Here is a 57,671-nt window from a genome sequence, read left to right on the forward strand (position 1 = left end):
GCCTCGGATTGATTTTCGCCAATAATGACGCTGGTCAGACGCGATTTGGGCGCTTCAACGACCTGTTGGCAAGTGGATGGGGGGGTAAGTGTTTTTCGCCCGGGTAAAAATATGAGAATGGGTTTTGAGTAAGAGCAAAGAATACTTGTGATCCACTACTTGCCAGCCTCATGTATGTCATTGATTGTCAATGGCTTAACACCGCATGGACTACTCCAAGTAATGGGGGGTGGGAGTAATAAAAAACTGGGCCTCGACAAAAGGCTTTGAGATAACCACAAAGTAAATAATGGCTCTAGAAGCCTGCAAGCGGAGTAACTCCTTTACCCTCGATGCAGTTATAAGCGCGGCCGGCGGCAAGGTTCTTGAATTCTTCGGTCCTTCCGCTCGGCCATTGGACCACCGCAGAGTCAACCTTGTCATGCTTCCCAATCCCAAAGGTCACCGGCAGCTCAGACTGCGATAGATAGCTGGAACCGCTCTTCACCAGCCGGGACTGGCTGACGCCTGAGCAGGAGATGCGTACCGAAGCGCCAATGGCATCGCGGTTGGACTTAGTGCCCACCAGATGAAAACGAATGCTGCGATTGCCGGAAGACTGGTCGTTGCGGAACAGATAAGCAGGCCCGTTGTTGGTGGTCATCAGCAGGTCGAGATCGCCGTCCCGGTCGAAATCTCCGTAAGCCAGTCCTCGCCCAACTTTAGGCTGGGCGAATTCCCCTCCGGCGTCGAGGGCCACATCCGTAAATGTTCCCTTCCCGCTGTTCAGAAAAAGGTGTGGTGGTTGGGCATAGCCAACTCCACCACGAATATTGCGGACCGTCTCGTCGATATGGCCGTTGGCAACAATCAGATCGAGCGCGCCGTCCAGATTAACATCGAGGAACAGACATCCAAATCCCAGCGTGTTCCTTGAGGCCGGGCCCACGCCGGTTTTCGCCGCTACATCTTCATAGTTGCCGCGTCCATTCGATCGATACAAACCGACCATTTCGTTATCAAAGTTCGTAATGGCCACACCCGGGTTCCCTGAATTGTCGAAATCCGCAACGTCTACCCCCATCCCCGCGCGGGCCCTACCCTCTGTGCTGAACGCGATTCCGGCCTCTAACGCAACATCTTTGAACGTACCATTGCGCATGTTGCGATAGAGTTTGTTGGGCTGCGTGTCATTGGCGACCAGCACATCAGCCCAGCCATCCTGATCGTAGTCGAGCATGGCCACGCCCAGCGACTTGGAGCTCGCATCGAAAATTCCGCTCGGAGCCGTAACATCCTCGAATGTGCCGTCGCCGCGATTGTGAAACAGCCAGCAGGTTTCCCCGTGATAGGCTTCCGGCGTGCAGTAAGACTTGCGCTTCCCATCGAGGCTGCAAAATACATCGTGCTCAGCCGACCACTTAACGTAATTGCAGACCAGCAGATCGAGAAGCCCATCACTGTCAAAATCAAACCACAGGGCGGAGGTGCTGAGAGCCTGCCTCCCGGCAAGTCCGCTGGAGTGGGTGACATCAATGAACGTGCCTTTTCCCGTGTTGCGAAATAAGCGATTTTGACCTACGCAGGTAATGAATATGTCAGGATAGCCGTCGTTGTTGTAGTCCCCGACGGCAACACCCAAGCCATACATCTCCACATCGAGACCGGCGACGTGGGTAACATCCGTGAAAGTGCCGTTACGATTATTGCGATACAACCGGAGCGTGCTTCGCTGCCGTTTGTGGCCGGGCCAATCCATGCCATTCACCAGGAGAATGTCCTGCCAGCCATCACCGTCATAATCGAGGAAGGCGCAACCGGAACCCAGGGTCTCGGGCAAAAGCTTGCCTCCGTAGGCTCCGCTGTTGTGGTGAAAGTGGATGCCCGCCTGCTCATTTACATTTACCAATCGGAAGCCCGGATGCAGGCCTTCCCCCAGGGAAAAGGCGCTCACCGCAGGCGGAACAGCCAGCAGGCCTAATAGAAAGTCTCTGCGGTTCAAGGAAGGTTCACCAATCCGTTGCGAATACCGTAGGCAACAAGTTCGGCTGTCTTATGGAGTCCCAGGGCCTGCATCATGTTGGCGCGGTGAACGGCGACGGTGTTGGCGCTCAAATCGAGATCGCTGGCAATTTCCTTGTTGGACTTGCCGTCAACGATCAGTTGCAGAATCTGAAGTTCACGCGCGGTCAACCCGTGGCTTCGCTCACCTTTTTCGGTCACCTGCGGCGTGAGCTGGGGATCAAGCACCTGCTCGCCTGCGGCCACCCGTTTGACCGCCCTCACCAAGTCCAGGTCCATGGCATTTTTCAGAATATAGCCGCGGGCGCCGGCTTGAAGTGCTTTGCGTACCCAGGTGTCCTCTGAATGCATGCTCAACATCAATATGGAAGTCTGTGGTGAAATCTCAAGGATGCGGGTGGTGGCGACCAGTCCGTTGGTTCCCGGCAGCGCACAATCCATCACCACTACTTGTGGCTGCAGATCGCCAGCCAGGCGGATCGCCTCGGCGCTGTCGCTGGCTTCGCCGACGATTCGTATCTCCGCATCATCCTCTAAAATGCGCCGAAACCCGCGGCGCACCAACGCATGGTCATCTACAAGCAAAACTGAAATTTTAGCTTTCATGCAAATCCATTCTCGCCTTGGGAACACTCAGACGAACCAGTGTGCCGCCCTGCGCAGGCCGCAGGAATTCAATCTTACCGCTCAGCAGCTCGGCGCGTTCGCGGATGGCCACTAACCCGATTCCATGTTGTCTTGCCTGTGCTGCCAGACCTTTGCCGTGGTCTTCAACTTCGCAGATTAAGCCGTCAGGCAGATACTTCAACCGCACCCAGGCTTCCCCGGATTCCGCATGCCGGGTGACATTGTTCAGTGCTTCCTGGAGGACCCGATAGATGTGAATAGCCGCGCGGCCTTCCACTTGAAATGGGGTCCCGGATTTTTCATAGGTAATCGCAACCCCGGTTTGCCGTTCCACTTTTGGCAAATACCAGTCGAGCGTGCTCTCCAGTCCCGCCTCGTCAAGGGTCACTGGATGCAATGCCTGGGAGAGGGTACGAACTTTATCCAGCGCCGATTGCGTAATATCGCTGATCTCGTGTAAGTCGGGCAGCAGCGGAGATGCCGGCGACCGCGAGCGCAGACGCGACAGCATGCAACCAATGGCCGTGAGGATCTGTCCAAATTCATCGTGCAGCTCACGGGAAATATAACGCAGGGTGGATTCTTGTGTTGAAATCAACTTTTGGGCAAGCTCACTGCGCTGTTCAGAAACCGCAGAAAGCTGCGCAAAGAGCCGGCGGTTCGAATAGATGAGATATAGACCGGTGAACAGAATCGCAACCAATGCTCCCGCCAGAAAGACATAGACCTGGCGCTGGACGTGATCGTAAATCTGAGCGATGCTTAACGCTGTCTGTTCTTCGCTCTCGTTATTTTCGACCAGCAACCTCGCCACGGCCGTGTTCAAAGCAGCCTGCCGCGCCTGTAGTGAAAGCCTGATTTGTTCACGCGCTTCTTCTTCTTTGTTCTCTTTGGCCAGAGCAAAAGTGCGGTCCACTGCGTCCCAAAACTGTGCCAGTGAACTTCCGAGGTATTGCCTCTGCTCAGGCGTGCGCCGGCCCACAGCGACCTGGTCCTCGAGCCGGATGGCATCTTCCAAATCCTCACGGATGCGCTGGAATTGCCCCATCCAGGCTGTTAGAGGATAAGGTTCATCGTGGTCGAGCATGTCGCGCATGGCCAACCCAAGGGAATTCAGATCGTTCTGGATACGAAGCAACTGAAGTGAATCTTTGCGATTTCGGTCGGCCAAGTCTCGTTGTACCGTGCGCAACCGCGAGATTTGCAGGGTGATGTACCGGGAGTAAGACAGCACAGTTAGAAGCGTGATCGCCAGCCCGAACAAGAGAGCTGCGGTCGGAGACCGGCCCAGCGTACTCGCACGCGGCATTCTGCGGTGACTGAGGAAGCGCAAAATTTTCCTGGCGCGAGCAAGACCCGAAGCAAGCGGCAAAGCCGAGCGCAACGCTTCTCCCCGGCCTGCCAAGACACGAGTATTGCAGAGATTCATACCTCGAGCCAATCCGGATGATATCTTCTTAAGATATTGAATTCAAGATGGATTCGGAATGCGGCAACGACTACGGCTGATGACGAAAAAGCAATACAGCAATCCGAGTTCTTGCTACGTTCATTGAAATCTCAACAAGCTCCCCACGATTCCTGTTTTGGGGAACGATAGGTTCGAAGTTTCCTGGTTTTTTCTGATTCCTCAGCGCTTTGCCGCCGATACGGCCTCACGTTCTCCAGGACGATAATCAGCTTCGATATGTCCGCTCAGTTGCACCTGGGTGAACCAGACGGGTTTGGTCTTCATGGCAATGAAAAGGGATGCCTGGTCCGCGTAATGAGGTGATTTCTGGTCGAGAGTTGCTGAGCCGAATTGATGGATGCTTTCCGATGTGAGCGTGCCCGCCTTGTTCCAGGTAACAAACATGATGAAAGTGTCGCCACCCTCCGCTGACAGCGTACCGTCAGGCTGCTTCGCACCATAAACAGCGCGGTAGATATCAGGACCACCATCAATAGGGAGATTGACCTCACCTCGACGCAGGCGGTTTACCTCGCCCCACTGCGGATCGAGACGCCCGAAGTGCGCCTTAAGAGTCTGCATGGCCTCCCGCAGAGAGGCGATGATCTGGCTCTCGGACGGCGGCTGCGGCGTGCCTTTGATCTCTGTCCTGGCGCGAAGCACGGGCTCGGCCATCAGGATTGCGAGCGCCGCACCCCGGTTCGCGATGTTGGTCCTGTGGTCCCACCGCTTGAGGACTTCCTGTGCGTTCTGCAAATTGCTGCCATCGTCGTTTTTGCCGGGCTTGATCGCGATGGCCTGGTCAACGAGCTGAGCGACGTCGGACCGGGTGCTGTAGCTGAGATCGAATTTGTACGCGCGGAACGCTTCCTTCGTGATCCGGGAATCGGCGCCGTAGTTCTCCATTGCACGCCACGCCCGGTTGGTCATGTTGTTCTGAATTCCCAGCGTTGGCGAGAAGTCTTGTGGCCTGAGATCGTCTGACGGCGCAGCCGCGTGAAAGGGCGTGTTGTTTGAATTGAAGACAAGTCCGCCGCGAGGGTTCCAAATTTGCGGGATCTTGTCGAAAGGCAGATATCGGTGCCAGATCAGGTCCGAGCGGTCCCCCGGCAGGATATCCTGCCAGTCGAGCCCCTCTTGCCGCACCGGAAACAATCCGTTATACACGTACCCAATATTTGCCTTCTCGTCGGCATAGACAAAGTTGATGCTCGGTATCGCCTGCAAAGCCATGGCTGCACGCCAGTCCGCCAAAGTAGCGGCTTTATTCAGGCGGTAGTACTGTAGCGACTGGCGAACTTCATTGAGTCCGGCATAACGAATGGCGAACACGCCGTGATCGGTCTTCAATACCGGGCCCTGAGCGGCGTAAAGCACTTCCCGGTGTACGCTCCAGACCAGCGGCCCCCAGATTTTCACTCGTATTTTGGCATCGCTCTTCTCAAAATCACGCCATTGTCCATCGAGTTTGTACTGATTCGGGTTGGCGGGGTTGATGGTGAGCTTGTAAACGTCAATCAGATCTGGTTCATTGACTGTGTTGGCCCAGCCAAGATGCTCGTTGTGGCCGTGCAGCATGAAAGGCGACCCCGGGAAAAAACCGCCGGCGACATGCCAGCCCTCTCCGCTCTCCAGCACCGCTTCATACCACGAGACCGGACCCGTATAAGGCTGATGGGAATTAACCAGAAGGCGCGTTGCGCCATCCGCCGAGCGCGACGGTCCTACTGCGACGGCATTGGACCCCACAGGGACAGGCTCATGTGTGATCAGAAAAGCGTCCTGGCCGTCCAGGGAAAGAGACGCGACAGTATTGCTGCTCTCAGGACTGCTCAACTTGAGCAAAGCCTTGTCGAGCCCATAGAAGAAGGGTGTCTTGAAGACAAATCCCGCGGCCACGTCCTTGCCGGTGAATGGCAGCACGCCTCGTATTACCTTGTCATGATGAAGAGCCGCGTAGTAATTGACGCCGTCGGCATATGCTTCCAGAACCTCTCGCACATCTGCCGGGAGGTCACTCTCATACCTGGCATTGACCGTTTCCCATACCCGCAAAAAGTGGACGAGATAGTCGGCCACCGCCGCCTTCCGGCCCTCGGTCGCGGCAAGTTGGCCACGGGCCGCAAGCGTCACCTGTTGGAGCGTGAGGAAGTCGTCCTCGGACTGGGCAAAGCCCAACCCGAAACCTACATCCGCGTCCCTGGGGCCGATCACGTGCGGCACGCCAAAGGTATCGCGCTTGATTCGAACGTCATATTGCCGGGCCCTCTGAATGAGTGTGGCCCAATTGGGTGGCGGTGGCTGGTTCAGCCGGTCATCCACGACAAGGAACACGACGGCAGTGAGGAGCAATCCTGCCAGTGCGAGTAAAGTGATCTTGACAGCGCGCATGAATCTTTCGTGCCTCAGGCCCCGGGACTGTGAAACCTTAGCCTTGGGCGTTCTTATCTAGCCCCCGAATCTGCCGACTGATTTGGCTTGTGCTTGTGGCGGATTATATCGAAAAGACTGCTTCGCGATTGTGAAACAATCTCTAGCGTTGAGCGGAGATGGTCGTCGGTTCCGTGACCACTGTAAAGCCCTGATGCAGATCTCCCACCGATAGCTCGAACTCACCCGCCTCCACTACTGGCTTGTTCTCGGGGCCAATAAATGTAAGGTCATCGCGATTAAGTGTGAACTTGAGCTCCTTGCTTTCACCGGGGGCGAGCGAGATTTTTGCAAACCGCTTCAGCCGCTTCACGGGCGGAGTAACAGTGGCGAACTTTTGTGTCAGGTAGAGCTGCACGACTTCTTTTCCAGCGCGGTCTCCTGTGTCTTTGACGGTGACTGATACCTGCAGAGGCTGGTTCGCGCTCACTTGTTTTGCACTCAGGCGCAAATCCGAATACCGGAAGGTGGTGTAACTCAGCCCACTACCGAACTGAAACTCCGGTTGAAATGAGGTGGATCCAGAATCGGTCTCCTGTTCTTCCGAGAAGCGGTGGTCATAGGTGAGCAGGGTATTGGGATGGCTGGGATAGGTGAAGGGAAGCTTGCCATCGGGATTGTATTCACCGAAGAGGACATCGGCAATCGCCTGGCCACCCTCATTACCGGGATTCGGGGCGAGCACAATCGCCTTGGCCAGGCCAGCGATGCGGTGAATGATACGCGGGCGTCCCTCGGTCAGTACCAGCACAATCGGCTTGCCGGTGGACGCAACCTGTTCTGCCAGCCGCAGTTGCGGCTCGGGCAAGGTGAGATCATCAATGTCGCCGGGTGTCTCCGCATACGACATCTCTCCCAGGCAAAGGATGACCATGTCGGCATTTTTGGCAGCATCCACTGCAGCGGCAATGTCCAGCTCTTTGTCGAAAGAAGTTCCGGGCACGTAGACGACATTCTCGCCGCCAGTTTTCAATCCCAATTTGGAACTGAGCTTTAACTTCACTGCCTGGAGGATGGTTGGCTTGTCCTTGGGATAAATGTCGGCCTTAGCTCCCTGCCAGGTGTACGTCCATCCATTGTTCAGGGAAACGAGGGAGTCAGCGCCAGGTCCGGTCACAAGAATTTTCCCGGAAGATGTAAGCGGCAGAACCTTGGCCGAATTTTTGAGCAGAACAATGGATTCTCGCGCAGCCTGCAACGCTGTTTTCTGTGCCTCCGGAGAACCCAACTGCACGCCGGATTTCACGCCTAGCAACGGATCGCGAAACAACCCGAGCTCCATCTTCATAGTGAGAATGCGGCGCACCGCCTCGTCAATCCGGCTCATGGGCACGCCGCCCTCGTTGACCAGTTCCGTTAAAAGATCACTGAAGCTGTAGTCACGGGGAACCATACTCATATCAATACCGGCCATGATTGCCACGCGGGTGGCCTGCTTTTCCGTGGCGGTATAGTGGTGCAGCGTGGCTAGCCTCTTGATGTCTTCCCAATCTGAAACCACCACTCCCTGAAAGCCCAACTCCTTGCGCAGCACATCGGTCAGCAGATAATGATTGGCGTGTCCGGGGATCCCGTTCACTTCGCCGGAATCCACCATTACCGAGTGTGCGCCGGCCTTCACTGCGTCGGCGAACGTGGGCAGAAAATATTCCCGAAGCGTGATCTCTGGAATCAGCGCCGGCGTGCGATCGTGCCCGCTGCGCGGAAAACTATAGCCAATATAATGCTTGAGACAAGCGGCCACCTGGGATGGCGAATCAGGATTGTCGCCCTCATATCCGCGCACCGCGGCGACGCCCATCACCCTGGCCAAATAAACATCTTCGCCGAAGGTCTCGTAGAAGCGCGGCCACAGGGGCTGTCTTCCGATGTCGAGGATGGGGGAAAACGTCCACGGAATACCGCTCGCTCGCGTCTCGGCGGCGGCGATGTGGTCGGCCCGTAGCATGAGCTCAGGATTCCAGGTTGCGGCCATGCCAATGGGTTGCGGGAACAGCGTGGCGCCACGGATGTAGTTTGCGCCATGGATGGTATCAATGCCGTAGAGGATCGGAATTTTGAGACGTGATGCGGCGGCTTCCGCCTGAATCTGGCCCAGAATCCGATGCCATGTTTCCGGGGGAAGCGCTTCGTTGTAAACGTTGAGAAACGATCCTACCCCGTACTCGGCGATGGCCTTCTTCAATTTCTCCGGATTGATCTTCAGCTCCTGGTCTTCGCCATCGGAAATCATCAGGATATCGAGCTGCGTCATCTGCCCGACTTTTTCTTTCAGAGTCATCTGCGATAAAAGCTTTTCAACCGCGGCGGAATAGTCTTTCGCTGGTCCCTGAGGAGTAACGTGGTTCAGCAGAAACTGCTGGCTGTCGAGTACCTCGATCTGCGCCGCAGCTTCCTGGTTCGAAGCTGGGGAATCCGAGGTTCTCTGCTGAGCCGCAAGCGGCATCAAGACAGAAAGGGCAAAGCAGGCAATACACAGGGCTAGAACTCGTTTTAGGGTGGTCATATTGGCAGCTTGTAGGAGGGACATTCTACAACGTGCGGGGCAGCCGTTTCAATCGTTAACGTTAACGTCGCGTCCAAGTGCGAAAACATGCTATACCTATATTGTGTCGCATTCTGGTATTGTGTCGCATTTCTGGGGGATTTATCAGCCTTGTCAGAACCGATTTTGTCATCTCAGCCAATCTGAAGCTCTATATATGTAGTTATTTATGTGAGGATAACGAAGTTGCTGCCGGACGGAGTCATGAAAAAAAGGGCCGGGATCAAGCAAATCGCTGAAGTCGCGAAGGTCTCGATTGGAACAGTTGACCGCGCTCTCAATGGCAGGCCGGGCATCAGCGAGGCCACGCGCCAGCGCGTGCTCCGGATTGCAGAAGAATTACTCTACCAGCCTAACCTCGCTGCTCGGGCACTCTCGAGAGGCGGTACAAATCTTAAGATAGGTGTCTGCGTTCCACGTGAGATCCACTTTTACTATGACTACGTCTGGGAAGGTATTCTCAGTGAAGCCAGGCGCTACTCTCAGATGGGAGTCGAATTCCTGAACCGCCCCGCCCCGACGCTTGGTGAAGGCGATGACGAACTGCTCCGTAGTTTTCTCAAGGATGGAGTACATGGGATCATCCTGGCTCCCGGGAATCCCGATGCAATCACACCTCTGATCAACGAAGCCGAAGAAAGAAGCGTGCGCGTGGTCTGTGTAACAACCGATGCCCCCCATAGCAAACGGTCCAGCATTATCGGTGGCGAACCCAAGCTGGCAGGGGCGATGGCCGGAGAATTGATGGCCAAATTTGTGCTGCCGGGCGCTGAGGTCGCCATCATCACGGGCCAGTTATTCACGGAGGATCAAAGGAAGAAAACCGAAGGTTTTTCCGAATCTTTCCCGAAGCACTGCGAGGATGGCAGGATTGCAGCCGTTGTCGAGGCCCACGAAGACGAGGACGAGTGCTTTTGCAAGACATTTGAAATCCTGGGCGAGATTGCGAACCTTGCAGGTATTTACGTCAATACTTCAAACTCTCTGCCGGTTTGCCGCGCTATCGGCGCACGTAAGCTCGCTGGAAAAGTGAAATTGATCACGAGCGACCTCTTCCCCGATCTAGTGCCGTATTTCGAGAAAGGCACTATTTCAGCCTCTATCCATCAGCGACCCCATCGCCAGGGACAACTGGCGGTACGCCGACTGCTGGACAACCTGCTGCAAAATACGCCTTTCACAAAAACCAACTTCGTGAATCCAGGATTTGTATTGCAGTCGAATCTTCGGTTCTTCCGCGAAATTCAACGACCACTCTCTCCGCGACTCGGACCAGCAAATTCCCCTGGGAGGTTTCTCGAAAACGTTGAGGATTTCTCCTGGCAACATGACGTGTAACTTAAGACCGCCTTCCGTTAACGTACCGCATTTACAGGAATGCGTCTTTTCTAAGGTTCTCGCCCTTCGCCCCCGATACGCATTTCACCCGGCCTTGAGTCACGGTTTACCAAACCGATATTGTTCGCCTTCTAGCTGAATTTTTCTTGAAAATTGCCAAAATTTCTCTTGACAACTCGTCTAGTGCTTTTATATTATCGCGCTCCAACGTTAACGTACACGTTGGAGGTCACCCAATTTTCATCAGGGGAAACCTCATGATCGATAACATGTAAGGTTTTTTCAACTAACTGAAAATAAACAGGTTAATTAACGGACAAGAAAGAGAATTAGCCATTTCTTTTTGCGTATTTTGCAGCAAAAAAATCTATCGTCAATTGGAGGGTTATTATGCATTATCGGTCTCGTGGTGTAGTTCAAAATAGTGCCATAAAACGCCAAGCTTCTTCCTTGGTAGTTCCTGTAAAAAGACCAATGATGTTACTCGTGGGAGTCACCTGTCTGGTGCTGGCCCTGAGTCTTGCACCGGCAGTGTTCGCGCAGACTGATACGGGTTCCGTGCGGGGCACCGTGACGGACGAGCAAGACAAAGCCGTTACCGGAGCCGACGTCACGATGACCAACGTGGACACGGCATATTCGCGAAGCAAGAAGACTGACGCGGATGGCAACTACGGGTTCCAGAGCCTTCCGGCAGGTCGCTATACTTTGAAAGTGGCCGGCACTCAAGGCTTCAAGACATTCGAAGAAAAAGACATTATCCTCCACGTCAACGACAACCTGACGCTTGACGCCAAATTGGTAGTCGGGACCGCTACCCAAACGGTGGAAGTAATCGCCACCCCGAACGCGGTTGAGCTGACCACTGCTGAATTGAGCGGCACGGTTGAGGGTACCCAGATCACTCAATTGCCGCTCAACGGCCGGAGCTTCGCCCAGTTGCTTACGCTGGTTCCGGGCGTAGAGGTTGATGCTGGCTTTAGCTACGACAAGAAAGGCCTTAACGGCGGCGCAGACATCTCCGTTAGCGGCGGCGCCTCGAATGCAAACCTGTTTCTGGTGGATGGCGCCAACAACGTCGACGTGGGATCGAACCGCACCATACTTGTTTACCCCTCCCTTGACTCCATTCAGGAGTTTAAGGTCGAGCGCAACAGCTATAACGCCGCATTCGGTGGAGCCGGCGGCGGCGTCGTCACCATCGTCTCCAAGTCGGGAACAAATGGTTTTCACGGCAGCGCCTATTATTTTGGCCGCAATGACCTTCTCGATGCCAAGGACCCCGTTCTTAATGCTATCGACCCGAAATCCAAGAAGAATTCGATTCGCCGCAACGACTTCGGATTTTCCTTCGGGGGACCCATCAAGAGGGACAAAATCTTTTTCTTCGTATCGGAGGAATGGAACCGGCTGATCCAGGGTGTAGTGAAGACCGCTCATGTACCCACGCCTTTGCAGCGTACCGGTGACTTCTCCGACTCTGCCCTTGATACTACCTTCAGCAGCGGCAGTACTGTTGGTTGCCTTCCGACTGGCGGACTCCACGATCCGAATCCAACAAATCCTGGCGGCGCATTTACGGCGTCCCCCTCCACTCCAGGTGTCATAGACATCATCCCCGCGGGACGCCAGGGTAAGGCTGGGTCTACGATCCTGAACACTTATTTCTTGCCGACGCTTCCTAAGGGAGCCCCTAACTACGGGTGCGGCACCAACTGGGCGAAATCGATTGGTCAGCCGACCTTCTATCGCGAAGATAGCGTCCGCGGGGACGTCAATCTCAGCAAGTCACTACAATTGATGTTGAAATATACGGGTGATTCCTGGAATTTTGGTCCTTCCGCCGTAGGCAATAGTGGGTGGGGAGCTGATTCCGGGGCATCCCAGATCCAGGAATCGTGGAGCCAGCCGTCGCGCATTGCCGTGGGCAAGTTGAGCAAGGTTTTCGGCGCCAGCGCGGTGAACGATTTCCAGTTCTCCTACTCGGCGAATCGGATCAATATCGGTCAAGCAAATCCGGCCGTGGCACAAGCTCTCAACCAGGTGATTCCAACATTTTTCCCGTCGGCGGGGAATGTGGCCAATCAGCCTCCGGTGTGGATTAATGGTGGCGGCCTTCCGACGATTTGGAGCTTCGCTCCCTGGAGCAACCGGGAAGACCTCTTCGCCTGGCAAGATGACTATTCGAAGGTCATAAACCGCCATACTCTGAAGCTGGGAGTCATTTACAGCCACAATGCCAAAGATCAGGACAACTTCTCCCAGAAACAGGGCGTGACCTTTGGTCCGGGCGGATACAACGGCTGCAAGAACGTTGGCGATCCAGGGTGTGCGGGCCTTGCCTTCACCAACACCGGCTATGGCCCGGCTGATTATATTCTGGCGAACATGGGGTTCAACTGGGGCGAACAGAACGTCATTTTCAAAAAACAAGGCCGCTGGCAGAACTTTGAGGCTTATGTCAACGACGACATGAAGGTAACCAACCGCCTGACGCTGAATTTGGGTATTCGCTATTCCTTCCTGCCCAATCCCTACCAGGCGAATGACCAATTGACGGTATTCAACCCCATTGCATTTAATCCCGCGCTCGGCAATGCGCCCTGCAACGGCTTGTTGTACTCGCCGGGCCTCAGTTCAAATCCTTGTCCGGCGGGAACGGGCGGAATGGTTGGGCCCAACCGTTCAATTCAACACAACTTTTATATGGGCTTTGCGCCCCGGCTGGGTGCGGCTTGGGATCCCACGGGCTCAGGCAAGTGGTCCATACGGGCAGGATTCGGTCAGTTTTACAACCGTGACGATATCTATGTGACGGACGGAACCGCCGGTAGCAACCCGCCATTCGTTGCCAGCTTCAATTCAGTAAACGGCAACGGCCGGTTCCTGGACAATACCAACCAGCTTCCCGCCTGCGCCCCGAACTGCTTTGGCACGGGTTTAGGGATTCCCAATATTGGCCAGGACCTCAATTCCCGGGCGCCCTATACCCTGCAATACAATCTGACCATCCAGCATGAAGTGTGGAAGGATGCGCGCGTGGAAGTGGGCTACGTCGGCAGCCGAACAAAAAACTGGACGAGCAAATATGACGCCAACGCCATCGCTCCGGCTAACAGGCTGGCCTTTGCACAATCGAATGGCAATGCGGCTGGAAATTTGCTCAGGCCTCTCAATGCGCTAACTACCGGCGAATTGCCGTTTTTCTCGCATCGCGGCAGCGGGCGGTACGACTCGCTGCAAACGGCGTTTACCACGCGCTTCCAGCGCAATTCCCTCTTCCAGCTAAGCTACACCTACTCCAAAACGTTTTCGGATACATACCTGCACGTCAACAATGGAAATGGAACTGGTGGGCTTGTTTTAGATCCGTTCAATCGTAGAGCTGGCTACGGGCTCGCTTCCATCAACCGGCCACACATTTTTTCGGCCAACGTGGTCTACAACCTACCTACCTTGCAGGATACGCCGCGGTTTGTTCGCGGTCCCTTCGGCTCATGGCAACTCAGCTCGATCATCAATCTATCGAGTGGGTCCTCCTATACACCATTTATCGGAGGCATATCGAATGTTAACGATCCGTCCGGCATTGGCAACGGTACGGGCAATGCGCTCTTCTCTCAGATGCCCAACATAGTACCGGGACAGCCCTGCAGAAACCCCAGCTTTGACAACTTCCAATGGATCAACCCGAAGCGTTACACGATGAATGGGTTCAAGTTGGGCACGATCGGAAACGCCCCCATCGGCGACTGCCTTGGGCCGCCCACCCGCACGGTTGACTTCTCAGTGTCGAAGAACTTCCATCTAACCGAGCGGGTAGAAATGCAGTTCCGGATGGATTCTTTCAATCTCTTCAACCATCCGAATTATGGCAACCCCGGCGGCGCTATCGGCTTCAACGCTCCGAACACCGCTGGTAGTCCCGAGTTCGTGGACAAGAATGGAAACTCGACAACCGTTCTGGCGAATGCAGTTTCGATCCAGAACAGTACGCCTGCTGCTCATCCCGGTACGGTAGGCACCCAATCGGACCGAAGCCGAGAATTTCAGTACTCGATCCGGTTCGTCTTCTAAGGTGTTGGGAGAATCCGATGTTGAAATGTCCCGCTGGCAACCACGCCAGCGGGACATTTTTTACTCTCTCAGCTCGTTGAAAAACACCAATGTCGCATCTCTTTCCGTCTCCGATCTGTCCTCGACCAAAGCGGCTCTGTCGAAAATACACAAGGGCGTCTTATGTGTGGATGGGTTGCGGCGCTGTCGAATCGGCCGATCGCGAATTGAGGTTTGCTTTAGGGAAAAAAGTTGTCTATGTTTAAGCCACACATGTTCAGGTATCCCTCAAAATCCTGGCTTCTCCTGATCTTTTTCATGTTTTTCAATCTGACGGCGCAGGGCCAAGGGCCTCAGGCTGTTCCAGCTCCAGTGCAGGTACCGCCGCCCGCGAAACGCGCCCCCTCTGGCAAGAAGGAGCGGAGCGCGTTTCCCCCGGTCCCAACTTTTAAAGACATTGCCAAGGAAGTTGGCCTTACCGTTTCTCACATAGCCGCCCCCGAAGCGCATTACGTGATCGATTCAACCAGCGGCGGTGTCGGCCTATTTGACTGCGACGACGATGGTCGGCTGGATGTTCTCCTGGTGAATGGCTCGACCGTAGAGAGATTGCGCCAGGGCGGCGACCCCATGGTTACTCTTTATCACCAAGAGCCAAATGGCACTTTCAAAGACATTACCAAGGAAGCCGGTCTGACAAGGCTGGGCTGGGGTATGGGCGTTGCCGTCGCTGACTACGATAACGACGGCAAGCTCGATCTATTTGTCACCGGCTACAACGGCAACGTGCTCTACCACAATCTGGGCAATTGCAAATTCGAAGACGTCACCGAGAAGGCCGGGGTCCGCGGTGGAGGGTTCAGCACGGGCGCAGCATGGGGTGATTACGATCGCGACGGCAACGTTGACTTGTTCGTCGCCCGCTATTCGCACCTGGACATGAATAATCTTCCGCAGTTCGGCAGCAAGAAATTCTGCCGGTTCAAAGGCATCCTCGTCCAGTGCGGCCCCTGGGGCCTGGAAGGCGAATCCGATTTTCTTTATCACAATCGTGGTGACGGCACTTTTGAAGAGGTTTCAGTCAAAGCCGGCGTCCACGATGCCATCGGCTATTATGGCCTCGGCGTGATGTGGGCCGATTACGACGACGATGGCTGGCCCGATCTCCTGGTCGCCAACGACTCCGTGCCCAACTATCTCTATCACAACGATCACGACGGTACATTCACCGACGTCGGTTTGCTGGCCGGTGTTGCGCTGAGCGGTGAAGGCCTGGAACTTGGGAACATGGGAGTGGATTTCGGCGACTACGACCACAGCGGACGCTTGAGCTTTTTTGTTACCCACTTTGAAGAGCAGCCCAATTCGCTGTATCGCAACATGGGCGCCAAGGGTTTCGATGATGTGAGTTGGACCTCTGGAGTGGGCCCGCCCGGCTATCCTTACGTTGGCTGGGGCACGGCTTTCTTTGATATGGATAACGATACTTGGCTCGACCTTCTTGTAGCCAACGGCCACGTGTATCCGCAGATCGACACGTTGGAGGGCGGCCCTCGGTATCGTGAGCCGCTCCTTCTCCATCGCAATAATCGTGACGGCACCTTTGACGAGGTCTCCAAGGAATCCGGCCTCGCCGCTCTCCCTCTTCATTCCCGCCGCGGCGCCGCTTTTGGCGACGTCTTCAACACCGGAAATATTGACGTCCTGCTCTTAAACGTCGGCGAGCCACCCTCTCTCCTCAAGAACATGAATGCCGACGGCTATCACCGCGTCCTCTTCAAGCTCATCGGCACAAAAAGCAACCGCGCCGCGATTGGCGCCCGGGTGACCATCCGCGCAGCCGGTGTCCAGCAATTCAGCGAAGTGCGCGGCGGAAGCAGCTACCTGTCGCAGAACGACTTGCGCTTGCATTTCGGTCTGGGCACCGCCGGCAAGATAGAATCGGTGCAGATTCGCTGGCCGAACGGTAATGTGGAGCCGCTCCAGGATGTTGCTGCTGACTACATTTATACTGTCGTTGAAGGGAAAGGGATCCAGGACAGGAAGCCGCTACCTCCTCTGTCTCCCGGACACAGTACGCCGAGCGGCGCTCGTTGAACGGGCCGGAACTTCTTCAATGCGGGCCGCGGCCCTCGTCACAAATTCCGCCGACGATCCCATGTTTTCGGTTCGCAAGTGAGCTATCTCTTTGAATGGTCTCTTGAAACGCATCTCGGCAAGCCTCATGGTGATTGCTACGCTGGCGGCGTCGTTTCCTCGCGCCAGTCGAGCAGCCGATAATCCCGCCAAGACCCTCCAGGCGGAGTTTCAGGCCGCCAAGGCCTCCTTGGCGTCAGGCGATCTTGCCTCGGCGGAAAATCATTACATTGACACGATCGTGCTTGGTTTGCGCCAGATCGCACATCTCTCTCTCTCCCTGGGAGAAACCGATCAGGCCGCTGCTTATCTGGACTCCGCGCTGAAGCTCAAGCCGGGTGACGTTGAGACTCAGGTGGATGCCGCCGGCGTTTGCTTCCGCAAGGGAGAAGCCGATAAGGCGAAGGAGCTGCTGAAGTCTGTTGTAGCTAAAGAGCCGAACCATGCGCGGGCACGCGGCCTCCTGGGCCGAATTTATGTGTTCGAGGGAGATTCTGATAGTGCGATCCAGGAATTGAAGGCTTCGCTAGATGCCGAGGATGATTTCGAGACCGGCTATTTTCTTGGAATTGCCTACTTGACGGCAAAGAAGTTGCCCGAGGCCTCAGCCTGGTTCCATCAACTTGAGTCCAGGATGGGGGAATCGGCGGCGCTCCATATGATGTTTGGCCGGGCTTATCTGGTCGCCAAGATCCCGCAGCAGGCTATCCCTGAATTTCGCCAGGCGATTAGGCTTGATCCGAAGTATCCGCGCGCTCACGGCTTTCTCGGATACGCCTATCTTGAGCATTATCAGGAAGAAGGTTACCCCCAGGCGCGCGAAGAATTCGAAAAAGAGGTTAAGCTCCATCCCGATGAATATCAGGTGCTGGAACTTCTGGGAATCGCGGACGTGAACTTGCGCGACTATCCTGCGGCAGAAGTTGCTCTTCTCCACGCAGAGCGGCTACAGCCCAAGGAGACTTCCGTCTATCTCTATCTGGGCGAAACCTACGCGGCAACGAATCGCATCCAGGCAGCGGTCGAAGTTCTCGAGAAGTACGTCAGTATGGTGGGTAACCCGGAACAAGACAAGCTGCGCGAGGTCAGCCGGGCATACTATTTGCTCGGGCAGAATCTGCGACGGCTCGGCCGCGAAGAGGAGGCCAGAAAAGCGCTGGTACGCTCCCAGCAGATACGAGAAGCGAAGTTCAAGTACGATGTGAAGCACATTTTCGATGAGAAGAAAAGTCCGGAAGATGACCGCGAGAGTCGCGTTTCGGACCCTGTCGCTGACCTGCTTGAGGCGGGTTCCCCGGAGGAAAAGCAAGGCGCGCAGACCATGATCCAGCAGGGCTTGCCGGCGGGTCCGGTGACCAGGCAGCCGGCCACGGCGAAAGAAACGGAAGCAGCCAGGCAATACCATTCCTTTGTCGGGGAAATTCTGGGCAGTTCCTATAACGACCTGGGCGTGATGCGGGCCAAAGACTCAAAATTTCCCGAAGCCGCTGAGTTTTTCAGGCAGGCTTCCGCGTGGGAGCCCGATCTCCCGGGCCTGGACCGCAACTGGGGATTAGCCAGCTTCCGTGCCGAGCTCTACCAGGAAGCTGTTCCACCGCTCGATCGCCAGCTCAAAGCGCATCCCGACGATTCCTTGATCCGCCAAGTTCTAGGCCTTAGCTATTCCATGTTGGAGAACTATCCGAAGGTTGTTGATGTTCTCCACCCCTTGCTCGAAAATCCGCCCGACGATCCTGGCCTGCTCTTGGCGTGGGGTACGGCTCTGGTACGCACGCGTCAATCCGGAACTGCTGCAGGTATTTTCCGCCGGCTTCTGGAGCAAAATGCCGACAACGCCTCGGTCCACCTCTTGCTTGGGAAGGCCTACGCGCAACAGGAAGATTATCCCAGCGCTGTCAATGAGTTTAGCAATGCTCTGCGGCTCGATCCCCGGCTTTCAGAGGCTCACTATTACACCGGTCTGGTCTATCTACAGCAGAACGAGTTCGAATCTGCCGCGCGGGAATTTCGCGCCGAACTCGACATAAGCCCGGGCGATGCGCACACAATGTACCATCTTGGCTATACGCTGCTCTTGCAAGGCCAATTGCAGGAGTCTGTTGCCCTTTTGCGCCAGGTTGTCAAGGCCATTCCCGATTATGAACTGGCTTACTTCGAGCTCGGGCGCGCCCTCCTGCAGCAGGAAGATACAACCGGCGCCATTGAAAGCCTGGAAACAGCCAAAAAGCTTGCCCCTGATCACGACGCCGTGTACTTTCAATTGAGCCAAGCTTATCGTCGCGCTGGCCGCGTGCAGGAAGCCGGACTGGCGCTGGCGGCTTACCAGAAACTAATAGAGGCGAACAGGCTAAAGAAGCGCAAAAGCTTGGAGATAGACAAGCCCTAACCCCACGACGAACATTGGCTCCGGACCTTCCCAAAACGGATTTTGCTTGATCCCGTGAATACGTTCTCTGGACATTCGTCCCGCAATCGTGGATCACTATCGCAGCTTTGCAAAAATCCTCAAGAAAACGGATAATGTACGACGAAAATTTGGGGTTCTGCGAGTCGACGCTACTAGAGGGTGGCACTTACTAAATATCTCTTTCAAGTCTTTCTGCGTGAGGCAAGCTACGATATGATTTGTAACGAGCTGACATGAAAAAGTTCAAGTTCCTGGTCGCTCTTACGACCCGAGATAACGACTATCAGCAGGAACAGGAGGCAACGGCTCAAGAGACGGCACGGCGCCTTGGCGTCGATGTGCAGATCATCGATGCAAACAACGATCCCATCAACCAAAGCCAGCAGTTGCTGGAATTCGTTCAATCGACAGTAGGGCGTCCCGACGCCATTATCGTGGAGCCGGTCGGGGGCACGGCTCTGCCCACCGTGGCCCGCGCAGCCGCCGGTGCCGGAATCGGGTGGGTTGTGCTCAATCGTGAAATCGATTACGACGCCGCAGAGATTCGCAGGATCCGCAATGTTCCGGTCTTCCGCATAACTTCAAATCACAAAGAGATCGGCCGAATCCAGGGGAGACAGTTTGCGGCGCTTTTGCCCAAAGGCGGTTCGATCCTTTATATAGAAGGTCCATCCCACAGTTCGGCTGCGCAACAGCGAGCTGCCGGCATGCAAGAGACCAAGCCGGCAAATATCCAGATCAGGATGCTGAAGGGCGAGTGGACGGCGGAAAGCGCTCAGCGCGCGGTTCAGTCCTGGTTGCGTCTCTCCACATCAGCCCAAGCTCGGATTGATTTGATTGGCTGTCAGAATGATTCCATGGCGCTGGGCGCGCGCAACCTATTTCAAGAGTCTGCCAATGCCATCGAAAGAGCGCGTTGGCTGAGCCTGCCCTACACCGGCTGCGATGGCCTGCCCCAGGGCGGGCAGAAGTGGGTCCGCGATGGTTTGCTGACCGCAACGGTTGTGGTCCCAGCAAACACCGGGCTCGCCATCGAAATGCTGGTCAACGCCCTCCACAACAGCGTGGTGCCGTCCGACGAGACGTTGACGGCGGCGAGTTCCTATCCTTCGCTCGAACAATTGGCCGCAAGATCAGCCAAAGAGTAGCCGGAAAACGCTTTCGGCTATCTCACCTGCAAGCTCTGCAACATCCTCTGATAAGTGGGACTCAAGGCGGGTTGCTGTATCTCGTTTTCATCGCGCCACACTTATGAGAAATAGCACTGACAGAAGCGCATAGCGGTGCATATATTTCCATTTTTGGGCCTATTTCCGCTATTGGGGGGAATCGTCTTGACAAGAAGAGATGCGAATGTTTTTAATGGATATTCTTTCCGCTCTCAAAAACTTAGACGGTTGTCACATGAAAGGTTTTAACCCTATCTGTCATAAAGGGTAGTGACAACAGTGTGGAATTCTACTTCCGATCCTTTGAAGAGCCAGGAGCAGAGTGCTGGCCGATCTGAATGGTTCTGGTGTCTAACGTTGTTGTGAAAATTCTTTAGTCCTTGTGAGGTTGCCCATGCGCTCGCTCCTACGTTTGTCCTTGCTCCTGTTCGTCGCTCTGTTTGCTTCGATTAGCGCCCAAACTCAAAACATTCGCAACGTGGGCAACGGTACCTCCACACCGACGCCGGGCCTCGGTCACGACTACATCCACCTGCTTTCCGAGACGGTGAACCCGGCGAGCGGTTCGCTGAGCCTGCGCATGCAATTGCCCACGCCGCAGGGGCGGGGAATCTCGCTGCCCTTCGCCATCGCGTACGACTCCGGCCAGGCGCATGTGATTAACCCGGGCTTCGGTTATACGAATGTCATTTGGGGTAGGGCCTGGCGTGACACCTTGCCCACGGCCAGTTACACGTCTGGCCAGTTTCAACCCAGTCCCCAGTTCTATCCCGGGGAGTTTTGCAACTATAACAATGATTTCATGTTTCAGGACGCCTCGGGCGGACAGCATGCGCTCCATATGGCGTACATGGATCAGGCTCCTCCGTGGGAGATGGCATGCAGCGACCAGACCCACACTGAGGCGGTGGGCGGTGACGATTTCTATATGGGCTCCCTGGCTTCCAGCTCTTCTCCCAACCAACCCGTTCAAGTGCTGGGTACGGATGGCACGTTTTACTACGTCAATCCTCCTCGCTACAGTTATTGGGCACTTCCCGACTACATCGAGGACCGCAACGGAAACAAGATTACGGTGCAACAGAATTACTCATACTCACCCCCTTCCTATCCTTTTTCCTTCAGTTTTACCGACGATTTGGGCAGGACGGTTCTCTCTGAGTCTGGGAACGTATCCACGACTACCGTGACCAGCTCCGGCTTATCGTACGTTCGCACGTGGGGAAGCGTTCCCGAGAGATTTTCGGTCCCCAACACGCTGCAGCACAGCGATCCCAATATCGGTTGCTTCCCTCCGCAGCCGGTCAACGACACGCAATCAGTGGTGCAAGCGATTACTTTGCCGAATGGCCAAAGCTATCAGTTTCACTATGGCAGCAATCCCTACGGCCTGCTGGACCAGATTGACTATCCCACCGGGGCTTCGGTGGCCTACACCTGGAAGCTAAACGATCAGTTCTTGGAGAGCGCTACCTACAATGGCTTCACCAACGACAACAATGGTCTGCAGGCGAGCAACGGACTGTGCCAGTATCTCTACAACCTTCCTGTGGTCGCCACGCGCACCGTCAAAATGAATGGCGTGCCCGTGCTCACCCAGACGTTTACCTATGCCGCGCAATGGACACCCAACAATGCCAGTTGGACTCAGAAAACCACCACGGTGAGTACCACGGACCTGGTATTGAGCAAGACCTCGCAGACGGTTTATACCTATGTACCGGGATCGGTCGTCAGCAACAGCGCGCCATTTGTCTTCACTCCCTCCGAGATACCGCTGGAATCGAAGATTCAGCGCTACGACTGGGGCAACACCAGCACGCCGATGCTGACTACGAGCAAGGCCTGGTTTGATGAGAACAAGCTAGGGTGCGAAGTCGAGACGCTGCAGGATGGCGTAACTTCGTCTGGAAAATGGTACGCGTATTCGGGAATCTACGTTACTGACATCAAGGAGTACGATTACGGCCAGGTCAGCGCGAGCGCGTGCCAAAGATCTTCAACCTTTCCGTACGATCCTGCCGCGCCTCCGCCCAACCCCACGCGCGAGACGGCCACTACCTACATTACTATTCAGAGTCCCCTTTTTGTTGGTTCGCCGGGGCTGGGGCTGGGGTTCGGTTTGCCCTCCACGGTGATCACCAAGGACAGCAGTGGCAATCGCGTGGCGGAGACCGACTACTACTACGACCAGACGGCCACGTCCCCGGTGACTGCCCTCGGGCACGATGACACCCATTTCCCCGCCGGCGCCGGCGTGCCTCGCGGCAATTTGACCACGGAAATCCACAAGTGTTTTATTCCTTCGACCGGGGCCGCATGCCAGGACTCGGTCATCACCCATACCTACGATGAGACGGGGCAGGTGCTTTCGACGACCGACGCCATCGGCAATGCGACGGGCGACGTGGCCCATCACACGACCACGTATGACTACACCGACAACTTCAGCGAGGGTGGCTCCGCGCCGGGGAACACCAATGCCTATCTCACCAGGATCACTTATCCGCAAACCAGCAACGGTGTGAACCATATCCAGAGCTACGCCTACGCCTATCAGGATGGGCAGCTTACCTTCGCCACCGATCAGAACCAGAAGACCACGAGTTATTCCTATAACGACAGCCTGCGGCGGTTGAAGGAAGTGGACTCACCCGATGGCGGCAAGACGATCTACAACTACCACGATGGCAGTACCGCATATTCTTCCACGCTTGAGGTCAAGCAAACCATTGATAGCCGTCAAACTTCATCGCTGACCCTGCTCGATGGCTTGGGCCAGAGCGTACGTAGCGAGAAGCTGAACGATGACGGCGACCCCAGCGGCGCCTACGACCAGGTGGATAGCTGCTTTGACGGACAGGGACAGAAGTACTTTGAGACTTATCCTTACCGCTCTAGCGGATTTGATTCAAACGGGCTTGGCGCACCCTACATATGCAGCAATTCGCAACGCCCCGGCGATACCTCCACCTATGATGGCCTGGGCCGCGTGACCAACGTCACCAACGCCGATGGCAGCATTGTCAGCACTGATTATTCACAGCTCCCAACCACCACTGTAACCGACCAGACCGGCAAACAGCGGCGCAACCGGACCGACGCACTGGGACGGCTATTGGAAGTGGATGAGCCGGGCGTCGTCACCCAGTCGGTGGGTAACTTTGCCACTATGCAGGCCGCCGGAAATTTTGTGGTGTATGACCCCTCCAACAACGCCTTGTGGTACACCTCAACAGGCTCGTCGCCACCCGCCGGCAACTACTTTATGCAAATGCAGGATGAAGGCAACCTGGTGCTCTACCAGTATCCTGCCGTGTGGTACACCAGTACCTCGCAGTCGGGCGGCGGCGCCAACCTGGCCACCGCCAATTGCCCGAGTGTGGGGAGCTCTCTGACCTCCGGCCAGACGCTGCCTTCCGGCTCCTGCCTGGTTTCCTCCAACCGCCGTTATGTGCTGTACATGCAACCCCAAGGCAACCTGGTGCTCTATGACCTCTCCAACAATGCCTGGACTCCATTGTGGTACAACAGCACGACCGGGCAACCCGGCAGTCACGCCCTCTTGCAGAGTGACGGAAATTTTGTCCTCTACGATCCCTCCAACAATCCCGTGTGGTACACCAGTACCGGCCAGCCGGGTAGCCTATCGAGTTTGTTGAGTATGCAGGATGACGGAAACCTGGTGCTCTATCAGTATCGTGCGCTGTGGTCCAGCAATACCTCGGCGAGTGGCGGCGGGACGCCGAGCGCTGTCACTTGTAACAACCTGGGCACACGTCTTAATGCTGGCCAGACGCTGGTGGCAGGCTCATGCCTGGTCTCACCGAATGGGCGCTTTGAACTGCTCATGCAAATAGATGGAAACCTGGTGCTCTATGATCTGGCGCAGAGTCCTGCAAGTCCGCTGTGGAATACGGGCACCTCCGCCGGTCCGTTCGATCTCCGTATTGCACTGGTCACGAACTATAGCTACGACACGTTGGATAACTTGCTCTGTGTGGAGCAGCACGGCAATGTGTCGGGAACGGGTTGCAGCGCCTCGCCCAACCAGGACGCAACCAGCCCTTGGCGCGTGCGGCGTTTCAGTTATGACTCGCTTTCGCGGCTGCTGACCGCGACGAATCCTGAATCGGGAACGATCTGTTATGGGCAGTGGCAAAATGGCCAGTGCGTCAACGGCTACGACGGCAACGGCAATCTGATCTACAAAACATCACCCGCCCCCAACCAGACGGGTACGGCTATAGTCACTACTACCTACGGCTACGACGCGTTGAACCGGCTGACGAGCAAATCGTTCTCCGATAACTCTCACTCGGAAACCTACATTTACGACGTCAGCAATTCTTTGGGGGTGAATGTCCAGAACCCGGTCGGACGGTTGGTGGGTACCTACGCTTCTCGCGCTGGGGACAGTGGAGGGGTGGGCAGCGTGCTCAGCTACGACCTCATGGGCCGACTCATCTACGAGAACCATTTCAACCAGCACGTCCCCACAGCGATCAATCAGGTTTTCAACTACACCTACAACCTCGATGGCTCGCTGAAGACGATTACCTATCCCAGCAGCCGGGTCGTCACCTACACCTACAATCAGGCCCAAAGGCCGATCTCTGCGGCGGATACCACCACCACTTTTGCCACGGGCGCGCATTACACGGCCTGGGGTGCATTAAGCAGCGTGGTTAACGGCGGCATAACCACGAGCGATTACTACAACCTGCGCATGCAGCCCTGCCGTCTGGTTGCGAATAGTGCAGGTGTTGTGTCCAGTTCAAATCCGTGTACTGACTCCACGAACTTGGGCAATGTGCTGGATCTGAGTTATGACTTCAGCTCCTGCAACAGCAATGGAGGCAATAACGGCAACGTATGCCGGCTCATCAACAACAAGAACAGCTCCCGTTCTCAGAGCTTCCAGTATGACCTTCTGAACCGGCTAACTCAGGCATTGACGCCCAATTCCGCCAACTGGGGCACCGACTACGTGTATGACAGTTGGGGGAACCTGCTGCAGAAGAAGCCCAAAATCCCCAACTACACCGATAGCGATCCACAGCCCGCCGCGGGCATGAGTAACGTGAATGTCAACAACCAGGTGGCCAACTGGTGCTATGACGCGGCCGGAAACGTTATAGGCCCTAACAACTCCTGCTCGGGCTATGCCAATAACCATACTCCTTATGAGAATGTTTATGACGGCGAGAACCGTCTGACCAAGACGACGTTTGGCGGCGTCACCAGCTACTATGACTACGACGTTGACGGGCAGCGGGTAAAGAAGACGGGAAGCACCAATACTCTTTACTGGTACGGGCCGGGCGGCGAGGTGCTGGAAGAAACCGCCCTCAGCGGCACCCTACAGAATGAGTACATCTTCTTCGGCGGCAAGCGTGTGGCCCGCTACAGCGTGACAAACGGATATTCGTTCTACTTCAGCGACCATCTCGGCTCGGCGGATGTAGTGACCGATGCCCTGGGGAATATCAAAGAGGAATCGGATTACTATCCCTTCGGCGGCGAGCGCATAGTCACCGACTTGGGCATCGGCAACAACTACAAGTTCACCGGCAAAGAACGCGACCCCGAAACTGGTCTCGACTACTTCGGGGCAAGGTATTATGCGAGCAGCATTGGGCGCTGGTTAAGTCCGGACTGGAGTGAGGATCCATATCCTGTCCCGTATGCTGATTTCCATGACCCGCAAACGCTCAACCTTTATGGCTATTTGAGAAATAGTCCAGTTTCAAAGACGGACTTAGATGGGCACTATCATTGCGATGTTGATATATCCATATGGGGCCCGAACGGTGTAACCGTTCGGGCTGGCCAGTGCCATCTCGATTGGTTGGATTACGTCGCGATTCGTACTCTTTTTTTCGGCTACGCCATGTATCGAAGCGCGGTCGACAATCCCGATGGTACAGTAGCTACCGCTCAGAGGGCTGCGGAGAACATTAAGTACCTCGCGGATCAGTTGCCGGAGTTGCCGGACTGTGGCTGCAATGCATCGTCCAACAAAAAACCGAAGAGAGTTACAAGTCCAAAGCACCACCCTAATTCCAAGAGTCCTGAACCGAATAATGTTCAGGAACTTTTCGACAAATCGATTCCCGATGACTCTGGTGTCCGATGGGCCAAAGATGCAGACGGTACAATCCATCGTTTCTCCGCTCCTTCCAATGGCGAGACACACTGGAATGGATCGACGGCGGGCGCTGATCCTATTCGGATGGACGACATTCCCATTGAAATTAGGAGGGCGTTGAAGTGACCATTGGAGACCCCGCGGTCTTCGCCATTGAGTCGAGCATTACGAAGGCTTATGAACGGATAAGCCTTCGCGCCCTAGGCTTTTTCGTGATTTACCTTAAGGGCTTGTGCTACGGTAGACGCTCTGCGAATAGTACGATGCTAGCCTGCTCCTTCGATGAAGTTGCGCGCCGGATCGCCATGCGTGGACGTCACATTGCGCCGTTCCCCGCTGATGCCGATGCAGAAGAAATAGCCCATGCTTTTCGAAATGCGATTTATGGTGAAGAACAAAAGAGAAGCTATTTTGGCATTCCCTTCCCCCAATTTCGCGAGATGATTTATTCAAGGCGGATACTTTGGGCTCCGGACGGAGATTCAGCGTTCGACGATGGTAGTTACGTCCTGCAGTTTGACGTTGGAGATAGCGTTCGTCTTGTTGCGTTCAAGTCCACCCAAGATGCCCCGCAGAGTCCGGCAACGATTACAGATACTCACCTGACCGCAGATGATTTCTACAGCGTTCTACAGGAATGGCACAAAGCTTTTGAGAATGAGTGGACTTCGCTCACAAAGATTGGTGGCCCGGGCTAAATTTTTCTGATCTATGAACTACTCAGAGAGTGGACGTGTGGCTGGTCTGAACAAAGTTCATCTCATGATTATTTTGTAGGGATGGGTGGCCCCGGGCAAAACAGTTAATCTCATAATTAATCTCGCGGGTTGCCCCGCCCTAGCTGCTAGGGCGGAGGGTTTCTGGAGTCGCTGAAAATTTCGCTGAGGCACACGCCATCCCAGTGTTCGTGGAGGAGCATTTCTGCCCACTGAGGACCATGGCCCCATTGTGGTATCAAAGCGTCAACTCCTGAGCAAACCTGGATTATCATCGTTCCTGGAAGTGTATCCGCATCCAGGAATGCGGGGGCCTGTTAGAAAAATGCCCCAAAGGTTCTTTGAAAATTCGTTGCCTAACGGGATTCATGAAAACCCGCCATCGATAGCGTGCAGAAAGCAGCCCTTTGTTTCTAGCTGGGTGCCTTGGATTCGGGTAAGCCTTTGCTGAGAAAGCGAGGGCAGTTTGCTGAGTCTCAGAAACTAGAAAATGACTTGTTAGCAAGTTCTCCTCCAATACAGCGCATGTTATTTAATTTCAACGACTTAACACTGAAATTGACTGCCGAGCAAGTCCCCCACACTGAATGCAGAAAGCAGTCCTTTGTTCTTGGCTGCGGGCCTTCGATGTAGTATGAGTTCTTGGTAAGCCCTGTCGCGCGCGAACCAAAAAACGAGGGTGGAGCGGCTTTACCGTGCGCAAACCAAAAGCTCCGGCGTCTTGCTGAGTCTTCAGAAATCAGGAAATGACTTGCTAGCAAGTCATTTCCTGATGCGGTACATGTTATTTAATTTCAACAACTTAACACTGAGATTGAACTGCCCAGCAAGTAACGACCGGCTGTCCGAACGGCTCCCGGAATGAGCGTTTCGGACCGGGCACACCTATCTTCTTCGGAGAACAACAATGAAAATGCTTTCTGTCGCAGTTGTCACGTTGCTGCTGTCTAGTTTTCTTTTTGCGTCTTCTTATTATCCCGCTCGTATCGATGACGCCAAGGCGATTTACCTGACTAACAAGAGTTTCCCCGTTCAGGGAGATGGCGTGGCAGATGACTCTGACGCAATACAGCAGGCGATCAACAAAGTGCAGGAAACAACTAACCAGGGTATTCTCTTCGTTCCTGCCGGTCGCTACCGCCTGACTAAGACGATCTATATATGGCCGGGGATCCGGCTGATTGGGGTTGGGACAACGCGGCCGGTATTCTTACTCGGCGCCAACACTCCAGGTTTTCAGCAGGGCCCGGCTTATATGGTATTCTTCGCAGGATTCCGTCCAGGGTCCGCTCAGGCGACTCAGACGCCTGGGGGAAGGATTCTTCCTGCTGCAAATGCTACTCCTCCAGATGCGAATCCCGGCACATTCTACTCAGCGATGAGCAACATCGATATCGAAATTCAGGATGGGAATCCGGGTGCGGTGGGAATTCGCGCCCATTATGCCCAGCATTGCTTTCTGGCGCACATGGACTTCCATATCGGCTCCGGACTTGCGGGCATTCATGATGGTGGCAATGTGGCAGAGGACGTACGTTTCTATGGTGGCCAGTACGGAATCTGGACGCGGAGGCCTTCTCCCGGATGGCAGTTCACCGTGATTGATGCCACCTTTGAAGGCCAGCGGGAAGCCGCCATCCGGGAACACGAAGCGGGACTGACTTTGATTCGTCCACAATTCAAAGACGTTCCAACGGCAATTTCCATCGATCCCAAATACTCAGATGAGCTCTGGGTGAAAGATGCACGCATGGAAAACATTAGCGGGCCGGCTGTGGTGATAAGTAATGAGAGAAGTGCCCGGACCGAGGTCAATATGGAAAACGTCGCTTGCAATAAGGTTCCGGTGTTTATCTCGTATCGCGAGAGCGGAAAGCAGGTTGCCGGCCCAGGAATATCGTATGCTGTGAAAACGTTTTCCCATGGACTCCACTTCGACGATATCGGCTCAACTCCTACGATCCGGGATGTCTATGAAACCGCTGCGTTGAGTACGCTGCCCGAGGCGGTGAGGTCCGATATCCCCGCTCTGCCGCCGATGGACACCTGGGTGAATATTCTGAGCTTTGGCGCAGTTGGAGACGGCATCGCTGACGACACAGAAGCATTCCAAAAGGCAATCGCCGCACATCGTGCAATCTACCTACCCTCCGGGCAATATCGCGTTACCGACACCATCGCGCTGAAACCGGACACGGTGCTGATCGGTTTGCACCCCAGCGTCACCCGGATTCTTCTCGCTGACTCTACGCCTGCCTTTCAAGGCGTAGGCAATCCCAAGCCACTTCTCGAGACACCGCAGGGCGGAACAAATATCGTCACAGGTATCGGCCTGTATACCAACGGTATCAACCCCCGTGCCGTAGCCGCGAAATGGATGGCGGGCAGCGATTCACTCATGAACGATGTGCGCTTCCTTGGCGGGCACGGCACCGTTGAGCCGGGCGCAACCGTGGAGGAAAATCGCAAGGTTTGGCAGCAGATCTATAACAACAATCACACCGCCGATTCCGACATAAAGCGTCGCTGGGACGGGCAGTATCCGAGTCTGTGGGTGACCAACGGTGGTGGTGGAACTTTTGTTGACATCTGGACACCCAGCACGTTCGCTCAAGCGGGCCTCTACGTTTCCAACACTTCCACTGCAGGGCGGGTTTACGAGCTGTCGAGCGAGCACCACGTTCGCAATGAAGTCGTCCTGCACAATGTCTCCAACTGGCAAATCTACGCACTGCAAACGGAAGAAGAGCGCGGTGAAGGCGGTTTTGCGTTGCCGCTTGAGATTCGCGATTCCATGAACATTACTGTCGCAAATCTGCACATGTATCGGGTAGTTAGCAGCTATCAGCCTTTCCCCTACGCGATCAAAGTAATGGATTCGAAGAACATTCAATTTCGCAATGTTCACTGCTATAGCGACAGTAAAGTGTCTTTTGACAATGCGCTTTACGATTCCACTCACGATGTAGAACTACGGCAGCGTGAGTTTGCATGGCTCGACCTCTCTGGTAACCCGCCGAGAGCGCTTCGTGAAAAGCCATCGCCGGTTATCGCTGCAGGTGCGAAAATAAAGAAGGAGACCGGCGGTTTCTTCAGTATTTCCGGAGGCGCCATTGACGGCTTCGGAAACCTCTATTTCGTTGACGCCAAATGGCAGACGATCTATCTCTGGTCTGCTGCTGCACGTAAGCTCTCAATCGTCCGCGACAATCCCGTTGATCCAGTGGAACTGGCCTTTGATAAAGCCGGCGACCTGTTGGTGATTTCGTATGCCGGGGATGGCACCGTATACAGCTTCAAGCCCGGCGCACCAAATGACGACATCACGCTGCTTAGAGCCGAACCGGCAGCGCCCCGCCCGGGCATGACGGCTGTCCTGCCCGTTGATTATTGGCAAAACGAGAACGACTTGATCGAAACCGAGTCGGTGAAGAAGCCCTATCAGTTTGTTTCACCCGATGGGACGACCTTTATTCCTGCTGGAGACAAATTTGTCAGCGGGAAGCTTTACTACGGCTCCAAACTGGATGACGAGTTACGGGCATTTGGCATGGCGCCCGTTGTGGCGGGCCAGCCTTTCTATCTAACCGACGCGTCGGAGGGCAAGACCTATGTTGGGGATGTCGGGGTTGACGGCACAATTTCAAACTTGAAACTCTTTGCGCAACAAGGTGGAGAGGGATTGGCGGTAGACGAAGGGGGCAACGTATACATCGCCGCAGGGCAAGTGTTCGTGTACAACTCATCCGGCCAACTTATTGATACCATCAAGGTTCCGGAACGCCCGCTGCAGTTACTGTTCGGCGGCAGCGATAGAAAAACCCTGTTCATTCTGGCTCGCAGCTCTCTGTATTCGGTCCAGTCCCGATTCCGGGGACGTTAGTGCCTAAAACCTATGGGAATCCGCGGAGAGATGGTGCTGCGAAATATGCATAGATATTTTGGGACCGCAATTTGTTCAGTGCTGGGCATTTTTTTTCTCAGCGCGGTTCTGCTCTTCTCGCAAGATTCCGCGGGCCAGCAGTCAAAACTGCCCGGCAAGAAAACCCTCTCCTCGGCCCCGGCGGCTGTCGAGGAACGGAAGCCAGAGCCTTCGGAGCCCTCTGCCTCCTTCCCTCAACTGATAGACATCACTGCTTCGACGGGCATCAATTTCGATCACCTTTCAAGCCCCGAACAGAAGTACATCGTGGAATCCATGAGCGGAGGTGTCGCCCTCATTGATTATGACCGGGACGGCTGGCCCGATATCTACTTCACCAACGCACAAAGTGTCGACATGGCACTCGCGGGTAAAAAGGCCCGCAGCGCGCTCTATCACAACAACCACGATGGAACATTCACCGATGTCACCGAGAAAGCAGGAGTCGGTTATCCGTGCTGGGCGATGGGTGCGACCGTCGGTGACTATAACAATGATGGCTGGCCGGATTTGCTGGTCACCTGTTTCGGGGGAATCGTTTTATATCGCAACAATGGCGATGGGACCTTCACGGATGTAACCAGGCAAGCAGGCCTGAGTAGTGATTCCGGATGGGCTACAGGCGCGGCCTTTGGGGATTATGACAATGATGGGTATGTGGACTTATTTATCTCGCATTATGTAGATCTCAACCTGAGTAATCTTCCCACCTTCGGCTCCAGCAAAACCTGTAAATATCATGGCATTGATGTGCAATGCGGTCCTCGAGGTCTCAAAGGCTCTCCCGATAACCTGTATCACAATAACCGGGATGGCACATTCACCGATGTGTCGAAGAAAGCGGGAGTGGATGATTCGGAAAATCGTTTTGGATTGACCGCTGTATGGGCAGACTTCAATAACGACGGCCGTTTGGATCTCTTCGTCACCAATGATGGCCAGCCGAACTATCTTTACCGCAACGACGGCAACGGGCACTTTACTGACATCGCCCTCCTGGCAGGCACAGCGGTTAGTCAGGATGGAGGTGAGCAGGCCAACATGGGTCTGGCTGTGGGTGATTACCTGCACACTGGCCGTACTTCTGTTGCGATTACCCACTTCAGTGATGAGTATATGGCTCTATATCGCAACGATGGAGACATGAGTTTTACCGATTCCTCGTACGCATCGGGAATCGCGCCCGGCACAATTCCCTATGTTGGCTGGGGAGATGGATTCTTTGACTTTGACAACGATGGCTGGCTGGACTTCTTCATGGTCAATGGCCATGTCTATCCTCAAGTAGACAGCATCGATATTCGCCCGAAATATCGCGAGCCCAAACTCTTGTTCTTGAACCAGCACGATGGCACCTTCAAGAACATTAGTAACTTGGCCGGGCCTGCAATTCAAGTTCCGCAAGTAAGCCGTGGAGCAGCTTTTGGTGACCTGTTCAACGATGGGCGAATCGAAGTTGCTGTTGAAAACTTGAAAGGGCCGCCAATGATTCTGCGCCCCCAGGATGGCCCCGAAAATCATTGGATCAGCTTTGAACTGCAGGGAACGAAGAGCAATCGGTTGGCGCTAAACGCACGGGTAAAGATTACGGATGGGAGCCTGGTTCAGATGGGTGAGGTTCTCAGCAGTGGAAGCTATCTTTCTCAAAACGATCTTCGCATTCATTTCGGATTGGCTGCTGCAACAAAAGTCGATTCTATCGAGATCTATTGGCCATCCGGAACGGTGGACAACTTGAAGGATCTTTCGGCGGATAAGTTCTACAGTGTACTAGAAGGAAAAGGAATCGTTCCCGCGGAGCAGATTCGACCTGTATCAGGGAGTACCTTGCAGAGAGGACAAACTAATGTCACCGGGGTTGAGGTTGCCCCAGTGACAAGCATCCGCCACTGAAAACATTTTCAACCTAGGCAGGCCGCTGGATCGGGGCCAACATAAAGCAGTCTTTAGAGCAAACTTGAGAACAAGGCTTGCTTATATCTGGGCAGCTACGTTCTCTTTTTTGTTTCTTCGCAGCTTGCTGGCATCAGGATCGAGCCGTGCCCGCAAAGCCAGCGCCAGTTGATAAATATCCTGCACCTTGGCTTGCGCTGTCTTGGGTATGTCCGGCGTCTCCAGTGCGAGCTGTGAGGAAAGCAGAATGCCGGTCACCGTATCTTTCACCTCGCCCCGCAGTATGCTTTCAGCTGCCTGCATGGCCTGGAACTGTTCACGCTGGTGGCGATGCAAAGCCATGCGGACCTCCCGCACAATGCGCTCCATGCCACTGATGGCGAAATTAATGAATACGGGAATGGCCGTATCCATGGAATCGAGAAACTCTTGTGCCGTGACCGGTTCGGAATCCAGCATGCCTTCATCCATGACCACAACTGTAATCTTCCCCTGAAGCTGCTCTTTCTCTTCCCGGACCTGCGGTTGCCGCGTGGTCTTGATCACCTGTACTTGCTCGCTGGCTGCCTTTTGCAGTACAGCAGCGCACTCTTCGCCGCGATCACACGTTGTCACTAACAAAATCATTGTTTCCTCACATTCTGATCCCGAAGTCTTCCAAGTGGTACTCTCTGATCTTACGATACAGTGTAGTTTTGCCCATCCCAAGTTTCTTGGCGGCTTCAAGCTTGTCGCCCTTGAGTTGGCGCAGGGCGTTAAGAATCGCCTCCCGCTCCAGTTGCGCTATCGGGATGATCGTGGTCTGGCGCATGTCTACAGAAGCCTGTTGCCGCATCGAATTCTGCAGCGCAGTGGGCAGATCGCCCGAGTGGATAAGCGGGCCAGAACTCATGGCGCTGGCGCGTTCCAGACAATTCTCCAGCTCGCGTACATTGCCCGGCCAATCGTAGGCCAGCATGATCTTTATGGCTTCGTCGCTGATAATTCGTTCCGCGCCCGTAAGGCGTGAGAGGCGGTCCAGAAAATGCCCGACGAGCAACGGAATATCCTGCTTGCGTTCCCGCAGAGGCGGAATGCGCAGGGAAAGCACATTCAAACGGAAATATAAATCTCTGCGGAAGCTTCCCTGCTCAACTGCAGCATCCAAATTACGGTTGGTGGCGGCCAGAATTCGAACATTGATAGGGAGAGGCCGTGTTGCCCCTACCGGCCGAATCTCTTTTTCCTGCAAAGCGCGCAATAGTTTTACCTGCAAATCCGTGCCTAACTCGCCGATTTCATCCAGAAAAACCGTTCCGCCGTTGGCCAGAGAAAGCAATCCTTCTTTGGACCGGTTCGCTCCGGTAAAAGCTCCTTTGACGTAGCCAAACAGCTCGCTCTCGATCAAGGTTGGCACCAGCGACCCGCAATCTACCGGGATGAAGGGCTTATCCTGATTCGGTCCGGAAAAGTGGATGGACCGCGCTACCAGCTCTTTGCCCGTGCCGCTCTCACCATGGATCAACACCGGGTACGAGCTGCTGGCCGCCTTGCAGATAAAGCGGTACAACTTCTCCATCTCTGGCGCGCGGCCAATAATATTGCCCAATCCTTCTTTCGATTTGATCTTCTGACGCAGCAGACGGTTTTCACTTGCCAGCTTCACGTGGCCTGCAACGCGTTCCAGCAGCAGCTTTAATTCATCCAGGTCAAAAGGCTTGGTCACGTAATCGTAGGCACCGTATCTCATGGCCTGCATCCCCGATTCCAGGGATGAGTTGCTGCTGATCACGATCACCTCGGCCTGCGGCCGGCGGCGTTTGATCTCGCGCAATGACTCGAAACCGCTGCTGCCCGGGAACTTGAGGTCGAGCATGACCACATCAATTGCGTGGGTTTCCAGCAACTTATAAGCGGTTTCGGCGTTTTCAGCGATAAACGTCTGATAGCCCAGTGAGACAGCAGCTTCCCGGCATCCCTCACGTACCGCGCGCTCATCGTCAAGGATCAGCAGATTCAACAGCTCGATCGGTGGATGCTCAAGGCTTGCGGAGATCAATGAATTGGCGGCCATTGTAATATCCCTACTGCATTTGCAGTTCCCTTCCAGTATAAAACTGTAAACCTATCCTTATCAGTAGATTACAGAATATCTCTACATCTGTGAGGGGGGCTAGTTTTTCCCGAAAAGGGAAAGTTTAGTACTTATACAACGGATTTTAGGCCAATATGCTATTTATTTTCAATATTTTATTGAAATATTCTCATTATGAAACCTTGTGTCATTTCGGGAATATTTGTTTAATATACGGTTAAAATCACAATATATACGCTAAGCTGTTTATTTTCTTATATTTATAATGCATTTATCAACCATGGATTAGCAAAGGCTGGGTCAAACGGAAGGTCAACCGGCGTTCTGATGCAATGCCTACATCTTTTTTCCCGGTTGCCAGCGCTACGCCAGAGCCTGCGCCCGCCCCGGCGGCGCTGCCAATTAGTGCCCCTTTCCCGCCACCTGCTAAAGCACCAATTAAGGCTCCTGCTCCGGTGCCGCCGCCAATCAAAGCCCAGTTTCGCTTCTTATGTGAGGTTCCCTGCACAAAAATGCTGGAGGTGTGCAAAGGGGTCTGCTTCCCTTGCAGGTTGAGCGAGGTCAGGGTAATGCGCAGGTATCCTGGGTTATGCAGCCTGCCGGAGTGGCGCACAGCAACCACTCTACCAGTCACATCTGTGCCGCGCAGGGCTACGGTTTGCCCGTTGATAACCAGTGGTTGCTCTAGAACGGCTTCAAAATGCTCCCCTGGCGAGGCAGTCGCACTGGAGAGCACACCCTGCATGCGGATCTCAATGGCTATCCCGGCAGGAACGATTAGCTCTGGAGCAGGTGTTGGAGTTGGAGCAGGCTTTGGGAGTGAATTTGTAGGGTTGCTGTTTGAGTCGTTGTGATGGAAAGGGATTTGAACATTATTGCTTGTAGTAGCCGCCTCCGCGGAGCTGAACAGCCGGGAGCGACTGATGTTGATAGCCAATAGGGTTAATGCCAGTAAAGCCATCACAACCGGCACGAACTGCAATCTTAACTTCATCGTAAAGCTATAATCGTGAACCTGACAAAGCGGGGACTTTGTAACTGGAAGTGCATTTAGCATGCCAATGTAAATTGTTATTTATCAATATTTTACAAGAAATACGCAGGCCTTGAAGTGTAATTTTTGCCGGATGAATTTAGGAGGGATTCTTGCGCAGTGACCCGCAAACTACAAAGCATGAAAAACTATGCTTAATTTCTTATATCTGCCAACAGCTTCTCTATTTCCTGTTTGGTGTCAGCCGTAACCGGCAACAGCGGCAGCCGCGGAGGTCCACCGTAGTATCCATTGAGATCAAGTCCGTATTTGATTCCAGGAATGCCTAACTGGCCAACGATTCTTTGCGATGCAGCAGCGATGCGTTGTTGTTTCTCTTCAGCCAGCTTCGGGTCGCGGTCTTTCCATGCGGTATAAACTTCGAAGCATGCGGTAGGCGCAACGGTGGCAAAAGCAATAAGCGCGCCGACCGCACCTTTTTCCAGAGCATTCAGTAACTGGTGCGCAGAGCCGCAGAGCACCTGGAAGCCGGCATTCCTGGTGCGGGTCTTGAGCTTCGATTTGGCTACGACCGCAGTCGTCGTGGCCGATAAAGATTCCACGAGAACTACATTTTCGGGCGCTTTTTCCTCTGCCTGCATGCGGGCCGTCACTGCGGTAAATACTTCGGTCACCAGAACTTCGTACTGCACATGGCTCGTGCTTTGCACCAGGCGCTCGATTTTTTCCAGGCTCCCACCCGATTCCTTGATGCCAATGATGTTCGCGTGCTCTGCCAACTGCGTGATGATTTCCACTGGCATGTCGTATCCGGTAAACACCGGGGCGTTATAGAGGACCACCGGCAGCGGTGAGCGGTCAGCGACAAAGCGATAGAAAGCCAGAATATTTTCTGGCTTCATCTGTGGTTTGTAGTAATGCGGCGGACGTATTAGTACCGCGTCGTAGCTGAGAGAAGCGGCATACTCAGCCAATGCGAGCGTGGCAATGGCCGACTCAGCACCCACGCCGGCGAGAAGCACGGTGTGATTAGCAGCAGCGTTGCGGGCTTCACGCAGGACTTCACGACGCTCCTCGCCAGATAGCATGACCGCCTCGCCAGTCGAGCCCAGCACCGCAATGCCAGCGATCGGCGTGCGCGAATAGCGGTCCACGTTGTGCTCAATCTTGCGGAAATAAATTTTCCCGTCCTGATAAAAAGGCGTCGTGATAGCGGCGAAGATTCCGTTCAGTAACACAGTGTCGTTCCTTGTTTCCAGTTTAATCTAATTTACGATTTACGATTTCAGATTGACGATTTAATAAAACTTTCCTAAATCATAAATCGTCAATCGTAAATCGAAAATCACCTACATCCAAATTTGCCCCAGCGCCCGGGCAAAATTTCCGCCTAGAATTTTCCCAATGTCTGCGTCGGAGTATTTGCGCCGAATCAGCCCCTCAGTCAAATCAAACATACGCTTAGGATGGTTCAAGCCCTCAATCTCTCCGTGAAAAGTCTGATCATTCTTGTAGCCAGTCAACATCTTCCTTTTAAGCCCGGGCGGAAGCTTGTCATAGCCGTCGAGGTCAATATCGCTGCCTACGCCTACGTGCTCCACGCCTACGAGTCGAGCGACGTGGTCAAAGTGGTCGAGAACGTTTTCGATTGTCATCGGCTCGCTGGCGCGCACCAGTTGGCGTACGCCGGTGATGCCTATCACGCCTCCGGTGGCCGCCAATTTCTTGATGGCCTCATCGGTCTTATTGCGGGGGTGAGGATCCAACGCACGGCAATTGGCATGGGTCACCAGCACGGGACGCGTCGAGAGCCGGTAGGTATCGAGCGACGTGTGCGGTCCGCAGTGCGAGAGATCAATCGCCATGCCAGTCCGGTTCATGCTTGCCACCACGTCAATGCCGAACGGGGTAAGCCCCGTATCCACGTCCTGGTATCCGCTGCCAATCGCGTTGCGCACGTTATAGGTGAGCTGCGAGACGCGCTGGCCCAGGGCATAGAATTCCGCGATGTCTTCCGTTTTGCGGAAATGATCAGCACCCTGAAATCCCAAAATGATGCCGATCTTGTTTTCGCGCTTCAGGTGCGCAAAATCGTCTACGCGTGCTACCCGCAGAAAGTCGTGGCTGAAGTGGGTGATGAACCCATCCCATGCTGACAGGACTTTCTTTGCGTCTTCATAAGGCTGTAGCTGTCCTGTACCCCAACCAATGTGAAAGACGTTGATGGAGGATTCCTTGTAGCGCGCAAGGTCGGCCGCAGTAAACGTCTCCGGATGCGACCACCAGGTCGCCGTAGGCTTATTTTTATCAGGGATGACATCCGGAAAAGCGCCCAGCTTAAACTGGCTGAGCATATCAATCACCAGGGAGCGATGAACTAGGTCAATACAACGGGTAGAGTAATTTTCTGTGGAATCCGCAAAAAGCTGGAATTGTGAAAAATTTAAATACGGCGCCGTTATCGAGGCTCCGGCCGCTCCGGCGATTGTCTTGAGAAAGTTCCTGCGTTGCATTTATATGGCTAGAGCAAAAGAAAGTTGTTGCACCTGAGATTTCGTGCTGCCGTTCTTGAACTCATCAATCAGGTCTATAGCGACAAACAAATTCGGCACCTTGGAGGTCCGGACTGAAAGAAAACTCATCCATTTACCGGCAGATTTGATGCGAAAGCTCGACCCAAAGACGCCGGTCGTCTCAATTTGCTGGTAAGGCAACGGGCCTTTGCTGCCCCAGCGCACGCCTTCCATTGAAAGTTGTAGCTTGCCGAACTCCACAGGAATGCCCTGCTTGATGCGCGAGCGAAAGTCGTTCAGCAAGCGCAGATTCACCCGCCCAAGAATCGTCAGCATCAGCTCACGGTGATTTTGAATAAAATTACCGACACTGATGGCCGTCCCATCCTGGGAAACCACCTTCAGATTTTGTGTTGCCTTAGAGGCATCGGATTTACGGCTGGCGGCGGCCGCAATCAGAATTCCGATCAAACCAAAATGCACGCCCACGCTCTGGGCCGTGGTGGTTTGTGCATACCGAGTCTCCTGGATTTGATCCCAGCGAATGTCCTTCGCTCCGAACAGACCGGAGCGCGTAATTCCCTCATTGTGAACGGAAATAAGACTGCGTGAGAGATACAACCACCAGAAAACCGAGAGCGCCGCAGTTGCCGCGAGCGCGATGATCCAGCCCGGCTGCAACAGATTCTGGAAATCAGGTGCCACGCCGGCGGCAGCGATCAAGCCCACCGCTACCAGCGGCATCCATGCGATTACCTTCCAACCCGTTGAATAGGTATAGGTCTTTTCCGGCGGTGTAATAAACATGGTCTTTGCTCCTAACTCCTAACTCAGTGTCCCGCAACCAGCCGTTCGGCCTGCAGATGCTGCAACGCGCGTACACTGATCTGCCCTTGTTGCAAAGAGGCAATTCCATCGGCAGCGGCCAGAGCTGCAGCCAGCGTAGTGATGGTCGGGATGCGATGCGTTACGGCTGCGCGGCGAATGGCTTTCTCATCGAACCACGGATCTGGACCGTAGGGTGTATTGATAATGAGGTGAATTCGGTCGCCTTTGATAAGGTCCACGACGTTCGGCCTTCCCTCCTTGACCTTATACACGCGGTCTACAATGAGGCCGGCATTCTCCAGAATCTCTGCGGTGCCGTGGGTTGCCACCAGCTTGAATCCCAGCTCGAAAAATCGTCTGGCCATATCCATGACATGAGGTTTGTCGCGCTCGTTCACGCTCACGAAGACCGTTCCGCTGCGCGGCAAAGTTTGCCCGGCGGCAAGTTGGGCTTTGGCGAAGGCTTCGCCGAAATTATCGGCGACTCCCATGACCTCGCCCGTGGATTTCATCTCTGGACCGAGGACGGTATCCACTCCCGGAAATTTGTTCCACGGAAACACCGGCGACTTCACATAATAGCAGCTTCCCGTTCCCAAATCGGACCTGTGCTTGATATTTTCCGGCAGGAACTCGCGCAGCTTGCGCCCCGTCATCATGCGTGCAGCAATCTTGGCCAGTGGCACGCCTGTGGCTTTGGATACGTAGGGCACGGTGCGCGATGCTCGCGGATTGACCTCGATTACATAAACCGCATCGCGTTGAATCGCAAACTGGATATTCATCAGCCCAATCACCTTCAGGGCGCGTGCCAGCTTGAATGTGTAGTCGCGCATGGTATCGAGCAGATGCGGGGCAATGCTCACTGTGGGAAGCACGCACGAAGAATCTCCTGAGTGGATGCCGGCCTCTTCAATGTGTTGCATGATCCCGGCAATCACCACGTCTTCGCCGTCGGAGAGCGCATCCACATCAACTTCGATTGCGTCTTCCAGGAAGTGGTCCACCAGCACCGGGCGCTCCTGCGAATACTCCACCGCCTCTTTCATGTAGCGGATGACCGTGTCTTCGTCATAAGCAATCACCATAGCGCGCCCGCCGAGCACGTAGGAAGGGCGTACCAGAACGGGAAACTGGACCTTACGCGCCCCTGCGACTGCCTCTTCTACGCTGGTAGCCATCGCTCCCGGCGGCTGCGGAATATCCAGATCTTCCAGCAGCTTGCCAAAGCGTTTGCGGTCTTCTGCCAGGTCAATGGATTCCGGTGAAGTCCCGATGATGGGTACGCCTGCTGCTTTCAGGGGCAGCGCGAGGTTGAGCGGCGTCTGCCCGCCAAACTGCACGTTGACTCCGATCCATGCGCCGCTTGCAGCTTCGTGCTCATATACGGCCAATACATCTTCCAGCGTCAGCGGCTCAAAGTAGAGGCGGTCGCTGGTATCGTAATCCGTGGAAACCGTCTCCGGATTGCAGTTGACCATGATGGTCTCGTAACCATCTTCGCGCAGGGCGAAGGCCGCGTGGCAGCAGCAATAATCGAACTCAATTCCCTGCCCAATGCGGTTGGGCCCGCTTCCCAGAATGATGACCTTCTTTTTGGATGTGGGCTTGGCTTCGTCTTCCGTCTCGTAGGTCGAATACAAATAGGGGGTGAAGCTCTCGAATTCGGCGGCGCAGGTATCCACGTGCTTGTAGACCGGCGTGATGCCGTATTTCTTTCGCAGGTGCCGGATTTTTTCGGCTGAACCCTTTTCGTTGGTTATCCGCCAGGTCTCCGCCAGATTGGGATCAGAGATTCCCATGCGCTTTGCCTGCCGCACCACCGCCTCAGGCACAGATTCGATAGGATGCTTCTCCAGTTCCAACTGCATGTCGGTAATTTCCTTGAGCTGATAGAGAAACCACGGATCAATGCCGGTCATCTTGGCCAGCTCTTTCACAGTAAAGCCCTGGCGTAATGCATAGCGAATATATTCCAGGCGCTCCGGATGCGGCGTGACCAACCTCTGTGTGAGAATACGTGGCTCGATTTTGTGCACCCCGGAACGCTTGCCGCTTTCAAGCGACCGCAAGCCCTTCATCAGTGCTTCTTTGAAAGTCCGTCCGATGGCCATGACTTCGCCCACGGATTTCATCTGCGGTCCCAGGCTCTCGTCGGTCCCGGGAAATTTCTCGAACTGCCACTTGGGGATTTTTACCACCACATAATCGAGCGTCGGCTCGAAACACGCAGGAGTCTTACGCGTAATGTCGTTGGTTATCTCATCGAGCCTATAGCCCACGGCCAGCTTGGCTGCGATCTTGGCGATGGGGAAGCCCGTCGCCTTCGAGGCCAGCGCCGAAGAACGCGAGACGCGCGGGTTCATCTCGATGACGGTCATGCGTCCGGTGGAAGGATGAACCGCAAACTGAATGTTCGAACCGCCGGTCTCGACCCCAATCTCGCGGATGACCTTGATCGCGGCATCGCGCATCGCCTGATATTCGCGATCGGTGAGCGTTTGCGCTGGGGCAACAGTGATCGAGTCGCCGGTGTGCACCCCCATGGGATCGAAGTTCTCAATGGAGCAGATGATAATAACGTTGTCTGCCAGGTCACGCATCACCTCGAGCTCATATTCCTTCCATCCCAGCACCGATTCTTCAATCAAGACCTGGTGCACTGGAGAAAGATCAAGCCCGCGCGTAACAATTTCCAAAAGCTCTTCGCGGTTGTAGGCGATGCCGCCGCCCGAGCCTCCCAGGGTAAATGAAGGACGAATAATGACTGGGAACCCAATCTTGCCGCTGAAATCCAAGCCGTCTTTCAAATTGCTAACCAGTGCCGATTTGGGAACGTCGAGGCCGATCTTCTGCATGGCGTCTTTGAAGACGAGGCGGTCCTCGGCCTTGTTAATGGCACGAACCTTGGCGCCGATCAGCTCAATGTTGTATTTTTCCAGCACACCGGCATCGTCGAGTTCAACCGCCAGGTTCAGCGCGGTCTGGCCGCCCACGGTGGGCAGCAACGCAAAGCCATGGCCACCACACATCTCCGACTCGATGCGGATGATCTCTTCCACATATGTTCGGGTCAGCGGCTCGATGTACGTGCGGTCGGCCATCTCCGGGTCGGTCATGATCGTGGCCGGATTGGAGTTCACCAGCACCACTTCATAGCCTTCCGACTTCAACGCCTTGCAGGCTTGCGCGCCGGAATAGTCGAACTCGGCCGATTGGCCTATGATGATCGGCCCAGAGCCTATGATCAGTATCTTCGATAAATCAGTGCGCCGTGGCATATTAGTTTTGTCTTTTCAGCTCTATCGTTCAGCTTTTTCTTTTTAATCTTGCGCCAACATCTCAAGTGCGCTGCATCCGCTTGACTCTGGTCCTTACTTCTTAGTGAACCGGGTTAGCTGTGAAAGCACGCACTGCCATCGCCCATTTTCCATCACAAAAACATCTGTCGCCCGTTCTTGCGTGGTGAACTCTTGCCCCATGAATTTGCCTTTGCTGGTCGTCAGCGCGGTGACGGTAGCCGTATTCCCGTAGATGCGAACTCGAATGTCATCGGAATCCATTGCTTCATGGCTCAAGGCTCCTGACCTGATCACGCTGAGGAAACGCGATCTGTCAATTACACCACCATCGGGGTCGATGATAATCCAGTCGTCAGCCAGGATTCGCCCGATTGCTTCCACATCATTCTTGATCATCGCCTGCCCGAACTCTTTTTCCAGTTTTAATATTTCTTCTTGCATTCCAATGCTCCTGTTTTGCGCGAGAAGAGGTGTGACCATCGCGAGCGTGATGATCATCAACAATGCTTTCATCGAAAGTTGCCGAATCATCGTCAAGCGTCCGATCCGCGTTTTCCACAGACTTGTAAAGCCGTACATTTTCACAACCTTGTCACCTCAAAAGCATTGCACTCAACTCCCAACAATCTGACCCGAATCTCGTGACTTGCGTCTTTGGAGCGCGGAGTGATCGTTGCCAGCAAGGTCCTCTCTAATCCCGGGGCCTTGACTTCCAGAAAGTAAGTTCCTGGTGTAATGGTTGAAAGATCAAATGCGCCCTGAGAGTCGGTAGAGACAGAAATCAGGGCCCTAGCAGTTCTGCGCCACGTCTGTGTGTTGGGGCGCTGGGTCGCGGCGAAAAATCTAATCTGAGCACTGGCCAGCGGCTGGTTAGAAAAATTGACCAGCACTCCGCGTGCCGCCTCGATTTCCCCCGGCGGCGCGGGCACGCAACTGGCAAAAACAACGGCGGAAAGTGGAATCAACAAGACTATCGCTATGATTCCCCGCCTCATCTGCCGTGAAACTCCTCCATCATTTTTATGAAATCTTTAAACAGATAGTACGAGTCGTGCGGGCCAGGAGAAGCTTCCGGGTGATACTGCACGCTGAAGAGCGGCAGATTGCGATGGCGCAGGCCCTCGAGCGTGCCATCGTTCAGGTCAATATGGGTTTTTTCCACTTCGCTTTCCGGCAACGAATCGGGATCAACCGCGAAGTTGTGGTTGTGGGCGGTGATCTCCACTTTGCCGGTCAGCAGTTGCTTCACCGGATGGTTGCCGCCGTGATGTCCGAACTTGAGCTTATAGGTTTTGCCGCCGAGTGCGAGGCCGATCAGTTGATGTCCCAGGCAGATGCCAAAGACGGGAGTGCGGCCCATCAGGCGGCGGATATTATCCTGCGCGTAAGTGCAAGGCTCCGGGTCGCCGGGACCGTTAGAGAGAAAAACTCCATCAGGCTTGAGCGCCAGCACGTCTTCTGATTTTGTTTCCGCAGGCACAACCGTGATGCGGCAGCCTTCTGACGCGAGCTTGCGCAAAATGTTGTGCTTGATGCCGTAGTCGTAAGCCACCACATGAAAACGCGCCGGTTCGTCCTTCACGCCGACCACTTCCGTGGGCTCGTGCGAACGTTCACCGGTCTCCCACACGTAGCGCTGTTTGGTGGTCACGACTTTGGCGAGGTCGGTGCCATCCATCTTGGGAATGGAGTTCGCCTTAGCGACCAATTTACTGACATCCGTCTCGAGCGACGAGATCACGCCTCGCATGACGCCGCGGTCGCGCAGGTGACGTACCAGGGCGCGGGTATCAATGTCGGCAATGACAGGAATCTTGAAACGCTCCAGGTACTCATCGGCTACTTGCTGTGAGCGCCAGTTGGAACTCACCGGCGAGAACTCGCGCACGATCAGGCCTTCGATATAAGGCCGCGTGGCTTCGTTGTCTTCAGGATTCGTCCCGTAATTGCCGATCTGAGGATTGGTGAGAACTACAATTTGCCCGGCATAGGAAGGATCTGTGAAAATTTCCTGATAGCCGGTGATGGAAGTATTAAAAACAACTTCGCCGTAGCATTCTGCTTTGGCGCCGTAACCTTTGCCGTGGAAGACCCTACCGTCTTCCAGCGCAAGGATTGTTTGCATTCGAACTCCAGGACGTGGATTTTATAGATTTTAGCAGAACAGGGGTTTAACCACAAAGGTACACGGAGAGACGCGGAAGAATTTGAATACGGATGGAACAGATGCCAAAGCCCCCTCTGCGTTCCTCCGCGCCCTCTGCGGTTAAGTTCCTTGTCCCGGAGCCGTTGTGGAGTATTCTTGTCTTTCCGTATTTGCAAAAGCAGTAGAAGGAAAGTAAGCCAGTAGGCTCCCATGAGGAAGAGAACTGTGACTCTAAGATCAACCAAGCTGGCCGTATGTGTAGTCCTGTTGGCATTGTTCACGTGCTCTTGCGCCGAACGGTTGGCGCAGTTCCCCTGTCCTCCTCCGCCTCCAACCCTTAGCACGCCCCCACAGACCGGCGCTCCGAAACCCAGCTCTACCGAGACTAGTCCTGCTCCAGCGGCAAGCACATCCGCCCCACCTGAAGCACATCTTGCTGCTTCTAAAACGAACTACGCTGTTGTCAGGATCTTTTACGCGACTGATCGCAAAGTAACGGGATTGTGCAGGCCCTCGCTATTTTACGGCAACGTACGGGCCGAGGATGGTCCTCTATCTTTTGGATTGGCCCAGGTAAGCATTCCCCAGGACCACAAACCGGGTATGCTGGAATCACCTTCAATATGGAGGCATGAAGATCCTTCGCGAGACGTAGTTCTGCTGGGCGTCAACCCTTTCAGTTCCCCCGAAGCAGATAAGACGTTTTTCGACGAATTGGCGGCCCAGATTGCAACTGCAAAGAGCCCGCAGGTATTTGTATTCATTCACGGATTCCACAACACATTCGAGGATGCGATCCGATGGACGGCGCAGATCTCCAATGACATAGGTTTTGAAGGTGTACCCATCGTTTATAGCTGGCCCTCGGCTGGAAGATTGCTGGATTACCCGGCCGATGAAGCAACCGTGGAATGGACCGAACTGCACCTGAAAGCATTTCTCGAAGAACTGGTATCACAAACCCATGCGACGACCATCCACCTGATTGCCCATAGTATGGGAAACAGGGCGTTGGTAACAGTGCTCAATCAGATGGCCCAGGAATCGCCACCTGCAGCTCCGCCTAAATTCAACCAGGTTGTCATGGCGGCGCCCGATATTGATGCCGGTGTTTTCAAGCAGCTCGCGGCGACTTTTATTCCAGTCGCCGATCACGTGACCATCTATATTTCTTCGAGAGACAGAGCTTTAATTGCGTCAAGAAAGTTTCATACCTATCCCCGCGTCGGGGATTCGGGCCCGACGGTAACCATTGTGCCGCATGTGGATACCATTGACGTATCAGCAGTGGACTCCAGCTTTGTGGGACACTCTTATTTGGGCGACAATCGCTCGATTCTTTCAGATATTTCTCAATTGATCAGCAATTGGGCGCCGCCTGACAAGAGGGTTGGCATGGTACCCCTGCTCCAGAACAACCAAACGTACTGGACCTTTCGACCCTTAAGTTCCAAGTGATCAGCCTGGCACATGCTGAATCGGAAAACACTCAAAGATCATTTATCCTAATAATTTATGACTCCAACACAGACCCAGACTCAGACTGAGATTCAAGACCAATGGACCGAAGTTGACCGTTATATCAGCGATCTGCTGGTGCCCTCTGACCCAGTGCTGGATGCAGCGCTTGCAGCAAGCGCTGCCGCTGGACTGCCGACGATTCAGGTTTCGCCGACTCAGGGCAAGCTGCTGCATATACTGGCGCGAAGCCTTGGGGCACGCAAAATCCTGGAGATAGGCACGCTGGGCGGTTACAGCACCATCTGGATGGCTCGGGCACTACCGTCGGGCGGCCGCTTGATCACACTGGAATACAGTCCGAAGCACGCCGAAGTGGCGCGCGCCAACATTGCCCGCGCCGGCCTGGCTAGCGTGGTTGAGGTGCGTGTGGGGCGGGCGCTGGATACGCTGCCGCAGATCGCTGACGAGGGCCCATTTGACCTGATTTTTATTGATGCCGACAAGTCGGGATATCCGGATTACCTCCCATGGGCGATGAAGCTCTCTCGGCCGGGAAGCGTGATTATTGGGGATAACGTCGTGCGCAAGGGGGCAGTGGTTGACGCCGGCAGCAGTGATGCTGACGTCCAAGGGGTACGGCGATTCTATGAACTGCTGGCCGCTGAGCCGCGCGTGAGCGCCACTGCAATTCAAACGGTGGGCAGCAAAGGCTACGATGGCTTTGTGATGGCCCTCGTCACTGCCTGAGTGGTAGCTCGCGGCATCCCCACTACGCAGATTTACTCGCCTGTAATACCGGGGATTCCTGCTCGCACAGCAGCTCTGCAATCTGAACAGCGTTAAGGGCAGCACCTTTCAGTAGCTGGTCTCCGGCGACAAACATCGAGATCGAACGTCCGCTTGGATCGCTGGTATCCTGCCGGATGCGGCCGACGAGAATCTTATCCTGATTGCTGGCATCCACCGGCATGGGGAAGTAGTTTTTCTGGCGGTCATCCACAACTTTCACACCCGGAGCATTCTGCAGCAGCGCGCGGACATCACCCGGTGAAACCGGATTTGCACACTCGAAGGTAAGAGATTCGGCATGCGCCCGAAGAACCGGCACGCGCACGCAGGTTGCCGAGATGGCGATGTTGGGATCAGAAAAAATTTTCCTGGTTTCAGAGACTATTTTTAATTCTTCGCCGTTGTAGCCGCTTTCCAGATCAATGGCTGAGTCATGATTGAAGACATTGAATGCATAAGGATGGGGCAGAACTTTGGGCGTAAAAGCTTCGCCTGCCAAAAAGGCCCTGGTGGATTCACGCAACTCATTCATCGCTGGCGCTCCGGCGCCGGAGGCAGCCTGGTAGGTACTGATAATGAGCCGGCGAATTTTGTATTTTTTGTGGATCGGCCACAGCGGCGTAATGGCAATGATGGCGCAACAATTGGGATTGGCAATCAGTCCCTTGTGGCGGCGCACCGCGTCCGGATTAATCTCAGGGACGATCAGCGGAATGTCAGGCGAGAGCCTGTAGGCAGAGGAGTTGTCAATGACAACCGCTCCGTGTTTTACCGCGACCGGCACGAAGGTGCGCGCGGTTTCGTTATCAACCGCGAAGAAGGCTATCTTGACACCCTTGAGGGATTGCTCGGTCAGCTCTTCCACGGTTCGCTCTTCACCGCGGAAGCGGACAGTCGTTCCGGCAGAACGCTTCGACGCAAGAAGACGGAGGCAGGAAACCGGAAAATCGCGGCGTTCCAGGCAGTGTAAAAGTTCGGTACCGACGGCGCCGGTGACCCCAATGATTGCTACATTCATATATTCAACCTCTTAAATTCAGTTTCAAGTTTCTAATTTCGAGCTACCAATTTCTATTCGCTTGCTATACGCAACAAAAGCACGGGCTGCAGCAGAAAATCGAGCTTGTTAATTTCTTTGACGACTTTGCGTATTTCCGGCTCCGGAGTCGGTTCCACAGTTATGACAAACGAAAGGTCCTCTTTCGACATATTCGGCTGTTGCAGGACCGCATCAATATTCATTCCCGCTTTGGAGATAATTTGCGCCACGTGCGCCAGAATTCCGGGGCGGTCTTTCACGGTCAATCGCAGATACCAACTTGCCGGATTAAAAGTTTTGGCCAGAGGAAGCGGCTTCATCTCCTGGAAGCCGTGCAGTTCCCTGCCACGCAATACTCCGTTGGCCATGCTGCGGCTGATTTCCACCAAATCGGATATGACGGCGGTGCTGGTGGCGCGCGGGCCGGCGCCGGGGCCGTAGAACATCTGGCGTCCGATGCGTTCGCCCACAAGAAAGACCGCATTGTTCACGCCTTCGGCCTTGGCCATCATGCTGCGGCGGTGCACAAGCCAGGGACGCACTGAAACTTCCAGTCCATGCTGGTTGAGCTCAGCGTAAGCGATGAGACGGATAGTGCTTTTGAGCATGCGGGCGTAACAAAAATCTATGGCGGCGACGCTGCGGATTCCGTCCGTGGGAATCTTGTCCTCGGGGAGCCAGCCGTGAAAGGCAAGGCGTGCGAGGATGCAGAGCTTGTCGCGGGTATCAATACCATCAACGTCAGAAGAGGGATCAGGCTCGGCGTAGCCGGCCTCCTGCGCCTGACGAAGAGCTTCATCAAAGCTGAGGCCGTTGCGCTCCATCTGGGTGAGGATGTAATTCGTGGTGCCGTTCAGGATGCCGTAGACCGCTTGCAGGCGGTCTCCAGTCATGCCATCGGTGATGGCGCGGACAACAGGCACGCCTCCCGCAACCGCGGCCTCAATACCAATCGGAATATTTTTTTGCGCGGCGAGCGCATGGATTTCGTGTCCATGTTTGGCCAACAGGTTCTTGTTCGCAGTCACGACCGGCTTGCCGCTTTCCAACGCGCCCAAGACAACCTCACGCGCAGCAACGGTGCCTCCCATGGTCTCGACAACAAGATCAACGTTCGGGTCACGGACGATTTGCTTCCAGTCTTTAACGTAACGCACGCCTGGTGGTAATTGCTTGGCGGGAACAGGAGAGCGGCGGCAAACGGCAACCACCTGCAATGCCACTCCGGCACGCTGCTTGATCTGTTCGGCGTTAGCTTGAAGGCTCGCGGCAGTTGCCTGGCCTACGTTGCCATAGCCGACGATGGCGATGCGGATGTTCATCGTTTCACCCCTTGCACACGGCTATTGGAGCGATTCAGGTTCATGGTCTCTCCGGCGCCGCGTCTTTCAATCTCAGTCGGAATCAGTTCGGCATCGTGACCGTGACTTTTGAGATGATTGGCGACAAATTGCACCGTCTGTCGCACCGGAACTCTTGGATCCAGGATCAACAGCACCGATGGACCGGCGCCGCTGAGCGCGACTCCGAGAATGCCCTTCTTCCCCGAGAGCTCGCGCAGCTCAGGCAACAGAGGACACAAAGCGGCCCGATAGGGTTGATGGAGTTCGTCTTGCACAGCGTAGGTCAGCAGTTCGTCACGGCCTTGCGCGAAGGCGGCCGCAAGCAGCATCGCCGATTGAATGTTGGCCACCGCTTGAAAACGGGAAAAACCTGCCGGGAGCACGCGACGAGACTCTTCGGTAGAGAGAGCTTGACGCGGTACCACCAGCAGAAGCGGCCATGCTTTTTTGATATTGACCTTGCAGGCGTAGAGGCCGAGATCACGAACCGCAACCATAGGCGGGCCGCCGTTTTGAGTATGGCTGGGCGGCATTTTCTGCCATTGCGAGACAGCAAAGCCGCCGAGCCAGCAGGCGGCGACGTTATCGGCGTGCCCTTCGCGCCTGGCGGCTTCTTCCATAAGGCGCTTGGCGGACCAACCGAGATCGCCAAAATGTATGGCGAGAGCGATACCTGCAAGACGCGCTGCCGCCGATGAGCCAGTTCCCTTGCCGATGGGCATCTGGTTGTTCACGGTAACGGCGAGTGGAAACGGAGTCTTACCCTCGGAGGAAAGAATGTCTTTATAAGTCTCCAGAATCAGATTGCGTTCGAGTCTTCCGCAAATTTCCCGGTCGCGTCCTGAAGCGACGATGGAAAATTCCGGCGCGACCGCGGCCTGAATCTTAAGGTGGAGCTTCAAGGCCAGAGCGGCAGAATCAAAGGCCGGCCCTAAATTGGCGGAAGTAGCGGGCAGCACCAGCTTCAGCGGAGCGGGATGTTTCTTCATACCTGAGGTTTTCATGCTTGCGGTCTTCATACCAGGGCTCCGGTCCGTTCGTTGGTGAAGCGTTCCAGAACTTCGATTACCGATTTGGGATTGGCGTCTGCTTTAATTGGAGGATTGCAAAACGACTTCATGGCTTCGGAGGCCTCAGGCAGCAACTGGCCGCTGTGAAAGCGGATGACATAATCGGCATCTTTGAGAACGTGCCCAGTAAGCATCATGACCACGGTTTCGCTGGGCTTGATGAAACCCTGCTTGCACAGGTTATACAAACCCGCCAGGGTCACAGCCGACGCCGGTTCGCAGCCAATGCCCTCGGCGCCGAGCTGCGCCTTGGCAGCGGCGATTTCCTGCTCGCTGACATATTCGCAGGCTCCGCCGGTTGAGCGCAGCACATTTACGGCTTTTCTCCATGAAACCGGACTGCCGATTCGAATGGCAGTCGCCAGGGTTTCAGCCTTGACGGAGACCAGGGATTCACCGTTGGTCTCTCGCATGGTGCGAACCAAAGCGCGCGAACCCTCGGCCTGAATCACGGAAACTTTGGGAAGGCTGGAGATGAATCCAAGCTCGTGCAGTTCCAGAAGGGCCTTCCCGATTGCGGAAGAGTTACCCAGATTGCCGCCAGGAACAATCACGTGGTCAGGCACTGCCCAGCCTAGCTGTTCGAGCATTTCGATGGCCGCAGTTTTTTGTCCTTCAAGACGGTAAGGGTTGGCAGAGTTCACCAGATAAATAGAAGCCTGCTGCACGACTTCTCCCAAGATGCTCAGGCAGCCGTCAAAATCGGTGGGCAACTGGCAGACGACGGCGCCGTATTCGAGCGTCTGTGAGAGCTTGCCGACGGAAATCTTGTCTTGGGGGACAAGCACCAGGCATTTCAATCCAGCCCGGGCAGCGTAGGCCGCCATTGAGGAAGAAGTGTTGCCGGTAGAAGCGCAAGCCACCCACTTGACGCCCAGCTCGCGCGCCTTCGAGATCACGGTCGTCATCCCTGTATCTTTGAAGGAGCCGGTAGGATTCATGCCCAGATGCTTCACGTAGAGCTGCTCAACTCCGCTCTGACGAGCGCTCTGCTGAAGACGATAGAGTGGCGTGTTTCCTTCGGCCAGAGTTACAGCGTTGCGAAGATCGGAGAGGATGGGCAGCAGTTCGCGAAAACGCCACACGCCACTTTGGTCGAGCGGATCGAGCGTGCCACGGCGCTGCTGCCAAAGGTTCTTAAGCGCAACCGGATTGGGCTGCTTGCTGCCGCGTTTCTGCCATGCCGGATAGACCGCTTCCAGCAGTTCGCGGCACTTGGTGCAGCGGAAATCCGCGGTGGGAGAGGATTCGAGAGATCCACATCCCATGCAGCGCAGAAGGGCGATATCCGTTTTCTTGGCCATTGATTATCTTTTTTCTTTCCTATGTCACGGCACGGTACCTCTTCATCCGTGCGCTCAACGTTCTTTTGCTTTGTATCAGGGCACGACTTTAGTCGTGCCGCAAAAGCTCAATATTAGTAATCTCCCAATTGCGCCGCTTTGCGGCGCGCGGTGGGAGCCCCGGCCTTTAGGCCGGGGTAAAGGTCCTTGAAGTGTTGGGCTTTAGCCCCGGCGTTTTCGTAAATCGCGAAACTATCCTCTCGACACCCTCCTAATGAAAAAATTCCTGGTGAATCGCCTGAATCACATCGGGCGCGCTGGCGGCAGCAACCGCAAAGCAAATACTCAATTCGCTGGCGCCCTGGGCAACCGCGGTCACACTCACCTTGCGTGCTCCTACAGCGCTAAAGATTCTGCCGATGACGCCGTAGCTGCCCTTCATAGCCTCACCCAGCACGGTAATGACTGCCAGATCGCGTTCGACATCCACGGACTTAAGCACGCCGTGCCGCAGTTCGGTGCGAAACATTCTTTCAATGGAGGCGGTCACCCGGTCGGTATCTTCTCCGCGCACCACCAACCCCAATGAGTTCTCTGCCGAAGACTGAGTGGAAAACAGAATATCAACATGGTCGTGGCCGAGGCGGAGAAACATCCTGCCTAAAATATCGGCGGCGACATAGATATCATTTTGGGCCACCAGGGTCACCAGGCTCGCCTTGGTAACTGAAGTCACAGCTTTGACGGGAATGCCGTTGATGCTGGGAGCGCCGGTAACCTTGGTCCCCGCAATCTCGGGGCGAAAGGAATTCTTGATCCACACAGGAATCTTTTTATCCATCGTAGGACGAATGGCTTTGTGATGAATGACCTTGGCGCCATAGTAGGAAAGTTCGATGGCTTCGGTAAAACTAATCTCAGGGAGGACACGAGCATCAGGACAGATGCGTGGATCGGCGCTGAGCACGCCATCCACGTCGGTCCAAATCCAAACTTCATCGCTGTCGAGAACAGCGCCGAGGATGGTGGCCGAAGAATCCGATCCGCCACGGCCCAGCGTGGTGGGCTGGCCCTGCTTGGTCGCGCCGCTGAAGCCGGTGACGACAGGAACACGTCCTTGTTCCAATAAGGGAAAAATTAAAGCGTGGGCCTTGGGGCGAGTTGCGTCGAGATCTGCCGAGGCGTCACCGAAGTGATCGTCCGTAACTAAAATTTCTGTGGAATCAACGTAGCGGCTGGGAGTACCGGATTGCTCGAGAATGGCGGCAAATATCTGGGCAGATAGCTTCTCGCCCATAGGAAGAGCGACGTCCAGTAGCTGCGCCGTCAGGGAGCGGAGCTGCACCAAGGCAAAGCACAGATCATGCAGTTGCCGAATGATGGCCCCAACTTGCTCCCGCACCTTCGGAGCATTGGTTGGATTGAAAAGTGAGGCAATAACTTCTTCGTGGCGGGCTTCAATCTCCTGCAGGGCGCTGGAAACCGTGCTCTGCTCTCCCCTGCCAGCGGCCTTGACGCAGTTCAGGATGCGGTCCGTAATACCCGCGAGAGCTGAGACAACAACCACAATACGATCTCTGGCAGCGGCTTCCTGTACGATGTGGGCGGAACTCAGGATCCGCGCTGCGTTCCCCACTGAAGTACCGCCAAATTTCATTACTAACGTCTTCTTCATAACACTCCGTTGATCATTATCCTTGTAGGTACAGGAACTCTTGAGGTTGCGGAAAAAGCCGGCTTCTTGTCATTCCGACACGCAGTGGAGGAATCCCTATAGTGCCGAAATTCTTATGTTCTGTTCTCATGACCCTTAAGGCTGCCTTTGTCCAATCTCAAACTGATCTAATCTTCCCTGCACCTTTTTCACGACAAAATTAAAAGCCCACCGTCAGTTGCTTCTGGCGGTGGGCTTTTTTGGAATCTTTTAGATTATTGCTTATTTACCCTTTCGCCAGAAGCACATGGATGTGCCTGTACCTGTGGATGTTGTTGTTGTCATCCGCTTCGAGGTAACCGGCTTCTGGCTCACGGAAAGCATGAAAGAAATACTGTATTAGGAAACTAGTTTCGTGTCAACCTCGTAGTTTTGGCCAGGCCGATACGGCAGTGGGCTGAATCGGTTGGCTGTGAAAGGCGAAAGAGATAACTGTTGGTCCCATTCTGGTATCAAACTCTTCACTCCTGAGAAAATCCCGCCTATCATTGTCCCTGGAAGTCTGCCCCGGCGAGCCGGGGTGTATCCAGCATCCCAAGGGATGCGGGGCCAAGGGTTAGCACAAGCCCCATAGGTTCTTTGAAAACTCGCACCAGATGCGGACCTGACCGCTGCTCACCCACCAGGTGCCAGCCCGGTCCTTCGCCACACGCCCCTGTTTTACGGATGTAAGTTTACGCATATATGACTATTCGACCCTAGTGCACAAGCTACTTGACTGGTGTATTGAGGCTACTTAGCCTCTTGCATAACCAATTGAGAACAAAGGCCGAGAGCCTCAAGACGCCTACTGAACAAGGGTGGGGGGGTAGTCCACCGAGGTTGCAAGAGGCAAGATATAACGGAAGAGTAAATAGCAGATTACTCAAACGCGCCCGGGAGTACCCCAACCTATGTCATGTATGATGAGTCTGTTTTTGGCTAAAGGCTAAGAGCTTTCTCACGACCCAAGCCAGCAAGGGTACCCCCCCAGCTTTGGCTGAGTGCTGAATGCTGAGTGCTTGCTCTACTTCGCCTCGACGTTGAACTTCGTCGGGCCATCTTCAAAGATCACGATCTGCTGCTCGCGGGTCACACCGTTGTAGCTGCTGGCAATTGTGTGCGGCCCAATCGAAAGCGTGGTTTTCAGCTTGCGCTCGGGTAATTCCTTGCCATCCACCAGCAAGGCGGCCTTGTCGGGTTTGGCTTCGAGTTCTACGTTGACCATTCTTGCCTTTTCTTCTTCCGTCAGTTTGCCGCTTGCAATGCGGTCAATATCAGAGCGATGTGTGGGATACCAGGCTTGAAAGTCCTGATAACGCTTCACAGCTTCATCAACCGGTGGGACCACTCCGGCAGCAGGAGGATCAAACGAAGAACCCCAGCGTCCCCATCTGCTTCCCCGGTCATACCCATTCACTGCATTCGCGCGCGACTTCAGCGAGTAACGGTCGGAGCACAACATCGAAGAGATGTACTCGACTCTCACCTTCTCCTTGGGGCCTTTGGGCACGGAATTCGATTCGGGTACCAGCGACATCCAGTGCAGAGCGTCCGCCAGCGAAGGGCTCTGCGTCTTCCAGGAGAGCCAATTGCCCAGCGCGTCAGCATCTACCTGCTGCTGGCGTTCATCGGCCGCGAGCGGCGTGTAGGACGGACCAGAGCTGAAAATCCGGCTGAACCATGATGGCTTCTTGCCCAGGGCTAGGTTTTTCTCGTAGTCGTAGAGCTGGCGTTTCTGGTCCTTCATGTAGCTGTCGCATGCCTCGGCCAGCGGGAACGCATCAGCGTGTCCGAGCAGGTTGTGAGCGCTTTCCAGCGCAGTAATGGCAATCAGTCCGTCCGGGCCGGGATTCGCATGCGGATCGCTCTTCTCAACCTGCGCCAGGTAATCCGTAGCCTGCTGCTGAGTCAGTCCGAGGTTTTCGAGCGCGAGCTGAGGTTGCGTGAACCAATCCACCAGCCCCGAAGTCAATACAACGTTGCGGCCGGTGGCAAAGGCGTCTGGAAGCTTGTCGCGCACGATAACGATCTGTTCATTCTGCTCGTTTTCAAAACCTCCCGAAAACGCGCCAAAGCGCCGCGCGTAGGAACCAAGCCACTCCTGATACTTCCAGTAGTCGTGATCATAAGGACCTACCGCACTCCTGCTGCCCAGCACATCAGCCTCGACGGCATTGAGGGCGCCAAACATCTCTTGCGGAGGACCAACCAGGGCGCTGCATGCCTTCTCCCCCGGCAAGCGGCTCTTGATCGCACTTACGATTTGTTGCTGCCAACCGCACTGAGAATACGCCGGTAAAGAGCAAAGCAGTGCCAGGGTCAGAACCAGGGCAATGCGGATGATCACCGAGACTTTTGTTTTCATATGGGATTTATGAGGCTAGGTTAGCCTGAAGCGGAGAGCGGTGCAAGAAAGTTCTTAGTACCTGGGAAAATAGGCTCCCGCGATGGCCGCGTTTTTTGCGATAGACTTGTTTGTTCCATGAAAGCTCCTTTCACCATCAGTCCGGAAACCGGCCGAGTCCGCTTTCCCGATCTGTCGCTTGAACTTGCTCCCCTGATGCCGGAAGCAGAATTCATAGCTACCACTTCTTCCTTGAATCGGGACAATCTAGGCGCCAATAAGGGCTGGCAGCGCTATTCGATACGCGAATTGATCTCCGACGACCGGCGGCTTGGCCTCTTTCTTATTTTCTTGCATGACAGTCTCAAAATGCTCAGCTTTGCCTATGCCCAAAAGGATGAAACCTGGGACACCTGGTCAGAAGAGGGCGAACGACAGCGGGAAGCAGAATACCAGCAAGAGCTGGCCTCGCAGCTTGGCGGAAAGAACACCTTCCCCTGGGGAAAAGTCGGCGCAAAACTCGACAGCAAGAGCGGCGGGACGGATATTTGGATAGAGTTTTCCGACGAACCATTGCAATCAAAATAGAAAATTCATCACGACGGCCGCTGTTTGCGGTCGGCTTCGCGTTCTTCTGCATTGTGCCGGAGAGCCCGGCCTTTTTCTGGAGTTGGGTCTTTCACTGTTCCGTAGGTCTTCCGCCCCTCATGATCTTCGGGCAGATATTCAGTGATAGGAAGTCCCTGTTGGTTTACGAACAACAGGCAATGACAGTATTTGTAGACCTGCATATCGTCACAGGCGCAGATCCATGTGCGATGCTTTACTTCCTCTTGCTTGTTCGGGTAAAAGCGACAAGGACAAAGAGGTTTGCCCAGGGTCACAAGGTGATTTGCCAGCCCCTGCACAACTGATTCGGTCACTTCGTTATCTGGGTGTGTATAGGTGCCTGACTTTTCGCAGTATTTCTCGACGAATTTGCGTATCTTCTGTACGGCTTCGTCGTTACTATCAGCGCCCATAACATTCTCAGTCGGCGGCATGCCGATTCCATTGCAGAAGAATTATGACGTACTCTTCCAGAAAAGATCAGCACACAGAAATTTTTTGTAGAGAAAAATTAATTTATTGTTGGGGCAGCGCGAAGCCGGTTGCGCTCAGCAATAATCTTGTGGGCATTTTCTGCAAGCGCGCGGGCCTGGGGCAGCAGATCCAGCGCCCTAAGGACCTCAGGATCATCCTGTGCCTGCACTTTCAGCCCTTCCTGCTGGCCAAATTCGAAGATGAACAATTCACTTTTGATGTTCGCCTTGACCCAATCCTGTGCACTCAGAAGGTTGGCTTCGCTGAAGGATATCTTCTGATCATCGAGGAAGTGGCGGAACTCTTGCATGACAACGTCATCGATCTGGAAGTCCTGAGTTATGTGCTTCCCGGCCAGATAGTGCTTGGCGAAGTTAAAAAAGACGTAGTGCTGCAACAGAGCATCCTGGAATGGAGTGGTTTTAGGCAGCTCGATCTTTACATCTGGAGTTATCCCACCGCCACCGTATACCGTACGTCCACTGTCAGTGAGTTTTACTTCTTTGTTGGTGGTGTTGCTGCTGTCTTTATCGTGGTTGTAATAATAGTCGTAGAGCGACACACCGTTGTATTCGCGCTGAATCAGCCGGCCGCTTGGGGTGTAGTACTTCGCCGTGGTCAGGGCGAGCGCAGTATTCTCAGAAAGCTGATGCACGGTCTGCACCAGTCCTTTGCCGAAGGTGGTTTCACCTGCAATCAGTCCACGGTCATGGTCCTGAATCGCTCCGGAAACAATTTCAGCCGCTGAGGCGGTGCCGCGATTGACCAGCACTACCAGCGGATATTCTTTGCCACCGTTGCCATGAGCAGCACGATAAACTTCTTCGGGTGAAGAGCGGCCGTGGTGCGAGACGATGATTTGTCC

At 54.7% G+C, this 57,671-nt stretch carries 35 protein-coding genes (1 of these 35 running past the window's edge); 12 read left to right on the forward strand and 23 right to left on the reverse strand.

The features are described 5' to 3' along the window. Positions 1-295: 295 nt before the first annotated feature. From VK738_12570 to VK738_12590, 5 genes are all read right to left on the reverse strand, one after another. Positions 296-1,981: a CRTAC1 family protein gene (locus VK738_12570; GenBank protein HTD23483.1), complete on the reverse strand. Its 1,686-nt coding sequence runs from the start codon at positions 1,979-1,981 to the stop codon at positions 296-298. Next, positions 1,978-2,607: a response regulator transcription factor gene (locus VK738_12575; GenBank protein HTD23484.1), complete on the reverse strand. Its 630-nt coding sequence runs from the start codon at positions 2,605-2,607 to the stop codon at positions 1,978-1,980. Before VK738_12575 ends, VK738_12570 begins: the two co-directional genes overlap by 4 nt. Then, complete coding sequence (locus tag VK738_12580) at positions 2,597-4,057, reverse strand: ATP-binding protein (protein ID HTD23485.1); 1,461 nt, start codon at positions 4,055-4,057, stop codon at positions 2,597-2,599. Before VK738_12580 ends, VK738_12575 begins: the two co-directional genes overlap by 11 nt. Before the next feature lie 201 nt (positions 4,058-4,258). After that, positions 4,259-6,469 (reverse strand): acylase, encoded by a 2,211-nt coding sequence (locus VK738_12585; GenBank protein HTD23486.1) that lies wholly within the window; start codon positions 6,467-6,469, stop codon positions 4,259-4,261. Positions 6,470-6,611: 142 nt separating this feature from the next. Beyond that, positions 6,612-9,014, reverse strand: coding sequence for a glycoside hydrolase family 3 N-terminal domain-containing protein (locus VK738_12590; protein HTD23487.1), 2,403 nt, complete (start codon positions 9,012-9,014; stop codon positions 6,612-6,614). Between the two features lie 243 nt (positions 9,015-9,257). On the opposite strand from VK738_12590, the gene VK738_12595 reads away from it, so the two are divergent. The 9 genes from VK738_12595 to VK738_12635 all read left to right on the forward strand — a co-directional run bounded on the left by VK738_12595 (position 9,258) and on the right by VK738_12635 (position 32,841). Beyond that, positions 9,258-10,391, forward strand: coding sequence for a substrate-binding domain-containing protein (locus VK738_12595; GenBank protein ID HTD23488.1), 1,134 nt, complete (start codon positions 9,258-9,260; stop codon positions 10,389-10,391). Between the two features lie 474 nt (positions 10,392-10,865). Next, positions 10,866-14,468 carry a carboxypeptidase regulatory-like domain-containing protein gene (locus tag VK738_12600; protein ID HTD23489.1) on the forward strand — a complete coding sequence of 1,201 codons (3,603 nt, stop codon included), beginning with the start codon at positions 10,866-10,868 and terminating at the stop codon, positions 14,466-14,468. 297 nt (positions 14,469-14,765) lie between these two features. Continuing rightward, positions 14,766-16,544, forward strand: coding sequence for a CRTAC1 family protein (locus VK738_12605; protein HTD23490.1), 1,779 nt, complete (start codon positions 14,766-14,768; stop codon positions 16,542-16,544). A gap of 103 nt (positions 16,545-16,647) precedes the next feature. Then, complete coding sequence (locus VK738_12610) at positions 16,648-18,969, forward strand: tetratricopeptide repeat protein (GenBank protein HTD23491.1); 2,322 nt, start codon at positions 16,648-16,650, stop codon at positions 18,967-18,969. Between the two features lie 254 nt (positions 18,970-19,223). Then, positions 19,224-20,138: a substrate-binding domain-containing protein gene (locus tag VK738_12615; protein ID HTD23492.1), complete on the forward strand. Its 915-nt coding sequence runs from the start codon at positions 19,224-19,226 to the stop codon at positions 20,136-20,138. 415 nt (positions 20,139-20,553) lie between these two features. Then, the gene (locus VK738_12620; GenBank protein ID HTD23493.1) at positions 20,554-26,436 is read left to right on the forward strand and encodes an RHS repeat-associated core domain-containing protein; all 5,883 of its coding nucleotides are present in this window, start codon (positions 20,554-20,556) and stop codon (positions 26,434-26,436) included. After that, on the forward strand, positions 26,433-27,008 hold the full coding sequence (locus tag VK738_12625; protein HTD23494.1) for an Imm42 family immunity protein: 576 nt from the start codon (positions 26,433-26,435) through the stop codon (positions 27,006-27,008). The genes VK738_12620 and VK738_12625 overlap by 4 nt, the downstream gene beginning before the upstream one ends. Positions 27,009-27,933: 925 nt before the next feature. After that, positions 27,934-30,909, forward strand: coding sequence for a glycosyl hydrolase family 28-related protein (locus VK738_12630; GenBank protein ID HTD23495.1), 2,976 nt, complete (start codon positions 27,934-27,936; stop codon positions 30,907-30,909). A gap of 45 nt (positions 30,910-30,954) precedes the next feature. Then, positions 30,955-32,841, forward strand: a complete 1,887-nt coding sequence (locus VK738_12635; protein ID HTD23496.1) for a CRTAC1 family protein — start codon at positions 30,955-30,957, stop codon at positions 32,839-32,841. Positions 32,842-32,922: 81 nt separating this feature from the next. On the opposite strand, the gene VK738_12640 is transcribed toward VK738_12635, so the two are convergent. From VK738_12640 to carA, 10 genes are all read right to left on the reverse strand, one after another. After that, on the reverse strand, positions 32,923-33,468 hold the full coding sequence (locus VK738_12640) for a hypothetical protein (protein HTD23497.1): 546 nt from the start codon (positions 33,466-33,468) through the stop codon (positions 32,923-32,925). Positions 33,469-33,475: 7 nt separating this feature from the next. After that, positions 33,476-34,894 carry a sigma-54 dependent transcriptional regulator gene (locus VK738_12645; GenBank protein HTD23498.1) on the reverse strand — a complete coding sequence of 473 codons (1,419 nt, stop codon included), beginning with the start codon at positions 34,892-34,894 and terminating at the stop codon, positions 33,476-33,478. A 295-nt stretch (positions 34,895-35,189) separates the two neighbouring features. Beyond that, positions 35,190-35,909 carry a hypothetical protein gene (locus VK738_12650; GenBank protein ID HTD23499.1) on the reverse strand — a complete coding sequence of 240 codons (720 nt, stop codon included), beginning with the start codon at positions 35,907-35,909 and terminating at the stop codon, positions 35,190-35,192. Positions 35,910-36,103: 194 nt separating this feature from the next. Next, complete coding sequence (locus VK738_12655; GenBank protein ID HTD23500.1) at positions 36,104-37,147, reverse strand: dihydrodipicolinate synthase family protein; 1,044 nt, start codon at positions 37,145-37,147, stop codon at positions 36,104-36,106. Between the two features lie 111 nt (positions 37,148-37,258). After that, positions 37,259-38,422 carry a membrane dipeptidase gene (locus VK738_12660; GenBank protein ID HTD23501.1) on the reverse strand — a complete coding sequence of 388 codons (1,164 nt, stop codon included), beginning with the start codon at positions 38,420-38,422 and terminating at the stop codon, positions 37,259-37,261. Then, complete coding sequence (locus VK738_12665; protein HTD23502.1) at positions 38,423-39,229, reverse strand: DUF6585 family protein; 807 nt, start codon at positions 39,227-39,229, stop codon at positions 38,423-38,425. 23 nt (positions 39,230-39,252) lie between these two features. Then, on the reverse strand, positions 39,253-42,531 hold the full coding sequence (gene carB / locus VK738_12670; GenBank protein ID HTD23503.1) for a carbamoyl-phosphate synthase large subunit: 3,279 nt from the start codon (positions 42,529-42,531) through the stop codon (positions 39,253-39,255). 93 nt (positions 42,532-42,624) lie between these two features. Next, positions 42,625-43,131, reverse strand: coding sequence for a nuclear transport factor 2 family protein (locus tag VK738_12675; protein ID HTD23504.1), 507 nt, complete (start codon positions 43,129-43,131; stop codon positions 42,625-42,627). Positions 43,132-43,133: 2 nt separating this feature from the next. Beyond that, positions 43,134-43,547: a carboxypeptidase-like regulatory domain-containing protein gene (locus VK738_12680; GenBank protein ID HTD23505.1), complete on the reverse strand. Its 414-nt coding sequence runs from the start codon at positions 43,545-43,547 to the stop codon at positions 43,134-43,136. Continuing rightward, positions 43,544-44,677 carry a glutamine-hydrolyzing carbamoyl-phosphate synthase small subunit gene (gene carA / locus VK738_12685; protein ID HTD23506.1) on the reverse strand — a complete coding sequence of 378 codons (1,134 nt, stop codon included), beginning with the start codon at positions 44,675-44,677 and terminating at the stop codon, positions 43,544-43,546. The genes VK738_12680 and carA overlap by 4 nt, the downstream gene beginning before the upstream one ends. Positions 44,678-44,908: 231 nt before the next feature. On the opposite strand from carA, the gene VK738_12690 reads away from it, so the two are divergent. Further along, entirely contained in the window at positions 44,909-46,156 is a 1,248-nt protein-coding gene (locus tag VK738_12690) for an alpha/beta hydrolase (protein HTD23507.1), read from the forward strand. A gap of 57 nt (positions 46,157-46,213) precedes the next feature. Continuing rightward, positions 46,214-46,906, forward strand: coding sequence for an O-methyltransferase (locus VK738_12695; protein ID HTD23508.1), 693 nt, complete (start codon positions 46,214-46,216; stop codon positions 46,904-46,906). 22 nt (positions 46,907-46,928) lie between these two features. Here the strand turns inward: VK738_12695 and VK738_12700 are convergent, their stop codons facing one another. The 6 genes from VK738_12700 to VK738_12725 form a co-directional block, all read right to left on the reverse strand. Beyond that, positions 46,929-47,966 carry an aspartate-semialdehyde dehydrogenase gene (locus VK738_12700; GenBank protein HTD23509.1) on the reverse strand — a complete coding sequence of 346 codons (1,038 nt, stop codon included), beginning with the start codon at positions 47,964-47,966 and terminating at the stop codon, positions 46,929-46,931. Between the two features lie 53 nt (positions 47,967-48,019). Next, a complete protein-coding gene (locus tag VK738_12705; protein HTD23510.1) occupies positions 48,020-49,309 on the reverse strand; it encodes a homoserine dehydrogenase in 1,290 nt (429 codons plus the stop codon). After that, positions 49,306-50,334 carry a homoserine kinase gene (thrB, locus tag VK738_12710; GenBank protein ID HTD23511.1) on the reverse strand — a complete coding sequence of 343 codons (1,029 nt, stop codon included), beginning with the start codon at positions 50,332-50,334 and terminating at the stop codon, positions 49,306-49,308. Before thrB ends, VK738_12705 begins: the two co-directional genes overlap by 4 nt. Positions 50,335-50,345: 11 nt before the next feature. Further along, positions 50,346-51,704 carry a threonine synthase gene (gene thrC, locus VK738_12715; GenBank protein HTD23512.1) on the reverse strand — a complete coding sequence of 453 codons (1,359 nt, stop codon included), beginning with the start codon at positions 51,702-51,704 and terminating at the stop codon, positions 50,346-50,348. 250 nt (positions 51,705-51,954) lie between these two features. After that, on the reverse strand, positions 51,955-53,358 hold the full coding sequence (locus VK738_12720) for an aspartate kinase (GenBank protein HTD23513.1): 1,404 nt from the start codon (positions 53,356-53,358) through the stop codon (positions 51,955-51,957). Positions 53,359-54,403: 1,045 nt separating this feature from the next. Next, positions 54,404-55,744, reverse strand: a complete 1,341-nt coding sequence (locus tag VK738_12725; GenBank protein HTD23514.1) for a hypothetical protein — start codon at positions 55,742-55,744, stop codon at positions 54,404-54,406. A 117-nt stretch (positions 55,745-55,861) separates the two neighbouring features. On the opposite strand from VK738_12725, the gene VK738_12730 reads away from it, so the two are divergent. After that, the gene (locus VK738_12730) at positions 55,862-56,311 is read left to right on the forward strand and encodes a hypothetical protein (protein ID HTD23515.1); all 450 of its coding nucleotides are present in this window, start codon (positions 55,862-55,864) and stop codon (positions 56,309-56,311) included. An 8-nt stretch (positions 56,312-56,319) separates the two neighbouring features. Here VK738_12730 and VK738_12735 read toward each other — a convergent pair whose 3' ends face one another. Further along, entirely contained in the window at positions 56,320-56,745 is a 426-nt protein-coding gene (locus VK738_12735; protein ID HTD23516.1) for a ferredoxin-thioredoxin reductase catalytic domain-containing protein, read from the reverse strand. Positions 56,746-56,843: 98 nt separating this feature from the next. Then, positions 56,844-57,671, reverse strand: partial view of a S41 family peptidase gene (locus tag VK738_12740; protein HTD23517.1) — the 3' portion only. It continues 768 nt past the right edge of the window; 828 of the gene's 1,596 nt are visible here — the last part of the coding sequence; its start codon lies off the right edge, out of view — the gene reads right to left on this strand; its stop codon occupies positions 56,844-56,846.

This window comes from Terriglobales bacterium (assembly GCA_035487355.1).
Taxonomy (GTDB): domain Bacteria; phylum Acidobacteriota; class Terriglobia; order Terriglobales; family Acidobacteriaceae; genus QIAW01.

Excerpts from the sequence above, each read along its gene's own strand:
- VK738_12575 (HTD23484.1), bottom strand. The coding sequence starts at position 2,607 with ATGAAAGCTAAAATTTCAGTTTTGCTTGTAGATGACCATGCGTTGGTG.
- VK738_12580 (HTD23485.1), bottom strand. The coding sequence starts at position 4,057 with ATGAATCTCTGCAATACTCGTGTCTTGGCAGGCCGGGGAGAAGCGTTG.
- VK738_12585 (HTD23486.1), bottom strand. The coding sequence starts at position 6,469 with ATGCGCGCTGTCAAGATCACTTTACTCGCACTGGCAGGATTGCTCCTC.
- VK738_12590 (HTD23487.1), bottom strand. The coding sequence starts at position 9,014 with ATGACCACCCTAAAACGAGTTCTAGCCCTGTGTATTGCCTGCTTTGCC.
- VK738_12595 (HTD23488.1), top strand. The coding sequence starts at position 9,258 with ATGAAAAAAAGGGCCGGGATCAAGCAAATCGCTGAAGTCGCGAAGGTC.
- VK738_12600 (HTD23489.1), top strand. The coding sequence starts at position 10,866 with ATGATGTTACTCGTGGGAGTCACCTGTCTGGTGCTGGCCCTGAGTCTT.
- VK738_12605 (HTD23490.1), top strand. The coding sequence starts at position 14,766 with ATGTTTTTCAATCTGACGGCGCAGGGCCAAGGGCCTCAGGCTGTTCCA.
- VK738_12615 (HTD23492.1), top strand. The coding sequence starts at position 19,224 with ATGAAAAAGTTCAAGTTCCTGGTCGCTCTTACGACCCGAGATAACGAC.
- VK738_12620 (HTD23493.1), top strand. The coding sequence starts at position 20,554 with ATGCGCTCGCTCCTACGTTTGTCCTTGCTCCTGTTCGTCGCTCTGTTT.
- VK738_12630 (HTD23495.1), top strand. The coding sequence starts at position 27,934 with ATGAAAATGCTTTCTGTCGCAGTTGTCACGTTGCTGCTGTCTAGTTTT.
- VK738_12635 (HTD23496.1), top strand. The coding sequence starts at position 30,955 with ATGCATAGATATTTTGGGACCGCAATTTGTTCAGTGCTGGGCATTTTT.
- VK738_12640 (HTD23497.1), bottom strand. The coding sequence starts at position 33,468 with ATGATTTTGTTAGTGACAACGTGTGATCGCGGCGAAGAGTGCGCTGCT.
- VK738_12645 (HTD23498.1), bottom strand. The coding sequence starts at position 34,894 with ATGGCCGCCAATTCATTGATCTCCGCAAGCCTTGAGCATCCACCGATC.
- VK738_12650 (HTD23499.1), bottom strand. The coding sequence starts at position 35,909 with ATGAAGTTAAGATTGCAGTTCGTGCCGGTTGTGATGGCTTTACTGGCA.
- VK738_12660 (HTD23501.1), bottom strand. The coding sequence starts at position 38,422 with ATGCAACGCAGGAACTTTCTCAAGACAATCGCCGGAGCGGCCGGAGCC.
- VK738_12665 (HTD23502.1), bottom strand. The coding sequence starts at position 39,229 with ATGTTTATTACACCGCCGGAAAAGACCTATACCTATTCAACGGGTTGG.
- carB (HTD23503.1), bottom strand. The coding sequence starts at position 42,531 with ATGCCACGGCGCACTGATTTATCGAAGATACTGATCATAGGCTCTGGG.
- VK738_12675 (HTD23504.1), bottom strand. The coding sequence starts at position 43,131 with ATGTACGGCTTTACAAGTCTGTGGAAAACGCGGATCGGACGCTTGACG.
- VK738_12680 (HTD23505.1), bottom strand. The coding sequence starts at position 43,547 with ATGAGGCGGGGAATCATAGCGATAGTCTTGTTGATTCCACTTTCCGCC.
- carA (HTD23506.1), bottom strand. The coding sequence starts at position 44,677 with ATGCAAACAATCCTTGCGCTGGAAGACGGTAGGGTCTTCCACGGCAAA.
- VK738_12690 (HTD23507.1), top strand. The coding sequence starts at position 44,909 with ATGAGGAAGAGAACTGTGACTCTAAGATCAACCAAGCTGGCCGTATGT.
- VK738_12695 (HTD23508.1), top strand. The coding sequence starts at position 46,214 with ATGACTCCAACACAGACCCAGACTCAGACTGAGATTCAAGACCAATGG.
- VK738_12700 (HTD23509.1), bottom strand. The coding sequence starts at position 47,966 with ATGAATGTAGCAATCATTGGGGTCACCGGCGCCGTCGGTACCGAACTT.
- VK738_12705 (HTD23510.1), bottom strand. The coding sequence starts at position 49,309 with ATGAACATCCGCATCGCCATCGTCGGCTATGGCAACGTAGGCCAGGCA.
- thrB (HTD23511.1), bottom strand. The coding sequence starts at position 50,334 with ATGAAAACCTCAGGTATGAAGAAACATCCCGCTCCGCTGAAGCTGGTG.
- thrC (HTD23512.1), bottom strand. The coding sequence starts at position 51,704 with ATGGCCAAGAAAACGGATATCGCCCTTCTGCGCTGCATGGGATGTGGA.
- VK738_12720 (HTD23513.1), bottom strand. The coding sequence starts at position 53,358 with ATGAAGAAGACGTTAGTAATGAAATTTGGCGGTACTTCAGTGGGGAAC.
- VK738_12725 (HTD23514.1), bottom strand. The coding sequence starts at position 55,744 with ATGAAAACAAAAGTCTCGGTGATCATCCGCATTGCCCTGGTTCTGACC.
- VK738_12730 (HTD23515.1), top strand. The coding sequence starts at position 55,862 with ATGAAAGCTCCTTTCACCATCAGTCCGGAAACCGGCCGAGTCCGCTTT.
- VK738_12735 (HTD23516.1), bottom strand. The coding sequence starts at position 56,745 with ATGGGCGCTGATAGTAACGACGAAGCCGTACAGAAGATACGCAAATTC.